The sequence below is a fragment of the Bradyrhizobium sp. IC3123 genome (assembly GCF_020193625.1).
Lineage (GTDB): Bacteria > Pseudomonadota > Alphaproteobacteria > Rhizobiales > Xanthobacteraceae > Bradyrhizobium > Bradyrhizobium yuanmingense.
Genome location: NZ_JADYVF010000011.1, coordinates 57,448 through 112,517, shown reverse-complemented (window position 1 = coordinate 112,517; position 55,070 = coordinate 57,448). Strand labels below are relative to the sequence as shown.

At 64.0% G+C, this 55,070-nt stretch carries 58 protein-coding genes and 1 pseudogene (2 of these 59 only partly in view); 15 read left to right on the top strand and 44 right to left on the bottom strand.

What is annotated here, in order from left to right; all coding sequences use genetic code 11:
- Position 1, top strand: partial view of an arginase family protein gene (locus I6F20_RS28815; protein WP_225129008.1) — a 1-nt sliver only. 578 nt of this gene lie to the left of the window's left edge; a 1-nt sliver of its 579-nt coding sequence is all that appears in the window; its start codon lies beyond the left edge, outside the window; only part of the stop codon is in view: it crosses the left edge, with 1 base visible at position 1.
- A gap of 232 nt (positions 2-233) precedes the next feature.
- Positions 234-404 carry an RNA polymerase sigma factor region1.1 domain-containing protein gene (locus I6F20_RS28810; RefSeq protein WP_036005446.1) on the top strand — a complete coding sequence of 57 codons (171 nt, stop codon included), beginning with the start codon at positions 234-236 and terminating at the stop codon, positions 402-404.
- 31 nt (positions 405-435) lie between these two features.
- Here I6F20_RS28810 and I6F20_RS28805 read toward each other — a convergent pair whose 3' ends face one another.
- From I6F20_RS28805 to styA, 3 genes are all read right to left on the bottom strand, one after another.
- Complete coding sequence (locus I6F20_RS28805; RefSeq protein WP_225128893.1) at positions 436-963, bottom strand: flavin reductase family protein; 528 nt, start codon at positions 961-963, stop codon at positions 436-438.
- Complete coding sequence (locus I6F20_RS28800) at positions 963-1,265, bottom strand: EthD family reductase (RefSeq protein WP_057030019.1); 303 nt, start codon at positions 1,263-1,265, stop codon at positions 963-965. Before I6F20_RS28800 ends, I6F20_RS28805 begins: the two co-directional genes overlap by 1 nt.
- A gap of 69 nt (positions 1,266-1,334) precedes the next feature.
- Positions 1,335-2,585, bottom strand: coding sequence for a styrene monooxygenase subunit StyA (styA, locus tag I6F20_RS28795; RefSeq protein ID WP_225128891.1), 1,251 nt, complete (start codon positions 2,583-2,585; stop codon positions 1,335-1,337).
- Between the two features lie 94 nt (positions 2,586-2,679).
- Here styA and I6F20_RS28790 point away from each other — a divergent pair, with 94 nt between their 5' ends.
- Both I6F20_RS28790 and I6F20_RS28785 read left to right on the top strand, forming a co-directional pair.
- On the top strand, positions 2,680-3,636 hold the full coding sequence (locus tag I6F20_RS28790) for a LysR family transcriptional regulator (protein ID WP_225128889.1): 957 nt from the start codon (positions 2,680-2,682) through the stop codon (positions 3,634-3,636).
- Between the two features lie 210 nt (positions 3,637-3,846).
- Positions 3,847-4,434 (top strand): tetratricopeptide repeat protein, encoded by a 588-nt coding sequence (locus I6F20_RS28785; RefSeq protein ID WP_225128887.1) that lies wholly within the window; start codon positions 3,847-3,849, stop codon positions 4,432-4,434.
- Between the two features lie 408 nt (positions 4,435-4,842).
- Here I6F20_RS28785 and I6F20_RS28780 read toward each other — a convergent pair whose 3' ends face one another.
- Positions 4,843-5,163 (bottom strand): hypothetical protein, encoded by a 321-nt coding sequence (locus I6F20_RS28780; protein WP_225128885.1) that lies wholly within the window; start codon positions 5,161-5,163, stop codon positions 4,843-4,845.
- 552 nt (positions 5,164-5,715) lie between these two features.
- Between I6F20_RS28780 and I6F20_RS28775 the strand changes: the two genes are divergently transcribed.
- Positions 5,716-5,958 (top strand): hypothetical protein, encoded by a 243-nt coding sequence (locus tag I6F20_RS28775; RefSeq protein WP_225128883.1) that lies wholly within the window; start codon positions 5,716-5,718, stop codon positions 5,956-5,958.
- Between the two features lie 303 nt (positions 5,959-6,261).
- Here I6F20_RS28775 and I6F20_RS28770 read toward each other — a convergent pair whose 3' ends face one another.
- The 8 genes from I6F20_RS28770 to I6F20_RS28735 all read right to left on the bottom strand — a co-directional run bounded on the left by I6F20_RS28770 (position 6,262) and on the right by I6F20_RS28735 (position 15,639).
- On the bottom strand, positions 6,262-6,648 hold the full coding sequence (locus tag I6F20_RS28770) for a nuclear transport factor 2 family protein (protein ID WP_225128881.1): 387 nt from the start codon (positions 6,646-6,648) through the stop codon (positions 6,262-6,264).
- A 210-nt stretch (positions 6,649-6,858) separates the two neighbouring features.
- Positions 6,859-8,502, bottom strand: a complete 1,644-nt coding sequence (locus I6F20_RS28765; RefSeq protein WP_225128879.1) for an amidase family protein — start codon at positions 8,500-8,502, stop codon at positions 6,859-6,861.
- Between the two features lie 226 nt (positions 8,503-8,728).
- On the bottom strand, positions 8,729-10,225 hold the full coding sequence (locus I6F20_RS28760; protein ID WP_225128877.1) for an ABC transporter substrate-binding protein: 1,497 nt from the start codon (positions 10,223-10,225) through the stop codon (positions 8,729-8,731).
- A gap of 56 nt (positions 10,226-10,281) precedes the next feature.
- Complete coding sequence (locus tag I6F20_RS28755; protein WP_225128876.1) at positions 10,282-11,286, bottom strand: ABC transporter ATP-binding protein; 1,005 nt, start codon at positions 11,284-11,286, stop codon at positions 10,282-10,284.
- The gene (locus tag I6F20_RS28750; RefSeq protein WP_225128875.1) at positions 11,283-12,296 is read right to left on the bottom strand and encodes an ABC transporter ATP-binding protein; all 1,014 of its coding nucleotides are present in this window, start codon (positions 12,294-12,296) and stop codon (positions 11,283-11,285) included. Before I6F20_RS28750 ends, I6F20_RS28755 begins: the two co-directional genes overlap by 4 nt.
- 2 nt (positions 12,297-12,298) lie before the next feature.
- Complete coding sequence (locus I6F20_RS28745; protein WP_225128874.1) at positions 12,299-13,186, bottom strand: ABC transporter permease; 888 nt, start codon at positions 13,184-13,186, stop codon at positions 12,299-12,301.
- Positions 13,183-14,133, bottom strand: coding sequence for an ABC transporter permease (locus I6F20_RS28740; RefSeq protein ID WP_036005490.1), 951 nt, complete (start codon positions 14,131-14,133; stop codon positions 13,183-13,185). The genes I6F20_RS28745 and I6F20_RS28740 overlap by 4 nt, the downstream gene beginning before the upstream one ends.
- Before the next feature lie 84 nt (positions 14,134-14,217).
- Positions 14,218-15,639, bottom strand: coding sequence for an amidase (locus I6F20_RS28735; protein WP_225128873.1), 1,422 nt, complete (start codon positions 15,637-15,639; stop codon positions 14,218-14,220).
- Between the two features lie 124 nt (positions 15,640-15,763).
- On the opposite strand from I6F20_RS28735, the gene I6F20_RS28730 reads away from it, so the two are divergent.
- Positions 15,764-16,651 (top strand): LysR family transcriptional regulator, encoded by an 888-nt coding sequence (locus I6F20_RS28730; RefSeq protein ID WP_225129007.1) that lies wholly within the window; start codon positions 15,764-15,766, stop codon positions 16,649-16,651.
- 6 nt (positions 16,652-16,657) lie between these two features.
- Here I6F20_RS28730 and I6F20_RS28725 read toward each other — a convergent pair whose 3' ends face one another.
- The 15 genes from I6F20_RS28725 to I6F20_RS28655 all read right to left on the bottom strand — a co-directional run bounded on the left by I6F20_RS28725 (position 16,658) and on the right by I6F20_RS28655 (position 31,688).
- Complete coding sequence (locus I6F20_RS28725; protein ID WP_225128872.1) at positions 16,658-17,593, bottom strand: carbohydrate kinase family protein; 936 nt, start codon at positions 17,591-17,593, stop codon at positions 16,658-16,660.
- 5 nt (positions 17,594-17,598) lie between these two features.
- Positions 17,599-19,245 carry an FGGY-family carbohydrate kinase gene (locus I6F20_RS28720; protein WP_036005499.1) on the bottom strand — a complete coding sequence of 549 codons (1,647 nt, stop codon included), beginning with the start codon at positions 19,243-19,245 and terminating at the stop codon, positions 17,599-17,601.
- A gap of 34 nt (positions 19,246-19,279) precedes the next feature.
- Complete coding sequence (locus I6F20_RS28715; protein ID WP_225128871.1) at positions 19,280-20,053, bottom strand: SDR family NAD(P)-dependent oxidoreductase; 774 nt, start codon at positions 20,051-20,053, stop codon at positions 19,280-19,282.
- A 31-nt stretch (positions 20,054-20,084) separates the two neighbouring features.
- Positions 20,085-21,092 (bottom strand): ABC transporter ATP-binding protein, encoded by a 1,008-nt coding sequence (locus I6F20_RS28710; RefSeq protein ID WP_036005503.1) that lies wholly within the window; start codon positions 21,090-21,092, stop codon positions 20,085-20,087.
- 14 nt (positions 21,093-21,106) lie between these two features.
- Positions 21,107-21,937 carry a carbohydrate ABC transporter permease gene (locus I6F20_RS28705; protein ID WP_036005504.1) on the bottom strand — a complete coding sequence of 277 codons (831 nt, stop codon included), beginning with the start codon at positions 21,935-21,937 and terminating at the stop codon, positions 21,107-21,109.
- Position 21,938: 1 nt separating this feature from the next.
- A complete protein-coding gene (locus I6F20_RS28700) occupies positions 21,939-22,811 on the bottom strand; it encodes a carbohydrate ABC transporter permease (protein ID WP_057030030.1) in 873 nt (290 codons plus the stop codon).
- A gap of 84 nt (positions 22,812-22,895) precedes the next feature.
- Positions 22,896-24,209 (bottom strand): ABC transporter substrate-binding protein, encoded by a 1,314-nt coding sequence (locus I6F20_RS28695; protein ID WP_036023411.1) that lies wholly within the window; start codon positions 24,207-24,209, stop codon positions 22,896-22,898.
- Positions 24,210-24,426: 217 nt separating this feature from the next.
- On the bottom strand, positions 24,427-25,377 hold the full coding sequence (locus I6F20_RS28690; protein WP_225128870.1) for a sugar-binding transcriptional regulator: 951 nt from the start codon (positions 25,375-25,377) through the stop codon (positions 24,427-24,429).
- A 6-nt stretch (positions 25,378-25,383) separates the two neighbouring features.
- Positions 25,384-26,046 carry an HAD family hydrolase gene (locus tag I6F20_RS28685; RefSeq protein WP_036023407.1) on the bottom strand — a complete coding sequence of 221 codons (663 nt, stop codon included), beginning with the start codon at positions 26,044-26,046 and terminating at the stop codon, positions 25,384-25,386.
- Positions 26,047-26,110: 64 nt separating this feature from the next.
- Positions 26,111-28,027 carry a nitric oxide reductase activation protein NorD gene (locus I6F20_RS28680; protein ID WP_225128869.1) on the bottom strand — a complete coding sequence of 639 codons (1,917 nt, stop codon included), beginning with the start codon at positions 28,025-28,027 and terminating at the stop codon, positions 26,111-26,113.
- Positions 28,028-28,037: 10 nt separating this feature from the next.
- Entirely contained in the window at positions 28,038-28,850 is an 813-nt protein-coding gene (locus I6F20_RS28675; protein WP_225128868.1) for a CbbQ/NirQ/NorQ/GpvN family protein, read from the bottom strand.
- 63 nt (positions 28,851-28,913) lie between these two features.
- On the bottom strand, positions 28,914-30,260 hold the full coding sequence (locus I6F20_RS28670; protein ID WP_036023400.1) for a cbb3-type cytochrome c oxidase subunit I: 1,347 nt from the start codon (positions 30,258-30,260) through the stop codon (positions 28,914-28,916).
- Between the two features lie 41 nt (positions 30,261-30,301).
- Positions 30,302-30,754, bottom strand: coding sequence for a c-type cytochrome (locus I6F20_RS28665; protein ID WP_036005521.1), 453 nt, complete (start codon positions 30,752-30,754; stop codon positions 30,302-30,304).
- A 95-nt stretch (positions 30,755-30,849) separates the two neighbouring features.
- On the bottom strand, positions 30,850-31,110 hold the full coding sequence (locus tag I6F20_RS28660; protein WP_109145859.1) for a cytochrome C oxidase subunit IV family protein: 261 nt from the start codon (positions 31,108-31,110) through the stop codon (positions 30,850-30,852).
- A 2-nt stretch (positions 31,111-31,112) separates the two neighbouring features.
- Entirely contained in the window at positions 31,113-31,688 is a 576-nt protein-coding gene (locus I6F20_RS28655) for a cytochrome c oxidase subunit 3 family protein (RefSeq protein WP_036005523.1), read from the bottom strand.
- A 167-nt stretch (positions 31,689-31,855) separates the two neighbouring features.
- Between I6F20_RS28655 and I6F20_RS28650 the strand changes: the two genes are divergently transcribed.
- On the top strand, positions 31,856-31,999 hold the full coding sequence (locus I6F20_RS28650; RefSeq protein ID WP_225128866.1) for a hypothetical protein: 144 nt from the start codon (positions 31,856-31,858) through the stop codon (positions 31,997-31,999).
- A gap of 100 nt (positions 32,000-32,099) precedes the next feature.
- On the opposite strand, the gene mmsB is transcribed toward I6F20_RS28650, so the two are convergent.
- The 14 genes and pseudogenes from mmsB to I6F20_RS28580 form a co-directional block, all read right to left on the bottom strand.
- Positions 32,100-33,290 (bottom strand): multiple monosaccharide ABC transporter permease, encoded by a 1,191-nt coding sequence (gene mmsB / locus I6F20_RS28645; protein ID WP_036005525.1) that lies wholly within the window; start codon positions 33,288-33,290, stop codon positions 32,100-32,102.
- The gene (mmsA, locus tag I6F20_RS28640; protein ID WP_036005527.1) at positions 33,287-34,864 is read right to left on the bottom strand and encodes a multiple monosaccharide ABC transporter ATP-binding protein; all 1,578 of its coding nucleotides are present in this window, start codon (positions 34,862-34,864) and stop codon (positions 33,287-33,289) included. Before mmsA ends, mmsB begins: the two co-directional genes overlap by 4 nt.
- A gap of 245 nt (positions 34,865-35,109) precedes the next feature.
- Entirely contained in the window at positions 35,110-36,180 is a 1,071-nt protein-coding gene (gene chvE, locus I6F20_RS28635; RefSeq protein ID WP_036005529.1) for a multiple monosaccharide ABC transporter substrate-binding protein, read from the bottom strand.
- 71 nt (positions 36,181-36,251) lie between these two features.
- Positions 36,252-37,130 (bottom strand): SMP-30/gluconolactonase/LRE family protein, encoded by an 879-nt coding sequence (locus I6F20_RS28630; RefSeq protein WP_225129005.1) that lies wholly within the window; start codon positions 37,128-37,130, stop codon positions 36,252-36,254.
- Positions 37,130-38,206, bottom strand: coding sequence for an aldose epimerase family protein (locus I6F20_RS28625; protein WP_225128864.1), 1,077 nt, complete (start codon positions 38,204-38,206; stop codon positions 37,130-37,132). Before I6F20_RS28625 ends, I6F20_RS28630 begins: the two co-directional genes overlap by 1 nt.
- A gap of 2 nt (positions 38,207-38,208) precedes the next feature.
- Positions 38,209-39,135, bottom strand: a complete 927-nt coding sequence (locus I6F20_RS28620) for a Gfo/Idh/MocA family protein (RefSeq protein ID WP_225128863.1) — start codon at positions 39,133-39,135, stop codon at positions 38,209-38,211.
- Entirely contained in the window at positions 39,132-39,908 is a 777-nt protein-coding gene (locus I6F20_RS28615) for a FadR/GntR family transcriptional regulator (RefSeq protein WP_225128862.1), read from the bottom strand. Before I6F20_RS28615 ends, I6F20_RS28620 begins: the two co-directional genes overlap by 4 nt.
- Positions 39,905-40,051 (bottom strand): hypothetical protein, encoded by a 147-nt coding sequence (locus tag I6F20_RS28610; RefSeq protein WP_156447263.1) that lies wholly within the window; start codon positions 40,049-40,051, stop codon positions 39,905-39,907. Before I6F20_RS28610 ends, I6F20_RS28615 begins: the two co-directional genes overlap by 4 nt.
- Positions 40,052-40,053: 2 nt before the next feature.
- Positions 40,054-40,158, bottom strand: a pseudogene (locus tag I6F20_RS28605) (sugar ABC transporter substrate-binding protein); the annotation flags it as partial.
- 332 nt (positions 40,159-40,490) lie between these two features.
- On the bottom strand, positions 40,491-41,663 hold the full coding sequence (locus I6F20_RS28600; protein ID WP_225128861.1) for a fumarylacetoacetate hydrolase family protein: 1,173 nt from the start codon (positions 41,661-41,663) through the stop codon (positions 40,491-40,493).
- A 112-nt stretch (positions 41,664-41,775) separates the two neighbouring features.
- Positions 41,776-42,753, bottom strand: a complete 978-nt coding sequence (locus I6F20_RS28595) for a HEAT repeat domain-containing protein (RefSeq protein WP_036005565.1) — start codon at positions 42,751-42,753, stop codon at positions 41,776-41,778.
- 2 nt (positions 42,754-42,755) lie between these two features.
- Entirely contained in the window at positions 42,756-42,989 is a 234-nt protein-coding gene (locus I6F20_RS28590; RefSeq protein WP_007593252.1) for a 4Fe-4S dicluster domain-containing protein, read from the bottom strand.
- A 32-nt stretch (positions 42,990-43,021) separates the two neighbouring features.
- Positions 43,022-44,764 carry a fumarate reductase/succinate dehydrogenase flavoprotein subunit gene (locus tag I6F20_RS28585; RefSeq protein ID WP_225128860.1) on the bottom strand — a complete coding sequence of 581 codons (1,743 nt, stop codon included), beginning with the start codon at positions 44,762-44,764 and terminating at the stop codon, positions 43,022-43,024.
- A 101-nt stretch (positions 44,765-44,865) separates the two neighbouring features.
- Complete coding sequence (locus I6F20_RS28580) at positions 44,866-45,639, bottom strand: ferredoxin--NADP reductase (RefSeq protein ID WP_225128859.1); 774 nt, start codon at positions 45,637-45,639, stop codon at positions 44,866-44,868.
- A gap of 205 nt (positions 45,640-45,844) precedes the next feature.
- Here I6F20_RS28580 and I6F20_RS28575 point away from each other — a divergent pair, with 205 nt between their 5' ends.
- The 5 genes from I6F20_RS28575 to I6F20_RS28555 all read left to right on the top strand — a co-directional run bounded on the left by I6F20_RS28575 (position 45,845) and on the right by I6F20_RS28555 (position 50,396).
- A complete protein-coding gene (locus I6F20_RS28575) occupies positions 45,845-46,141 on the top strand; it encodes a gamma-butyrobetaine hydroxylase-like domain-containing protein (RefSeq protein WP_036005572.1) in 297 nt (98 codons plus the stop codon).
- A 100-nt stretch (positions 46,142-46,241) separates the two neighbouring features.
- Positions 46,242-47,015 (top strand): Crp/Fnr family transcriptional regulator, encoded by a 774-nt coding sequence (locus I6F20_RS28570; protein ID WP_057030048.1) that lies wholly within the window; start codon positions 46,242-46,244, stop codon positions 47,013-47,015.
- 182 nt (positions 47,016-47,197) lie between these two features.
- Positions 47,198-48,619, top strand: coding sequence for an ABC transporter substrate-binding protein (locus I6F20_RS28565; protein ID WP_225128858.1), 1,422 nt, complete (start codon positions 47,198-47,200; stop codon positions 48,617-48,619).
- Entirely contained in the window at positions 48,616-49,527 is a 912-nt protein-coding gene (locus tag I6F20_RS28560) for an ABC transporter permease (protein ID WP_225128857.1), read from the top strand. The genes I6F20_RS28565 and I6F20_RS28560 overlap by 4 nt, the downstream gene beginning before the upstream one ends.
- On the top strand, positions 49,524-50,396 hold the full coding sequence (locus tag I6F20_RS28555) for an ABC transporter ATP-binding protein (RefSeq protein WP_225128856.1): 873 nt from the start codon (positions 49,524-49,526) through the stop codon (positions 50,394-50,396). Before I6F20_RS28560 ends, I6F20_RS28555 begins: the two co-directional genes overlap by 4 nt.
- Positions 50,397-50,533: 137 nt before the next feature.
- Here the strand turns inward: I6F20_RS28555 and I6F20_RS28550 are convergent, their stop codons facing one another.
- The 3 genes from I6F20_RS28550 to ald form a co-directional block, all read right to left on the bottom strand.
- A complete protein-coding gene (locus tag I6F20_RS28550; protein WP_225128855.1) occupies positions 50,534-51,592 on the bottom strand; it encodes a YeiH family protein in 1,059 nt (352 codons plus the stop codon).
- A 111-nt stretch (positions 51,593-51,703) separates the two neighbouring features.
- Complete coding sequence (locus I6F20_RS28545; RefSeq protein ID WP_027546306.1) at positions 51,704-51,922, bottom strand: hypothetical protein; 219 nt, start codon at positions 51,920-51,922, stop codon at positions 51,704-51,706.
- A gap of 268 nt (positions 51,923-52,190) precedes the next feature.
- Complete coding sequence (ald, locus tag I6F20_RS28540) at positions 52,191-53,306, bottom strand: alanine dehydrogenase (RefSeq protein WP_225128852.1); 1,116 nt, start codon at positions 53,304-53,306, stop codon at positions 52,191-52,193.
- Between the two features lie 143 nt (positions 53,307-53,449).
- On the opposite strand from ald, the gene I6F20_RS28535 reads away from it, so the two are divergent.
- The 3 genes from I6F20_RS28535 to I6F20_RS28525 all read left to right on the top strand — a co-directional run.
- Positions 53,450-53,929, top strand: a complete 480-nt coding sequence (locus I6F20_RS28535) for an Lrp/AsnC family transcriptional regulator (protein ID WP_025035213.1) — start codon at positions 53,450-53,452, stop codon at positions 53,927-53,929.
- Positions 53,930-54,069: 140 nt separating this feature from the next.
- Positions 54,070-54,555 (top strand): (2Fe-2S)-binding protein, encoded by a 486-nt coding sequence (locus I6F20_RS28530; RefSeq protein WP_225128850.1) that lies wholly within the window; start codon positions 54,070-54,072, stop codon positions 54,553-54,555.
- Positions 54,552-55,070 carry the 5' portion of an FAD binding domain-containing protein gene (locus I6F20_RS28525; RefSeq protein ID WP_225128849.1) on the top strand. Its footprint extends 498 nt past the window's final position, so the window shows 519 of its 1,017 coding nt (coding positions 1-519); it begins with the start codon at positions 54,552-54,554; the stop codon falls past the right edge of the window. Before I6F20_RS28530 ends, I6F20_RS28525 begins: the two co-directional genes overlap by 4 nt.

Below are 55,070 nucleotides of genomic sequence, written 5' to 3'. Positions count from 1 at the left end.
GCTGCTACCGCATATGAATCGTGGCGGCGACCGGTGCGCACGCCTCGTCCTTCGAGGCGGCGCTAACGCGCCTCCTCAGGATGAGGCTCATCAGCATCAGTGCCCGTTGAAACTGCCGCCACGCATTCGATCCTCATCCTGAGGAGCCCGCCCAAAGCGGGCGTCTCGAAGGATGGCCGCAGCGAAAGCCCTCAAATGCGATAACCCAGTAGGGCGACCGAAAAGGTGAGAACATGCTAGTGCCGGACATCATACGACGAGCCATCGAAATTGGCGAACGGAGCGGCAAGATCACATTCGATCAGTTGAATCAGATTTGTGAAGGCCGTGTACTGAGCCCCGAAGACATCGACCGCATTCTGAGCGCTGTGAGCGAGGCTGGAATTCGGATTGAAGAAGACTGACGCTTTGGCTCCTGGCGCAACAACAGAGGTCTCAAGTCCACCATCCGTCACCGGGATAGGCAACGTTATCCGCGGAAGAGATTTCCATCCCGACGCCCCTTCGAAGACGGCTGGCGTAGAATGCGAGAGGCGTTCCCTCATTGTGCCGGCACCAGCGCACCTCGCCGATGAAGAGCGTGTGGTCGGCGATATCGATCGATTGGACCACCTCGCAGGCGAACTGCGCGATCGCCTGCGGGAGCACGAAAAATCCTTGGCGAGCGACGAGCGGCGGAGCGTCGCGCAACAAGGGCCTTCCGGCAAAGTGCGCGCAGATCGCGGCGTCTTCCGCATGCAGGACATTGACCGAATAGACGCCGGACGTGGCCACAGCCTGCCACGTCCGCCCGTGCATGAGAGAGACAAGCACCGTCGGCGGGTTTGCCGAAACGGTCGTGAAGCTGTTGGCGGTCATGCCGAGCGGCGCGCCATCCTCATCGACGGTCGCGACGACGGTAATGCCCGTCGCGAACCGCGATGCGGCTGCTCGAAAACCGGCCGGTTCGGCATGATGGCCCATTACGCGCCTTCGATCTTGAAATGGCAGAGTGTCGCCCCCTTGGGCGAATAGTTTGGCACGTCGGCTGCGACCTTCCGGCCGATCTCCGAACCGAGCGCCGCGTCCATCGCAGCCGCATCGGAGAAGAATGCCTGGAAGATGCAGAACGGCGCCTCCCCCGGTCCGAGTCGTTGGGGGAAAGCGTAATGATGACGCACCAGACCAGGGAGCGTCGCTGCCAGGGGGGCATGCTTGTCGACGTAGTAGGCCCTGAAGGCCGATGGATCGTCGGGCGTCGGGTAAAGAACGGTCAGGCAATGCATTGGTGTTCCTCTCAGACATGGTTCAGCATCCGCCCAGGAGCGGAACTGAGTCCGTACGGCGGTTCGTCGTCAGGCGGCGATCCTGCCGCTTCTATCGATCCAGGCGTGGATGCGTTTGTCGCTCGCCAGACGATCCCACTGGCGCTCCGGATAATTGAAGTTCTCGGTGAACTCGTCGCAAAGCTCCCGGTCCTGCGACATGGCGAAGATCAGCCGGCCCATGGCTTCCGATGGCGGCTGCAGCATCATGTTGGTCCAGCGGGCAGCGGCAAGCACGCGGTTCTCGCGCGCACGGTCGACGTCCTCGACGAAGCGCGCATCGAATGCCACCGCATCGGCGATCGCCTTGCCGAGCTCGAAGGCCGCATATGAGGCCATGTTGGCGCCCTGGCCCATCAAGGGATCGACGACGGAGTGAACGTCGCCCAAGGCAATGGCGAGCTTGTCGCCGTCGAAAGCTACCCAGGACTGCCGCACCGTCGGCACCACCGCGCCTTGCAGCAGGTCGAGCGGCTGGGCCAGCCCGAAGCGGTGCGTGTCGATCCGGTTGTAGGTGTGCGGATGATGCTTTTCCAGCTTGTCCAGAAGAGTCTGGCGGAATGCTGCCGGGTTGGCGTCATAGCTGAGCGAGACCAGGTCGGCCATGTCGCCGCCGGGAATGTTTTCCATCAACAGCGCCGTTTTCATGCCGCCGAAGCTCAGCGTGGGAATGACGATCATCTCGCCATGGCCGGGCGAGACGGACAGGGTGACGCCGCGCGGATCGTCGCCATCCGGGCTGCCGTGATCAACGCCGTCGTACAGGCCGACGCAAAGCAGGCGCTGCGGCCGAGTGTACGGAGAGAGTTCGGGCCGGTGAGCGAACATGCGCCCGAGGGCGCCTTTGCCGGTGGAGACGACGAGAAGGTCGAAGCGCGAGACCAGCGCGGGGATGTCGTCATCCTGAATGCTGGCATATTCGATCAGGCCGCCACGATCCTCGAAGTCCTTCATCAGTGCCGGCAGGTAGATCCGATAATCCACCGCGCGGCTTGGCCGCTGAAAAGCACCGCGGAACAGGAGCCCGCCGTTCGGGAAATTGAAGTAATGATCGTGGTGGTGATAGACTACTCCGGGATCGTCCCAGTGGTTCACGCCGAGCTCGTTCTCGCGCGCGATGGTGACGCTGTGATGCGCGACGGTGTTCATCAGCCGTGTCGCCGCATATTGCTCCGGCGCGCGATCCGTCAGCACGGTTGCCGTAATCCCCTGCTTCTGCAGGTAGAGCGCCAGATGCAGGCCGCCGATGCCGGCCCCGAGAATGCCGATCGATTTGCTCATTCGCGTTCCTCCCCTGAACGGAGGAAGGCTAGACCGGACCCGCCATGACCGTATATGGAATGGTCAGAATAATATAAATTCCGGCGAGGAATGAATGGACCGGATCGAGGCGCTGCAGACCTTCATCCGGGTGATGGAGGCAGGGAGTTTCACCCAGGCCGCCGACGACCTCGGTTTGGGGCAGCCCGCGATCAGCAAGCGCATCGCGCTGCTGGAAGCCGAGTTTCGCTGCCGGCTATTCGTGCGCACCACGCGCAAGCTGCGGCCGACGCCCGAAGCCGACCGCGTCTTGAAATACGCCAAGGACATCGTCGCGCTGCTCGAGAGCGCCGGCGCGCCGACGCAGAGCCGGGTCGGCACTCCGTCAGGGACGTTGCGGATGACGGTGCCGACGTCGTTCGGCCGCTTCTTCTTCCGTGAGATCTTCGCCGAATATACCCGCCGCTATCCTGATGTCCGGCTGGACGTCAGTTTTACGGAACAGTTCGTCGACCTCATCGAAACCGGGACCGAGCTTGCGATACGGATCGGCAGCCTCAATTCGAGTTCGTTGGTAGCGCGGCGGGTGGGCACCATTAAGCGGTTGCTGGTGGCGTCGCCCGCGCTGCTTGCGCGTCATCAGGTGCCCTCGCTGCCGGATCATCTGCGCCGCATGCCCTGCGTCACCTACTCACGCCTGTCGCAGAAGAATCAATGGACGTTCGAATCCGAAACCGGCCGTTACGTCGTGGACATCGCGCCGGCGATGACCTGCGACGATGCGGACGTGATGACGCTGGCTGCATTGGAGGGGATAGGCGTCGCCGTGCTGCCGAACTGGTGCACCGCCGAGCACATCGCGGCCGGCCGTCTCGTCCATGTGCTGCCCGACTTCGTCGTGCCGCCGCTGCCCATGCACATTGTCTATCCCGACCCGCAATGGATGTCACACCGGGCGCGACTGTTCCGCGATCTGATCATCGAGCGTGCGGACGTCTTTGCGCTCGCTGATCGCTTTCGAAACGCCGATCTCGCCCCTTCGGCAACCACGGAAACTGGCTCGTTCCGTTGAGTGTTCGGCGTCTGGAAAGGGGCCACAAGCAGCAGTCGAGGTACGCACGGCTCCGCCGCCGCTCTGAGAGCCAACATTGATGGCCTCAGCATTGTTCGGCTCAGGGCCAGAAGCGGACAAACGTCGCTTCCAATTGTTAGCCACAGAGTGGTGTTTCCTTAATTTCCTGTGTGACAAAATCCGAGGATCGCAGGGATATTGCTTTGAACGATGCGGCTTTCACTAACGACCCGCGCTGACAATCTCGCTAAGCGTCGTAGCAAGATTCCTGAATGGATCGCTGCTGCATCGTCCGGCGACGTGGACGCTCAGTTGGCCCTCGCGTGGGAGTATGCCCGAGGTGATGCCGTTGCGCCCGATCTCGTGACGGCATGGAACTGGTTTGATCGTGCCGCCTCATCTGGTCAGGAGAACGGCGTCTTACATCGAGCCCGCTTCCTTCAGCTTCGCGGTGTCCCGGAGGGGGTTCGAGAACTTCGCAAGCTCGCTGTCAAAGGTAATTGGAACGCACAGTTTTGGCTCGCGACGCACTATCAGTCCCGAGACGGGCGTTTGAACCAGTTGAGAGCCGCCGTGTGGTACGACCGATCCTACAAAAACGGCTTGCTCGGCGGCAAGCTCGCCAAGCTGGCGCAACTGAGAAGAACCGCGCATCAACCCTACAAGACTGTGTTTGCCGTCAGGCTCCTCATTGAAGCCTTTTCGTTTTTCTTGCAAATTTTTCGTCAAGAGCAGAAGATCGAACTCCACGAGGTGCTTCTGTATCGCTTAAAGAGCAGACCTCGTGAGAGCAGCTAATCGGCGGTTGAAGTCTGCATCGGGTCAAAAGCTTGCGCTAATCGCGAGGTTTCTTGACTATGAAATCAAATGTTGAAGTAGGACCCTGCTGCCTCTTCCAATCCGCAAGCCTCTCCTCTTGCTCGTGCAACTCACGATACAGCTCAGACATCCGGGCAAATATCGACCGGATAGTTTCATCATTCGCGGCCTTCGAAATCTGAGCACATCGCTCGGCCGTGTCGAGATTTTCGCTGATGAACGCTGTCTCTACGCTACCACTAGGCCCTTACCTTGGCCTTCCGGCCAGACGTCTCGGATGCCTCAACGCATGCTTGTACTCGGATCGGGAAATGAACGGCCAAGCATTGTAATCTCCAGCCGCAAGAAAGCCGGAGGCACGATCGTGAGAAATCGGATTGTGCCAACTCACCACATCGGGCGGGCGCGTCGCATCGGGTGGAGGCCGGGCAATGAAATCTTCCGCCAACGGTACTCAAAGTCGCCGTCGAGAAACAATATCCAGCGCAGCACTTCGCGTTTCCAGACCGGATCGAGGCTGTGACGTCCGACCAAGCGATGCTCCTTCATATCGCTGTAGAGGAGCCACGACATGTCTGTAATCGCCCAGATCGCTGGGTCCCCGTCGTTCACCGGCATAGTTCGTTCAAACTGATCGTTGGTAATCGAGTTGGCAATCAGGTGTCTAAGGTTTCGTGAAAGCTGGTCGCGTGCTGCGCGATCTATCATCCTGCTACTCATCCGATCCGGCCGGTGGATCATTCACCCGGCAAACCTTCCGTTGAGTTAGCAGCTTTGCTCGCAGTTTAGAGAAATCTAGCGAGGTCCGCTTCGGGTCAAAAGCCGCCGGTTTGCCCAGCAGTCGGGGCGCTTCCGGTTTACCCCGCTCGGGACAACTCGTCGCTACGCCCTAACGGAAGATGGGCCAACAGCGGAAGTCGCGCTCGTTCGATCAGCTCGTTGCGCAGATAAGTCCTTGGCTCAGACTTCATTTCGGCAGCCCGGGGCAATGTGCCGCACGCCGGTTGATGGAAACGCGGTTCGGGGATGAGAAAAAAGGAGCTTCCGATTTCGGCGCAGCGGAGTTGATACCGCACGGGATCACCACAGTGGTGCCCTGACCTTCCGCCGCCACTGTGGAGCCAAGTCGCTCGGGCGGGGGTCGCATGGTGGTCGGCACGAGACGGAAAGTTCCACTCCGGCGGCCTGCCTGTGACTGCGTCCGTATAGGCAAATCGCGGAGCGACGCTCCGACGTCGGCTTTCGGGGAGCACACGGGTCATGGATGAAATCCTGCGTTGGGTGGCGACAGTCGGCACGATCGGGGCCGGGCTGATCCTAGCTGCGCGGGCGCGGCCACTCGTTACCGGCTGGGCCTTCGTCGTACTGAGCGGTGCATCGGTGATCTGGATCGTCGTCGGCTATCTAACAGCGGAATATGCGCTGATGGTTCAAAACGTGGTGGTGACACTTATCAACGTGTTCGGCGTCTACCGATGGCTGATCTGGAAAGGAAATGTATGAAATCGATCTGCCTGCGCGCTCTGCCGTCCGCGCGCGCACAGGTCAAGCTTAGGCTCGGCGAGCTCTGTCCGGTCTTACGTCACGTCCATTGGGAGATTTGCGGGTTAGCGAACAGGTAAGATCGGCTCCCCTACCCCGGTAAGCCCAGTCCATCGGATATACAAATTGAGAACGGCAGTAAGTCCGATATGGATCATGAGCGCCAATTGTCGGCACGCAGGTTACTTCCGATTTCCCCGATGAGCCGACAACAGAACGCTGCCTGGACCTGCACCTCTGGGCCACATTCGGACATGTGCGTCGTTAGGCTGACGAAGGTCCTTCAATAATCTTCCAATACGAGTCCTTGCGGATCACTTCGTCCGCGCGAAAAGTGTAAAAGTCACATCCTCGGACCTCGATCTTTTTTCCTTCGCCGGTAGTGCCCGTTAGCGTCCATTTTGAAATGCCCGTGTTTGCCATCGTATCCACAAAATGCTCGGCGTCGCCGTAGTGAACATCCGGTAAGCCTTCAAAGCGCGTCGCGAGCCCGTCTCGTACGTTGCGCTTGCCCTCGAAGCGGGAGCCCCACGGCTTGCTTCCCCTCGGCATCTCCAAGACACAATCGTCAGCAAAGAACTCCATGATGGAATCCAAGTCGTGCGCGTTGAACGCTTCACACAGCGCCGTCAATTTCGATCGAATGTCCATCCTTCCCTCCATCGAGTTCCCGGAAGGGATACAATAACACAAGGGCACGCAGGTGAGTTGAAGGGCCGATTAGACGTCCGATCGATGTCGCCTTCGGGTCACAAAGCGCCCTCCGCAGGGCAGGACGGCACGTCCGCCATATCGGTGAGAACAGACAACGGATTTGTCAGCGCATGCCACCGGCACCAACCGGCGCACGCACAGTGCACTCTAAGGCGCCGGCAAGCCGGGCAGCGGCTTGCGCTTGGCGGAGGCCTGCTCATACGCGTAGGCCAGGCGTAGCAGCTTGTGCTCGCTCCAGGCGCGGCCTGCGAAGGTAATGCCGAACGGATAATCGGGCGTGTCCTTGCCGTCGTCTGTGCCCGAAACGAGCCCGCCCGGCACCATGACGCTGGGATAGCCCGCCCTGGCGGCGATTGCGGCGCCGTATGCGCCGGGGAACAGGACGGCGTCGAGCTTGTGTCGGCTCATATAGGCATCCATGCCGCGCGTCTTGGCCGAGAGCAGGTCCATGGCGCGCGCCGATTTGTACTCGCGCTCGCTGAGATCGCCCCTGGTCATCTCCGCGGCGAGAAAGTGGTCCTGGCCGAAACGCAGCGCCCTGCCCGCATTCGCCTCGTTGAAGGCGACGATGTCGGCCATGGTCTTGATGTCCGTATTGGTCGCCCAATCCTTCAGATACAGATTGAGGTCGTGCTTCATTTCGTAGAGGAAGACGACCGGCGGTCGGGTGATCGTGCCTTTGTGGGCGCTCAGCGGATTGCGGTTGAGCACGGCCATGGTCGTGCCCGGCCCGCCGATCCAGCCAAGCGTCGGCATGCTGGCACGCACGATGACGGCTCCGAGATCCTCCAGCACCTGGATCGCCTCAGTCATCAGCTTGGCCGACTTCGGTGGCAGCTTGCCGTAATAGCAGTCGTTCAGTGGGTCGGCATGGTCGCTCGGCACGCCGATGCGCGCCCCCTTCATCGCATCGCGGGTCAGACCGGCGGTGTAATCGGCCGGCCGCCGCTGCTTTTGCGTCGCTGGGTCGAGCGGGTCCTTGGCCGCCAGCACGTTGAGCAGCAGCGCTGCGTCGCGCACGGTCCGCGTCATCGGCCCTGCGGTGTCCTGGCTGTGCGCGATCGGCACGATACCGGCACGACTGATCAGCCCGACGGTCGGCTTCACGGTGACGAGGCCGTTCTGGCTGGCGGGAAACAGTAGCGAGCCCGAAGTCTCCGTGCCGATCGAGGCCGCACACAGACCGGCCGCCACCGCGACCGCCGGGCCCGCGCTTGAGCCCCCCGGGGACACGACGGGGATGCCGTGATCGTCGGCAGGCGCCGGCGCATAGGGGTTCTTGACCTGGCCGCCCAGCGACGAAAAGCCGTGGGACATGTCGATTGCGAGCATGTTGGAAAATTCGGTCAGGTTCGCCTTGCCGAGGATCACCGCGCCGGCCTCGCGCAGCAGCTTGACGAGCGTCGCATCGTCGCGTGCGCGTGCGCCTTCCAGCGCCAGCGAGCCCGCCGTGGTCGGCTGCGCGTCGCCGGTTGCGATGTTGTCCTTCACCAGGATCGGGATGCCGGCCAGCGGCCGCTCGGCCGACGGCTCGGCGCCGTCGAGCCTGCCCGCGATCGCGAGCGCGTCGGGATTGAGCGCGCGGACCGCGTTGAGCTTGGGCCCGTCGCGGTCGTAGGCTTCGATGCGCGCGAGATAGGCTTCGACCAGCGCCGTGGCCGTGACATGCCCACTGGCCAAGGCATGAGTGATATCGCTCATCGGCGCATGATCGAGCTTCAAGGAGATCGGCGCCTCGGCGCTGATGGCCGCCGCGGCAATGCCTGCATCGCGGCGGGATGATTTCTGCACTTCTGCCTCGCCCGACGGCGCATCTCCACCACGAGACGCGAGCATGCCATCATGCCAGTGTTTTGCCCGACGGGTCAACTTCTAGGCGAATCGCGTCGATCGTACAGGCGCGACGTGTAAACCATTGAAACGATTGACCCCCGCTACTGTGCATGGGGTTGTTTTCAGGTTTTTGTTTTGAGTTGTCCTCTCCAATGCGTGGAGAGGACACAGCAACGGACGTCGCCTACTCCCAATACCACGTGGAGAAGTCGTTCTCGTATTGCGGCACGTCCTTCCAGACGCCCTTCAGCTTCTTGGCTGTGATGGTGATGAGCTGCGGCTGGAACAGGTAGGCGGAGACCGCGTCGGTGGCGAGCATGCGCTGGGCGTCGCCGAGCAGCTTGGCGCGGCCGGCTTCGTCCGGCGTCGAGACGATCTGCTTATAGAGCGCGTTGAACTTCTCGTTGTTGTAACCGAGGTAGTAGTCCGGCTCCGTGATCTTGACGAGGTCGAACGGCTCGACATGGCTTACGATGGTGAGATCGAAATTGTGCGGACCATTGCCGGCGAACACCTGCGACAGCCACTGCGCCCATTCGACGTTCTCGATCTTGGCGATGATGCCGACCTTGGCGAGCTGGGCCGCGGCGATCTCGCCGCCCTGCCGCGCATAGGACGGCGGCGGCAGCTTGAGCGACAATTCGAGCGGCGTGGTGACGCCGGCCTCCGCGAGCAGCTTCTTGGCCTTCTCGGGGTCATAGGGGTTGATGCCGGTGGTGTCGACATAGCCGAGCGCGCCCGGCACGTAGAAGCTGCCGATCGGCGTGCCGAAGCCGTCGACGGCGCCGTCGATCATGGCCTTGCGGTCGATCGCGGCAAGGATGGCGCGGCGGACGCGGACGTCGTCCAGCGGCTTCTTGCGGTGGTTGATGGCGACGATGGTCTTGGCCCGGGAGCCGCCGACCAGCACCGTGAAGCGCGGATCCGCCTTGAACTGTGCCAAGGCGCGCGCCGCGGCGACGCGCGGGAATGCATCGACGTCACCCGACAGCAGCGCCGCCACCTGCGCCGCCGGATCCGAGATGAAGCGAATCGTCACCTTGGACAGCTTGATCGCGGAGGCGTTGCGGTAGTCGGCCCATTTGGTCAGCGTGAGCGAAGAGCCCTTAGCCCAGCCGCCAAGCTGGTACGGTCCGGTCCCGACCGGCTGCGTGACATTGGTGCCCGCGCTCTTCGGCTCGACGATCGAGCCGCCCGCCTGCCCGAGCAGGAACGGCAGGTTCGGCTCGGAATATTTCACGGTGATCACGACGGTGTCGGCGTCAGGCGTCTCGACCTTCTCGAAGGCCTGGTACAGGCTCTTGTCCTTGTTGGTGCTGGTCGGCGCCGCGTTGCGCTCGAACGAGAACTTCACCGCAGCGGAATCGAACGCTTCGCCATTGTGGAATTTGACGCCCTTGCGCAGCTTGAACGTATAGGTCTTCAGATCGGGCGAAGCGGTCCAGCTCTCGGCCAGCAGCGGCGAGACCGAGCCGTCCTCGTTGATCTTGGTCAGCGTCTCATAGATGTTGTAGAGCGTGACCTCGGCGATCGCGGCGGCGGCCGCATTGGTCGGGTCGAGCCCCGGCGGCTCCAGCGCCATCGCCATGACGACGCTGTCCTTCTTGCTCTGCGCCAGCACCGGCAAGGGCGCCGCGACGAGCGCAGCGGCAAAGGCGACGATCGATAGTTTCCTGAACATGCGCAAACTCCCCTGCCAATCCTGTTTCCAGCTTAACGCCAATCCTGCCCCGGACACTAACCTTCCATGGCCGCCTGCGGCAACGCCATCACAGCCTCGGCCTTGTGGCAGGCGGCAAGGTGCCCCTCGCCCACCTTGCGTAACGCAGGCGGAACCTCGCGGCAATGCTGGTCGGCAAGCGGGCAGCGCGATGCATAGGGGCATCCGGTCGTCACCGCCGAGTGCGAGGCGATCGCCTGGGCCCCGCGCCGGCGGCGGCCACCCCCGGCGCGAGCCCGCGGCACCGCCTCCAGCAGCGCCCGCGTATAGGGATGGGCGCAGCGCTCGAACAAATCCTCTGGCCGCCCCTGCTCGACGATGCGGCCGAGATACATCACCGCGACCTCGTCGCAGAGATAGTCGACCACGGCGAGGTCATGGCTGATCAGGATGTAGCTCAGGCCGAACTGCTCCTGGAGGTCCTGCATCAGGTTCAGCACCTGGGCCTGCACGGAGACGTCGAGCGCCGAGACCGGCTCGTCGGCAACGATCAGCTTCGGCTGGGTGATCAGCGCACGCGCAATCGCGATGCGCTGGCGCTGGCCGCCGGAGAATTCGTGCGGATATTTTTCCATGTCCGCATCGCGCAAGCCGACCTGGCGCAGCACCGCGGCGACGCGGTCGCGGAACGTGGTGCGGTCGGCACCTTCCAGCACGGTCAGCGGCTCGGCGACGATCCGCGCGATGGTCTGCCGCGGATCGAGCGAGCCGTAGGGATCCTGGAACACCATCTGGAAATCACGCCGGGCGCGGCGCAGCTCGTCGGCCGGCAAGCGGTTGAGATCGCGCCCGAGCAGCGCGACCTGTCCTGCGGTCGGCCGCTCCAGCGCCATCACGACGCGCGCGAAGGTGGACTTGCCGGAGCCGGACTCGCCGACGATGCCGAGGCTCTTGCCGGCTCGGACCTGCACACTGACGCCGTTGAGCGCGCGCACCTGCCCCGGCGGACGGAACAGGCTCTCGCGCGGGAGCGTGTAGCGCTGTTCGAGATCCCTGACGTCGAGAAGCGGCGCGGTGCTCATGCGGTCAGCGCTCCGACGCGTTCGGCCATCGACACGTCCGTTCTTATGCAGCGCGCAAAATGGCCGGGCCCGACGTCCACCATCGGCGGCAGCGCGACGCGGCATTGGTCGATCACCAGCGGGCAGCGATCGGAGAAGGTGCAGCCGGACGGCAGATCGGCGAGCTCCGGCACCGTGCCCGCGATCGTCTTCAGCCGCGTCCCCTTACGCGCGCCGAGCTTGGGCCGGGCACGGAACAGGCCCTGCGTGTAGGGATGGCCCATGCGACGGAACACCTCGTCGGTCGGGCCGCTCTCGACGACGGTGCCGCCATACATCACCATCATGCGCTGGACGTTCTCTGCAATGACGCCGAGATCGTGCGAGATCAGGATCATGGACATGCCGCGCTCCTCGACGAGATCGGCGATGAGGTCGAGGATCTGGCCCTGGATGGTGACGTCGAGCGCGGTGGTCGGCTCGTCCGCGATCAACAGGTCCGGCTCGCACGCGAGCGCCATCGCGATGGTGACGCGCTGGCGCTGGCCGCCGGAGAACTGATGCGGATAGGCATCGACACGACGCGCGGGGTCGGGCAGCCCGACGCGGTCGAGCAAGGCGATTGCTTCCCGACGAGCCTGCGCCGCCGAATAATTCTTGTGACGGCGCAGCGGCTCGGCGACCTGGGTGCCGATCGTGTGCATCGGATTGAGCGCTGTCATCGGCTCCTGGAAGATCATGCTGATGCGGTTGCCGCGCAGGCGGCAATAGTCGGAATCCGCAAGTCCGACGAGTTCGTCGCCGTCCAGCTTGACGCTGCCGGTCACGACGGCACTGTCCGGCAGCAACCCCATCAACGACAACGCCGTGACCGACTTGCCGCAGCCGGACTCGCCGACGAGCCCGAGCGTCTCGCCGCGCGTCAGCGCAAAGCTGACACCGCGCACGGCCTGCGCTGGCCCGCGGCTGGTGTTGAGGCGAACGCCGAGATTGTCGACCACGATTAGCGGCATGTTGGAGCACTCGGCCATCGTCATCGCTCCCGCGCCAGCCGGGGATCGAGCAGGTCGCGCAATCCGTCACCGAGCAGGTTGAGGTCGAGCACCGAGATTGCGATCGCAACGCCCGGATAGACCGCGAGCATCGGCGACTGGAACAGCAACGTCTGCGCATCGTTCAGCATCCGTCCCCAGGACGGCTGCGGCGGCTGCGTGCCGAGGCCGAGATAGGACAGCGCGGCCTCGGCGAGAATGGCGAGCGCGAACTGGATGGTGACCTGCACGATCAGGATCGACAGGATGTTCGGCAGCACATGCTCGATGGTGATGCGGAAGCGCCCCTTGCCTGCCGCCCGTGCCGCCAGCACGAATTCACGCGCCCAGATCGCATTGGCCGAGCCGCGCGTCAGCCGGGTCAAGGTCGGGATCTGGAAGATGCCGATCGCGACGATCGAGGTCACCATGCCTGGCCCCACCACGGCGGCGAGCATGATCGCGGACAGCACGGCCGGAAAGGCGAAGGTGAAATCGGAAAAGCGCATGATGATCTCCTCCGTCCAGCCGCGCCGGGCCGAGGCGATCAGGCCCAGCGTGACGCCGAAGGTGAGGCCAATGCTGACGGCGATGACACCGACCATGATGGTGGATCGGGCGCCCGCAAGCAGCAGCGAGACGATGTCGCGGCCGAAGGAATCGGTGCCGAGCCAATGCGCCGCCGAGGGCGGGCGGAGCTTTGCGGCGATGTCGATTTCGTAAGGCGACCACGGCGTCCATACCAGCGACAACAGTGCCGAAGCCAGCACCAGAAGGCTCAGCGTGCCACCGAGGACGAAGCTGCGGTGGCGCAGCGCGCGGCGCCAGAACGTGCGCGCCGGCAGCGGACGCGTTGCGACGGGCGCGTCGATGGTGATGGGCGCGCTCACAGGTCGTGCACCTTGATGCGGGGATCGATGAAGGCATAGAGCACATCGACCACGAAATTGACGATCACCACCATCGCGGCGAGCAACATCACGCAATTGCGCACCACGATCAGGTCGCGGTTGGCGATCGACTGGAAGATCAGGCGGCCGAGGCCCGGCAGGTAGAACACGTTCTCGATCACGATGGTGCCGGCGAGCAGATTGGCGAATTGCAGGCCCATCACCGTCATCACGGGGATCATGGCATTCCGCAGCACGTGGCTCCACAGCACCTCGCGCTTGCCGAGGCCCTTTGCGCGGGCGGTGCGGACGAAATCCTCGCGCAGCACTTCGAGCACGGCCGAACGCGTGACGCGCGCGAGGATCGCGGCCTGCACCACCGCGAGCGAGATCGCGGGCAACAGCAGCGACCTGATCCCCGGCCAGATGCCGTCCTCCCAGCCGGCAAAGCCACCGGCCGAAAGCCATTGCAGCCGCACCGAGAACAGCAGCACCAGGAGAATCGCGAACCAGAAATTCGGCAGCGCGATGCCCACTTGCGTCAACGACATCACGCCGACATCGCCGAGCTTGTTGTGGTTGGCGGCGGTGTAGATACCGGCCGAGAGCGCCAGCGTCACCGTGATCGTCATGGCCATGATCGCGAGCGGAATGGTCAGCACCAGCCGCTCGGCGATCAGGCTGCCGACCGGGGTGCCGTAGACGTAGGAATTGCCGAGATCGCCGACGAGGAGGCCCTTGATCCACTGCAAATAGCGAACCGCCAGCGGCTGGTCGAGGCCGAGCTTGACGGTGAGCGCGCGCACCGCGTCGGGCGAAGCATCAGCGCCCATCAGCATCTGCGCTGCGTTGCCGGGCAGCGCGTCCAGCACCAGGAAGATGATCAGCGATGCGCCGACCAGCGTCGCCAGCAGAGTCAACAGACGTCGGAGGACAAAGACGCTCATGCGCGCTCGGCTTCAGGGCTCACCCAGGCCACGATCAACATGTCCGGACGCCTTAAGCAAGCTCTTTGCTGCATCTCCATCTCCTCAAGACGGCCAGCGGGACAGAAGGTCGCTTGACGCCTCGAACAGAGCGCTCACGCGCAGCAATTCCGCGTCGGCCCGGAAACGGCCGACCAGTTGGAGCCCGATCGGCAGCCCGTCGCGGGCAAAGCCCGAGGGAAGGCTGATCGCGGGGTGACCGGTCATGTTGAACGGCATTGTCCAGGGGAACCAATGCGGCCGGACGCTGTCGTAATGCCTGCCGTCGATCTCGATATTGCCGAACAGGTCCTGCTTGATCGGCAGCGCGGTGCGCGTCAGCGTCGGCATCGCCAGCAGGTGACCGCGCGCAAGCAGCGGTTGCACGCGGCGGAACAACGCGGTGCGCGCGAACATCGCCTCCTGATAGTCGATGCCGCTGACTTCGCTGGCGAGCGCGAGCTGCTTGAGGAAGGCCTCGCTCAGTTCGTCCCGATGCTCGGCCGCAAGCTTGGCAAAGCGCGTGCGCCAGACGGTGTGGTTGATGGCGCGCCAGATCGGCTCGATGTCGAACCCCTCACCGGAGAATTCCTCGAGCTCGGCCCCTAACCCGGCCAGCCGGTCGAGGCTCACCTTGAAATTGGCGGCGACTTCGGCCGATACCGGACGGCCCGGCGGCGTCAGGCAGTACAGGATCCTCAGCCCGCGCAAATCACCATGCGGGGCGGCGGTGCCGATGAAGTCGGGCACGGGCACGCCGATCGACCAGGGATCGATAGGATCTTCGCCCGCCATCGCCTGCATCATCAGCGCAGTATCGGCGACGGTCCGGGTGGTCGGCGTGACATAGGTCTGGTTGCCGAACACGTCGAGCGCCTGGCTGTGCGGGATCACGCCGTTGCTCTGCTTCAGGCCCACCACGCCGTTGCAGGCGGCCGGAATTCGTGTCGAGCCGCCGCCGTCGGTCGCAATAGCGAGCGGCGCGATGCCGCTCGCCACAGCGACCGCCGCGCCGCCGCTGGAGCCGCCGGAGGAACGGCAGGCGTCCCACGCATTGCGGGTCCGACCGAACAAAGGTGAATCGGTGAGGCACTTGCTGCCGAACTCCGGCGTCGTGGTCTTGCCGATCAGGATCGCGCCTTCGCTGCGCAACCGCGCGACGGCGACGGCATCCTCGGCCGGCACATTATCCTTGTAGGGAACGGCGCCGAAGGTGGTCTTGACCCCCTTGGTATTGACGATGTCCTTGACGGTTACGGGGATGCCGTGCAGCAGGCCGAGCGGTTCGCCCGCCATCACCTTGCGCTCGGCTTCGCGCGCCGCTGCGATCGCCTCGTCGCCGCACAACGTGACGAAACAGTTCAATTCGGGCTGGAGGGCCTCGGCGCGGGCAAGCACAGCGCGGGTGAGCTCGACTGGCGAAATCCGCTTTGCCGCGACGAGACCGCGCAGCTCGGTCGCGGACAACAGACAGGGATCGCCGTTCATCCTCACATCACGCTCCGAAGCGGGCCGCCATTGGCCCGAAGACATTGACAGCGAGAATGACAGTTTTGTTAACTCGCCGTCCAATACGATTTTTATCGCCAACCCATACGCTCTCGGTATGCCAATGGATCTTCGCCGGCTCCGCTATTTTGTCGCCGTTGCCGAGGCGCGCAGCATCGGCAAGGCGGCCGAGCAGCTCCGGATGGCGCAGCCGCCCCTCTCGGTCCAGATCCGCAAGCTCGAGGCCGAGATCGGCGCGCCGCTGTTCCGCCGCGGCACCCGTGGCATGGATCTGACCGAGGCCGGCCAGGCATTGCTGGCGCGCGCCAGCGAAGCGCTGGCGTTGGCAGCCGACGGCGCCGAAGCCGCACGCGCGGTTGCTTCGGGACGGCGCGGCCGGCTGTCAGTCGGTTACATGTTCGTGCTGGCGAATGCGAAGTTGCCGCGACTCATCCCCGAACTGCGCCGCGCAGTTCCCGGCGTCGACCTCAGCTTCGTTGAGCTGAGCGCCTCGACGCGCGAGGCCCGCGTGCTCGACCGCAGCGTCACAGTCGCGCTGTGTATGCCCGCAATCAATCATCCCGAGATACAGGTGGCAAAGATCGGTGCACAGCCTTTCATGCTGGCCATGCCGATCCGCTCGCCACTCGCCCGCTTGAGCTCGGTGCCGATGGCCCGGCTGCAGGGCCGCCCGCTGATCGCACTCCCGCATCCGGACCATGGGCCCGCCTCCTCCGCGGTCGTCCCTTTATTGCGTCGGCACCAGGTGGTGATGCCGATCGCCAGCCGGGTGGAGACGGTGCATTCGGCGATGAGCCTGGTCCTGGCCGGCGAAGGTCTCGCCATCCTGCCGGCCTGCGCACAGCTCGGCGCGCCACGCGGAGTCGTGTTCAGACCCCTGCGTGACGTCACTGACTCCCTCGACATCGCAGTCTGTTGGCGGCGGGACTCCCACAGTCCGTTGATCGGAACCTTCCTCAAATGTGCCGAGAAGGCCGTCGCGCGGATGTGACGTGGGCTACCAGTCCCAATTGATCTCGTGGCTCCAAGGCGGATCGGCGCCCGGACGGGTGCAGGTCAGGCCGGCACAATTGGCGGCGAAGGAAAGCGCACGGCGGAGCTCGTCCGCGCCGATGTCCTGCAATCTCGGCCGGGCGATGCGATCCTGCTTGTAAAGTGCCAACAGCAGCGCCGCCTGAAAGCTGTCGCCGGCGCCAATAGTGTCCGCCACCTCGACCTTCGGTGCTTGCACTTCGATCTGCCCTGCTTGCGCATGCCAGGCTATGGCACCGTTATTGCCGCGGGTGATGACGACGAGGCTCGTCCCCTGCCCCAGCAATGTGCTCGCGCGCTGCTGATACGGCTCCTCGCCGAAGAGATAGGCGAAATCGACGTCCGACATCTTGATGAGATCGGCACTCCTCGAGAACTCGACCATGCGGGCGAGATAGGTTGGCTTGTCCTTGACGAGGTTCGATCGGCAATTCGGATCGAAGGAGATCGTGGACGACGCCCGCGCGTCTGCGATCAGCGCCTTGGTCTCGGCCGCACCCTGGTCGTTGACCAGCGTGGTCGAGCCGACATGGACGGCCTCGACAGTATCGAACGGAATGGACCCATGCCGGTAAGTCCAGTTCCGCGTCGCGGTCTCGGCATCGTAGAAGGCGTAGTGCGACTCGCCCTCGACAATGCGGACAAAGGCGAGCGTGGTCTGGTGGTCGCTGCGGGTGGCGAGATCGAGTGCAACCTTCGATGCGGAGGCATGATCGGCGATCATGCGCCCGAACAGGTCGGTCGAGATGCCGCCGACGAAACCAGTCGGCGCGCCCAGCCGCGCCATGCCGATCGCGACGTTGAGGCAGGAGCCGCCGACCGCGGGCATCACCGCTTCGCGCCCTTCGACGTTTCGCGTCGGCACGAAATCGATCAGCGCGTCGCCGCAGGCAATCAGCATGTCCTTCAACCTCTCGCGACGCTGCGCATCGCGGCACGGCTGCCGCGATCGAGCTCGCGCAGCAGCTTGTAGACCTCGCGCTTGCGGGCGTGAAACGCGGCCATATCAGGCGCGGTCGGCTCGCTCTTGCGCCCCAGCGCCGACATCTTGGCCATGGTCTCACCGATCGAGGCATAGGCGCCACCGGCGACCGCCCCTAACATCGCGGCGCCCAGCAGCACCGGCTCCTTCGTCTGCGGCAACGCGACCGTGAGACCGGTGGTATCCGCCATGATCTGCCGCACCAAAGGACTGCGGCTGGCACCGCCACCCATGATCATGATGCTGGAGCGGACCCCATGCGCGGCAAAAGCCTCGATGACCTCCGCAAGCCCGTAGGCAAGACCGCAGAGGCCGGCGACGAACAGCCGTTCCATCGCGGCGATGTCGGTGTCGAGATCAAGGCCCGCGATCACCGCGCGCGTGTCGGGATCGGCATAGGGTGAGCGGTTGCCAATGAATTCCGGCAGCACGTGGACGTCGCGCGCCAGCAGCGCGGCGCGGCTGGCACCGCCGGCGCGCGCGATGATGCGGCGCTCGAGGAAATCGATGAGATCGAGGCCTTCGCTGCGTGCCGCCGCGCTCGCCTCGCCATGGCCGGGATGCGACTTGAGGAGATGATCGATCGCAGCGCCCGCGGCGGACTGCCCGCCTTCATTGAGCCAGAACTCCGGCACCATGCCGGAATAATAGGGACCCCACACGCCCGGCACGAAGCACGGCTCCTTCGTCGTCGCCATGATGCAGGCCGACGTTCCCATGATGTAGGCGAGACGATCGCCGACATCGCTCGGGCCGCCTGCCCCGTCACGGCCGCCGATCGCACCGATGCCGCCGGCATGGGCGTCGATCAGGGAGGCGCCGACCGGGGTGCCGGGAGGAAGGCCGAGCTCGACTGCTGCTGCCGGCGTGAGCCCGACGCCGAGGCGCGTACCGGGCGCAACGATTTCGGTGCCGATGCGCGCGTATTTTTCGGCGACGAAGTCGGACAGGCCGATGCGCTTGAAGAACGGCGCGCTCCAGCCGCCGCCGTCATGGGCGAGATAGTTCCACTTGCAGGTGACGGTGCAGGTCGAGCGCTGCAGCGCGCCGGTCGCCCGCCAGGTCAGATAATCGGCCAGGTCGAAGAAGTGACCGGCGGCATCGAAACTCGCGCGCAGATGCCGCTTCAGCCAGAGCAGCTTCGGCATCTCCATCTCCGGCGAGATCGAGCCGCCGACATAACGCAGCACGGCATCCTCGGTCTCGTTGATCAGCCGCGCTTCGGCCGTGGCGCGATGGTCCATCCAGACGATGACGTTGCGTTGCGCCTCGCCGGAGGTGCTGACGGTGAGCGGCTCGCCTTGCGGATCGAGCACCACGAGGGAACAGGTGGCGTCGAAACCGATGCCGCCGATGCTGCCCGGCGCAATCGCTGCTTCCGCCATCGCCGCGCGCACCGATTTGGCGCAGGCCTGCCAGATGTCCTCCGACGACTGCTCGACGATGTCGCCGGCCTCGTGCCAGATCCTGATCGGATGCCGGGCCGTCGCGAGCAGCGTGCCGGCCTCGTCAAACACCCCTGCCCGCGTGCTCGTGGTCCCCACGTCGACGCCGATATACGCTCGCGGCATGGTCTCTCCCGGTCCGTCCGTTTTGACGGTGAGCCTACCAGCAAGTGTAGCCGCCATCCACCAGCACGATGCTGCCAGTCATCAGGCTCGCGGCCTCGGACGAGAGGAACAGCACGACGGAGGCGATCTCCTCGACCTGCCCCATGCGCGCCATCGGAGTTCCCCCGATCCAGGCGTCATACATTTTCGGATTGCTCTTCACGAAGGCGTTGAGCGGCGTCTCGATATAGGTCGGCGCCACCGCGTTGACGCGGATGCCGCGCGCGCCCCATTCGGCGGCCAGCGACTTGGTCAGATGGTGCACGGCGGCCTTGGAGGCGTTGTAGAAGCACTGCTCCTGCGGCTTGTTGACGATGAAGCCGCTCATCGAGCCGACATTGACGATGGCGCCGCTTCCAGCCTTCAACATGTGCTTGCCGAACTCGCGGCAGCACCAGAAGGTGCCGTTGAGATTGACGTCGATGACGTTGAGCCAGTGCTCGTCGGTAACGGTCTCGGCCGGCGTCTCGCTCCGCGCGATGCCGGCATTGTTGACGAGGATGTCGACCTTGCCATGGCGGGCGACGAGATCATTTGCCACCTCCGCCACGCGTGTGGTGTTGGTGACGTCCATGATTGCGGTCTCGATGTCGTAGCCCTTCGCCCTCAGGCTGGCTTTGGCGCCGTCGGCGACCTTGCCTTCGCGGTCGCCGATGATGACCTTCGCGCCGGCCTCGGCCAGCGCCTCCGCGCAGGCGAGGCCGATGCCCTGGCCGCCGCCGGTGATGAACGCGGTCTTGCCGCTCAGCCTGAATTTTTCCAGATACATGGTCGTCTTTCCGTCTTCTTGCCGTTTCTTGTCAGCCCCGAAGAGCGTTGCCGCTCTCGTCGAAGCGGTGAATGCGCGCAGGGTCGGGCATCAGCGATACTCGGTCGCCGGCATGCAGGCTCAATTCGCCGATGTAGCGCGCCGTCAGCATGCCGAGCGCACCGGCGTCGACGTAGAGGAAGGTGTCACTGCCGAGATGCTCGGCCACCGCAATAGTGCCCTGCCAGCCGCCACCGCCGTCGCGCTCGATCTTCAGATGCTCCGGCCGGACGCCGATCGTCGCTGCCCCCTTCTGCAAAGCGGGCTCGCCGGTGACGAAATTCATCTTGGGCGAGCCGATGAAGCCGGCGACGAAGAGATTGGCGGGTCGCTCGTAAAGCTCCAGCGGCGAGCCATATTGCTCGATCTTGCCGCCGTTGAGCACGACGATCTTGTCGGCCATGGTCATGGCCTCGACCTGGTCGTGGGTGACGTAGATCGCGGTGGTGCCGAGCTGCTTCTGAAGTCGCGTCACCTCGATGCGCATCTGCACGCGCAGCGCGGCGTCGAGGTTGGAGAGCGGCTCGTCGAACAGGAATGCCTTGGGCTCGCGGACGATGGCGCGGCCGATCGCGACGCGCTGGCGCTGGCCGCCGGAGAGCTCGCGCGGCTTGCGGTCGAGGTAGGGCGTGAGATTCAGCGTCGCGGCGGCCGCCTCGACCTTGCGGTTGATCTCGTCCTTCGGCAAGCCCGCCATCTTGAGGCCGAAGCCGATATTGCCGCGCACGCTCATATGCGGATAGAGCGCGTAGGACTGGAACACCATCGACAGCCCGCGCTTGGCGGGCGGCGTATCGACGACGTTCTTGCCGTCGATCAGGATCTTGCCGCCGCTGACGTCCTCGAGCCCCGCGATCAGCCGCAGCAGCGTGGTCTTGCCGCAGCCGGAGGGACCGACGAACACCACGAAGGAGCCATCGGCGATCTCGAGGTCGGCGCCCTTGATGATGTGCACGGGGCCGAAGGATTTCTGCACGCCCTGAAGTGTGATCTGACCCATGATCCGGCAGCCCCCTATTTCACCGCGCCAAAGGTGAGCCCGCGCACGAGCTGCTTCTGGCTGAACCAACCCAGGACGAGAATGGGCGCGATCGCCAGCGTGGACGCCGCCGACAGTTTTGCCCAGAACAGCCCTTCGGGGCTCGAATAGGAGGCGATGAACGTGGTGAGCGGCGCAGCGCTCGAGGTGGACAGGTTCAGCGTCCAGAACGCCTCGTTCCAGGCCAGGATCAGATTGAGCAGCAGCGTGGACGCCAGTCCCGGGATCGCCATCGGCGTCAGCACATACACGAGCTCGCGGCCGATCGTGGCGCCGTCCATGCGCGCGGCCTCTAAGATGTCGCGTGGGATCTCCTTGAAATATGTGAAGAGCATCCAGATGACGATCGGCAGATTCCCGAGGCAGAGGATGAAGACGAGGCCGATGCGGGAATCGAGCAGCCCGAGGCTCTTGTAGATCAGGTAGATCGGCACCAACACGCCGACCGGCGGCATCATCTTGGTCGAGAGCATCCAGAGCAGGATGTCCTTGGTGCGCTTGGTTGGCGAGAACGCCATCGACCAGGCCGCCGGAATGGCGATCAGCAGCGCAATGAGCGTCGAGCCGCCGGCGATGATGATCGAGTTCATCGCGTGGTGCAGATAATCGCTGCGTTCCTGCACGGTCGCGTAGTTTTCGGTGGTCCAGTGGAAGAACAGGAAGGATGGCGGGATCGCGAAGGCCTCGAGCTCGGTCTTGAAGCTCGCCAGCCCCATCCACAGGATCGGAAAGAAGATCAGGAAGCCGAACAGCCAGGCCGCCGCCGTCGATATCATCACCCGCCGCGTCGTCGCCATCCGTGCCATGTCAGGCCTCCAGGTTGCGGCCGACGATGCGGACCAAGAAGAAGGCGACGATGTTGGCGATGACCACCGCGACGAGCCCGCCCGCCGAGGCGCTGCCGACGTCGAACTGGATCAGCGCCTGCGAATAGATCAGGAAGGCGATGTTGGTGGTTTGCAGGCCCGGCCCGCCGCCGGTGGTGACGAAGATCTCGGCGAACACCGTAAGCAGGAAGATGGTCTCGATCAGGATCACCACCGTGATGGGACGCGCGAGGTGCGGCAGCGTGATGTAGATGAAGGTCGAAACGGCGCTGGCGCCGTCCATCTCGGCGGCTTCCTTCTGCTCTTCGTCGAGCGATTGCAGCGCGGTGAGCAGGATCAGGGTCGCGAACGGCAGCCATTGCCAGGTCACGATCAAAATCACCGCAAACAGCGGCACGTCGTTGAACCAATCGATCGGCGTCAGGCCGAACAGCGAGGCGAGCCAGGCGAACAATCCCGACACCGGATGCATCAACAGGTTCTTCCAGACCAGCGCGCTCACCGTCGGCATCACGAAGAACGGGGCGATCACCATCAACCGCACGATATTGCGGCCGATCACGGGTTGGTCCATCAGCAGCGCCAGGGGAATGCCGAGCAGGATGGTCAGCGCCAGCACCGAGCCGACCAGCACCAGCGTGTTCTGAAGCGAGGCGAGGAAGGCAGGATCGGTGAGGAAGTAGCGGAAGTTTTCAAGGCCGACGAACGATTCCGAGCCGGGATCGAGCAGGCTGTAATGCAGCGTCGAGAAGTAGATCGTCAGCGCCAGCGGGACGATCATCCAGATGAACAGCAGTCCGACGGCCGGGGTCAGGAGCGACCGCGCAAGAAGCTGCGTCTGCCGGGTTGCCATTCTTGGCGCTCCGCTCGGAGGAAGAAGGGCGGCCATCCAGCAAGGATGGATGGCCGCAAGTTTGAGCTCAGGGAGAGCCCGGGTTCACTTGATGTAGCCGGCGCGCTTCATCTCGCGCTCGGTAGCGGACTGCGCAGCCGTGAGCGCCGCATCGACCGTCATCGATCCCGCAAGCGCCGCCGAGAACTGCTGGCCCACCTGCGTGCCGATGCCCTGGAATTCAGGGATGGCGGCGTATTGCACGCCGACGTAGGGAACGGGCTTCACCGTCGGCTTGTTGGGATCGGCGGCGTCGATCGAGGCCAGCGTCAGTTTCGCAAACGGCGCGACCTTCAGGTACTCATCGTTCTGGTAGAGCGAGGTACGCGTGCCCGGCGGCACGTTGGCCCAGCCCTCCTTCGAGGCCACCAGCTTGGTGTAGTCCTTGCTGGTGGCCCAGGCGATGAACTTCTCGGCGGCTTCCGTCTTCTTGGAGCCGGCAGGGATTGCGAGATTCCAGGCCCACAGCCAGTTGGCGTTCTTGCCGAGCCCGGTGTTGGGCGCGAGCGCGAAGCCGACCTTGTCGGCGACCTTAGACTCCTTAGGGTTGGTGACGAAGGACGCCGCGACCGTGGCGTCGATCCACATCGCGCATTTGCCGGCGTTGAACAGCGCCAGATTCTCGTTGAAGCCGTTGGAGCTGGCGCCGGGAGGCCCGGCTTCCTTCATCAGGTTGACGTAGGTCGTGAGTGTCGTCTTCCATTCCGGCGTGTTGAACTGCGGCTGCCACTTTTCGTCGAACCAGCGCGCGCCATAGGAATTGGCCATCGCCGAGAGGAACGCCATGTTCTCGCCCCAGCCTGCCTTGCCGCGCAGGCAGATGCCGTAGGTGCCGGCGCTCTTGTCGGTGAGCTTCTTGGCCGCGTCGATCACGAAATCCCAGCTCGGCTTTTCCGGCATTTTCAGGCCGGCCTTCTCGAACAGATCGGTGCGGTACATCACCATCGAGCTCTCGCCGTAGAACGGGGCGGCGTAGAGCTTGCCGTCGGCGGAGACCGCGTCCTTGATCTTGGGCAGGAGGTCGGCGACGTCGTAATCGGCGCCGAGGTTGGCGAGCGGTACCAGCCAGCCCTTCTTGGCCCAGATCGGCACCTCGTACGTGCCGATGGTGAGGACATCGAACTGGCCACCCTTGGTGGCGATATCGGTGGTGACGCGCTGGCGCAGCACGTTCTCCTCCAGCGTCACCCATTTCACGGTGATGTCAGGGTTCTTCTTGGTGAACTCACCCGTCAGCCCCTGCATGCGGATCATGTCGCCATTGTTGACGGTGGCGATCGTCAGGGTCGTTTCGGCCGTCGCCGGGACGGCCAGCAGCAGGCAAGACGCGCCGCAGACGGCGCCCAGGACATGTTTCACGGTGACCTCCCCTCAATTCGCGTTTTGGGCATATGCCCACGCGTTGGGCGTATGTTCAGCGCAAGGGCGGCACGTTGTCAAGCAGGCGCGTGGGCATTCCAGCAACTTGTGAGTGCTGCGGTGCGGGAAGGATGGGGAGGTTTTGCTTCACCCACGGCTGCCGTCCTCCGCGAACGCGAAGCATCCAGTGTGGTAGGCACGCGAAAGCGTGAGCGCTTTACCGCTCCAGAATCGCTCTTGCCGTCGCCTCGTCCGTGATCAATCCGTTGATCAGCCTGCCGCTCAGCGCGGCTGCAATCGCCGCCACCTTGGCTGCGCCCACCGCCGCACCGATGGTCGTGGTCTTCGCCGGCACTTCCGGCGGAATGCTGGTGAGGCGCTTGTTGGTGCCGGCCTTGAGCAGGCGGCCCTTGGCGTCATAGGCCCAGCCGGTGATCTCGCCGATGGCGCCCAGCCGCATCATCTCGAACAATTCGTCGCGGGTGACGAAGCCGTCGACGTGCACCTGCGCCTTCTGATCCATCTGGCCAATGCCGACGAGGCGCAAGTCAGCCCTTGCCGCGACCGCCTTCACCTTCGCGATCGGCTCGATGCGCACCATCCTGTTGCGCTCGTCCTCCGACGACATCAGGAACGGCAGCGGCATCGGATAGTGCCGCGCGCCGGTGCGGTCGGCGAGCCGGCCGACGGTGTCGTAGAAGCTCGCCGAGCCGTCGGCGGAGATGTTGCCGACCAGCGAGACGATCTGGTGATTGGGCCGCTCGATCGGCGTGACGCGCTCGACGGCGGCACGCACCGCCCGGCCCGTGCCGAGCGCGACGATCACGGGCGTCTCCGAACGCAGCGTGGAATCGAGCAAATTGGCGCAGCGCTCGGCGATTCCAGCCACCGCCTGCGGCGCGGCCGGATCGGCCGGCACCACCTCGCAATGAACGAGGTCGAACCGTTGCTTCAAGCGCGCCGCCAGCTCCATGCAGGCTGCGATGGGGTGCTCGAGCCGGAAGGTGATGAGCCGCTCGGCGAGGCACAACGAGACCAGCCGCTGCGCCGAAGCCCGCGACACCTGAAGCATCTTTGCGATCTCGTCCTGTGTGTGACCGGCAATGAAATAGAGCCAGCCGGCGCGCGCGGCGTCGTCGAGTCTCGACTTGTCGTTCTCGGCGGCCATGCGCGCTCACACCTCCCAGAGATCGCTCATATGTGTAAAGACCCGATCGGCCCCGGCGGCCGATAATATAGCCCGGCCATCGCGGCTGCGATAATGGCCGCCGCCGACAAATCCCCAGACGGTCATGCCGGCCGCCTTACCCGCCTGCACGCCGCTGACGCTATCCTCGATCACCAGCGTGCGCGATGGCGGCGTGCGCATGCTCTCGGCCGCATGAAGAAAGAGATCAGGCGCCGGCTTGCCGTGCCTGACCATCTGCGCGGTGTAGATCCGATCGCCGAAATATGCCCGAAGACTGGTGACGTCGAGCGAGAGCGAGACGCGGTCGAGATCGCTCGACGAGGCCACGCAGAACGGCACGGTCAGTCCGGAGATCGCCGCCTCCACCCCGGGAATCGGCGCGAGCGAGGCGGCAAAATTCTCCAGCACACGCGACTTCAGTCGGGGCGGGAAGGCGTCCGTCAGCGAGTGCCCGAGATCGCGATAATGCTGCTCGACGGCCTTGGTGCTGCGTCCGAGAAACAGCTCGAGCGCCTGCTCCTCGCTGAGCACGAGACCGAATTCCGCCAGGACCTCGGACAGGCAGCGGCAGCTCAAGAGCTCGCTGTCGACGAGCACGCCGTCGCAGTCGAAGATGATCAGATCGGGATTTGGCCGGCTCTGGTCCATCCGGACATTCGATCATATACCCAAGCCGTGAGCAATAGCCCAACGTCGAGTTGCATGAACCGCCTCAGTGGGCCACCTGCCGGTAGATCGCCGGCAGTGCCGCGGGCAATCGTTTGATGTTGCCGACGATCGCATAGCCGCTGCGCCCGAACAGGGCCGGAAAATAGGATTGCGCCCCCGCGTCGATCGTTACGCCGAACACCGTGATCCCGAGCCGGCGCGCTTCCTGCACGGACTTTCTGGTGTCTTCGACCGCAAAGCGCCCTTCATAGTGGTCGACGTCGTTCGGTTTGCCGTCGGTGAGGACGAGCAGCAGCTTCTTGCGCTGCGGCTGGCGTGCAAGCTCGGCGGCGGCATGCCGTACCGCCGCACCGATCCGCGTGTAATAGCCGGGCTTGAGCGCGCCAATGCAGCGCTCGACCACGTCACTCATCGGCTCGCCGAACGCCTTAACCGTCTCGAGCCGCACCCAGGAGCGCCGGCGCGAGGTGAAGGTCAGGATGTTGTGGTGATCGCCGCAGGCGGATAGGCCGTGGGCAAGCACGAGCAGCGCCTCCTTCTCGACGTCGAGCACGCGGTAGCCATTGGCCCAGGCGTCCGTGGAGAGCGAGACGTCGACCAGCAGCGTGACAGCGAGATCGTGACCTTGCGGGCGCATCGCCAAATGGACGCGATCAAGACCGCTGCTGCTGCCGGCGCGGAGATCGCACCGCGCACGCACCAGCGCATCTAGATCCAGATCATGCCCGTCGGCCTGGGCACGCATCAACTCATGGCGCGGCCGCAGGACCTCGAAGCGGCGGCGCACCTGGCGGATGTGCCGGCGCATGGTCTCGTCGGGCGTCCAGCTTTCCCCATTCTCGGGGGCGGCAGATGCCAGTACGCGGCAATGAGCCGGCAGATAGGAGCCGCTGCGATAATCCCATTCCGGATAGGTCAGGTCCGCAGTCAAGCGCGAGGCATCGAGGGCCTCCGGCGGGAGGTCGAGATCAAACTTGAACCGGCCCGCCGGCTTGCCGCTGCGGCGGCTGAGCGTTATCTCCTCGAGATCGTCCGCCGCCTTCTGCGCATCCTCCTCCTCACTGTCATCGGTGGGGCGGTCGACATTGACCATCTCGGCCATCGCGAGAATTTTCTCGAAGCGGTTGAGTACGAAGGGATCGCGGCGATTGGCGCCGTCCTCGCGCTCGCGCACGGCAAAGTGCTTGCGATTGTCCTCGCTCGCGGCCTCCGCACCATCGGCGCATTCATCCACGCCCGCATGCGCAGGCGACAGCTCGCGGGTCCAGCAATCGCCCCACAGCGGGCACGGAAGCATCGAGCGATAGCCAGGCGACGCCTTGACCGGCAGCGGCTCCGTTCCCATCATCGCCGGCCACAGCTTGCCCACGGGAGCCTTTCCGGTTCCAAGTAGCGCCAGCACGATCTGCTCGACCTCCTGCTCGATGCGCGGCAAGGGGCGACGCGGCCTGGCTTCGGCAGTTGCTGCGGCGAGTTGCGCATAGTCGTCGACGAGGCCGGGAAATTGCGTGAGCACGAAGACCGCCGTCTCGCTGGCCCGGCGCAACACCAGAAGATCCCGCCGCAGCGGATCGGATTCGGTGATGGTTTCGATCGGCGCGGCTGCGAACCATGCCGCGAGCCAGCGATAGAGCGCTGCATTCAGCGCGTTGTCGGGAAAGATCGCGATGCTTTCAGGAAGGAAGATGGAGGTGGCATCGCGGCCCGGCTGCTCCAGGCGCTCGTCACCGAGACCGATGCGTTGCCGCCAGCCGAGCCGATGCCCGGACTTGCGCGCGCCGGCACCGGCGATCTGCACACCCGCCTCACCGCCCAGCGCGCGGAACATCACCGCGAGCCTGTTTCTCATTTCCGCAAGCGAGACCGCATGCTCGGCATGAACCGGATAGCTGGCGGTGCCACCGACCATGCGGTGCCAGGCGCGGCCGACGGTCTCTTCCAGTTCGAGGAAATCGAGCATCGGAGCCGCCTCAGCCGATCACGGCACGCGCGACGTCCAGCAGCCCCGCCTTGACATCGGCATCGTCGGTCAGCGGCTCGATCATGCCAGCGAGCACGGCATCGGCCGTCGGCATGCCGGCCGCAATCAGGGTCGCGCAATAGACGACGAGCCGGGTCGAGACACCCTCCTCCAGGTCGTGGCCCTTCAGCGCGCGCAGCCGGCCAGCCAGCCCGACCAGCGGCCGCACGCGCTCCGGCGATAGTCCGCTCTCGGCGGCGACCACCGCAATCTCCTGCTCCTGCGGCAGGAAGCCGAACTCGATCGCGACAAAGCGCTGCCGCGTCGACGGCTTGAGCGCCTTGAGCAGCGTCTGATAGCCTGGATTGTAGGAGACGACGAGCATGAAGCTGTTCGGCGCGGCAAGCTGCTCGCCGGTACGCTCCAGAGGCAGGATGCGGCGATCGTCGGTCAGGGGATGCAGCACCACCGTTACGTCCTTGCGCGCCTCCACGACCTCGTCGAGATAGCAGATGCCGCCCTCGCGCACCGCCCGCGTCAACGGGCCGTCGCTCCACACGGTATCGCCGCCCCTGAGCAGATAGCGGCCGGTGAGATCGGCCGCGGTGAGATCGTCGTGGCAGGCGACGGTGTGCAGCGGCAATCCCAGCCGCGCCGCCATATGCGTGACGAAGCGCGTCTTGCCGCAGCCGGTCGGCCCCTTCAGCAGCACCGGCAGCTGATTGCGCCAAGCGTGCTCGAACAGCGCGCATTCGTTGCCACTGGCAATATAGGCGGGCGGCTGAGGTTCGGGCTTCGCCACGGCGAGAAGTGCTGCATTCATGGTCTTTCTCCGGAATTCACATAGTGACGGCGGCCGCAGCGAGCCACGGCCGCCTTTGCGCGCTCACTCGGCCGGCTGCAACGCGCCGGGGATGACCGGCTGACGGGCGCGACCGGGCACAAGCACGGCCCACACGAACATCAGCGCGGAGATCGCGACGAACACGCCGGACCCCAGCCGGACCCAGTAAAACATCGCGAGCTGGTCCTGCACGTCCATGTAGCCCTGGCCGAGCACGCGCTGGAGATGGACCTGGACCACGCCGGCGAAGGTCAGCGCGAAGGTCATCACCATCATGGCGGTGCACATGATCCAGAAGCTCGCCATGGAGAGCCATTGATTGTAGGGCGCACGCCCTCTGATCTGTGGGATTGCATAGGCCATCACGGACAGGTTCAGCATCACATAGGCGCCGAAGAAGGCGAGATGGCCGTGCGCGGCGGTAACCTGGGTGCCGTGGGTGTAGTAGTTGACCGAGGACAGGGTGTGCAGGAAACCCCAGACACCGGCGCCGAGGAACGCCATGACCGAGCAGCCGACCGACCACAACAATGCAGCGCGGTTCGGGTGCTTGCGGCCGGCCTTCCAGGTCATCTGCACCGTGAAGATCACCATGGTGAAGAACGGCGCGACCTCGAGCGTGGAGAACAGCGAGCCGATCCACTGCCAGTAACCGGGCGCGCCGATCCAGTAGAAATGATGGCCGGTGCCGAGGATGCCGGAGAACAGCGCCAGCCCGATGATGACGTAGAGCCACTTCTCGACCACTTCGCGGTCGATGCCGTTGAGCTTGATCATGAGATAAGCGAGCACGGAGGCCATGATCAGCTCCCAGACGCCCTCGACCCAGAGATGAACAACATACCACCAGTACATCTTATCGACCGCGAGATTTACCGGGTTGTAAAAGGCGAACAGGAAGAAGATCGCAACGCCCCACAGCCCGAATAGCAGGATGTTGGTGATCGTGGTCTTACGGCCCTTCAGCGCCGTCATGGTGACGTTGAACAGGAACATCAGGCAGACGACGACGATGCCGACCTTGATGATGAAGGGCTGTTCGAGGAATTCGCGGCCCTCGTGGTATTGGAAGAGATAACCGACCACAGCCACACCCGCAGCACCGAAAAACATCCAGAACTGGATCTTGGCCAGAAGCGGGCTGTAGAGCTCTGTCTCGGTTTCCTCGGGCAGCAGGAAGTAGGTCGCGCCCATGAAGCCGATCAACGACCACACGATCAGCGCGTTGGTGTGGATCATCCTGACGACGTTGAACGGCAGCAGGGTCGACAGCGTGTTGGGCAGGACGTAGATCGTTCCAGCGACGAGGCCGAATAGGACCTGCGCCACGAACAGGGTCAGCGCGCCGTAGAAATACAGCATCGCGACTTTCTGGGTCTGATATTTCATCTCAGGCTCTCTGTCTTGAGGGATTTCAGGAAGCGATGCGCTCAGCCCGCCTTGTTCGGCGGCCACTCTTGGCGCTTGATCTTGCTGGTCCATTGCAGGAAGTCGGCGAGATCATCGAGCTCCTGGTCGGTGAGGTTGAATTGAGGCATCTGCCGGCGGCCCGGTGCGCCCGAAGGCTGCGACTGCATCCAGGCCTTCAATGTCTCGCGCGCGGCGGCCGGATCCTCGTTGCCACCCCAGCGATCCCAGACATTGCCGACTTCAGGCGCAAAGTAGGCGCCCTCGCCCAGCAGGGTATGACAGTTGATGCAAGAATTCTTCTCCCAGACGTGCTTGCCGCGGGCAACCGAAGACGTCAGCGTGGCTGCGTCGGTCGATGTCGTGGCCATGTAGTAATGGCTGTGCGCCGTTAGCCCTATGAAGATGGCGAAGAAAAAGGCCGAGCCGCCGTAGAAGACGTTTCGAGCGGCCGACTTGGTCAGGCGTTCAGCCATTGCCAATCCTTTCCGGTTGATTCCTGCGAAATTGCGATGGTGTGATTTATTGCCGCTTTGCCCGGCCCGTTCTTTGTCAGGGCGCAATGAGCGCGTCAGATCAGGGCGACGAGCGCCGAGGCGAGCCAGGCAAGCAGCAGCACGATGAGGATCCAGCTCGCGACGAGACCGCGCCAGAGTGCGGGGACGGCGCGAAGATCCATGAAGTCGAGCGCGATGCGATGCCCCTTGAGCGCGGCGAAGGCAAGCAGCAGAGCGTTGCCGAGCAGCGCCCGTGGTATTAGCGGCGGCAGCAGGACGGTCGCAAGCGCAAGGCCGATCAAGGCGATCCAGGTGACGTCGACACGATCTGGCATCGTCATTTCACCAGATACAGGATCGGGAACATCACGATCCAGACCAGATCGACCATGTGCCAGAAGGCCGTTCCCGTCTCGACGCCTGATATCCCGGCACGGCGGCAGACCACGGCGAGAATGATGATGCCGAGGCCAACGTGCAGGAGATGAAAGCCGGTCAGCAGGAAGTAGAGCGTGAAGAAGGGATTGGTCTCAAGCCCGACCCCGCGCCCGGTTTCTTCGGCGTACTCTGCGAGCTTGATCGCGATGAAAAGGCAGCCGAGCGCCATGGCGCCGAGAAGCCAGTATCGTGTCGTTGCCCGTTGTCCATTCCGCACGGCCTTGGTCGCCCGGGCCGCCGCCCAGCCGCTGGTCACCAGCACGACGGTGTTGAGGCCGGCGAGATGCGAATCGAGCGTGGCCTGCCCGGCCGCGAACACCGCGGGGTGAATCGCGCGGGCGACAGAGAAGGCGCCGAGGAGCAGGCCGAAGGCGACGAGTTCGCTGAAGATCAGCACCCAGATCATGGGATCGCCGGGGAGATCCTGCAGGATTCCCCAGCCTGTTTCCTGCTGTTCGCACTCGGCCGTCGACATCGTCTTTCCGGATCAGGACACCGGTCAGACTTAGCTCGGCCACCAGGTTCCGAATTTGTTGCCGGACAAACTGGAGGACTGCAGGGCTCCTGTTTGCGCCGACACAACGTTCAGCCAGCCGTTTCGCGGTACGAACCGGCTCAGAGCTTCACGGAGCGCCGGACGAGATGACCGCAACACCCATCATCATTGCCTTCGCCATCGCGCTCAGGCGCATGGGCGTGCTGTCGACGGTGGGAACCGTATCGGCGGTGGGGCTCTCGATCGGGATCGCGACCGTGCTGTTCACGACGCAATCACCGCTGCCGTAGTGCTTAGGACCGCAGCCCGGATGCAGCGCAGCGCAATCCGGGAAATCTCACCAAGCGCAGAGACCCGGATTACGCTGCGCCGCATCCGGGCTACGAAGCGCTACCGCCGCTGATTGTACACGTCGATGCACACCGCGCCCAGCAGCACCAGGCCCTTGATGACCTGCTGATAGTCGATGCCGATGCCGAGGATGGACATGCCGTTGTTCATCACGCCCATGATCATGGCGCCCACCACGGCACCGCCGACCCGCCCGACACCGCCATAGGCCGAGGCGCCGCCGATGAAACAGGCGGCGATGACGTCGAGCTCGAAGCCGAGGCCGGCCTTCGGGGTCGCCGTGTTGAGCCGCGCGGCGAAGACGAGGCCGGCGAGCGCGGCGAGCACGCCCATGTTGACGAAGGTGAGGAAGGTCAGCCGCTCGGTCTTGATGCCAGACAGGCTCGCCGCCTTGGCGTTGCCGCCGACGGCGTAGATCTGTCGGCCGATCACGGTGCGGCGGGTGACGAAGCCGTAGAGCGCGATCAGCGCAGTCATGATCACCAGCACGTTGGGCAGGCCGCGATGCGAGGCGATCAGATAGGTGAAATAGAGCACGGCGCAGGCGAGCAAGATGCTCTTGCCGAGGAAGAACGCATAGGGTTCGACCTCGATGCCGTGCGACTGCTCGCGCGACCTTCCCTTGGCGCTGGCATAGACGAGCCCGAGCGCGAGAACGGCGCCGATCAGCATCGAGGTCGGATGCAGCGTGCCGGCCTCCGGCAGCAGTTCCGGAATGAAACCCGAGGACAGCTTCTGGAAGGTCGCCGGGAACGGCCCGAGCGACTGGCCCTGCAACACCGCGAGCGCCAGGCCCTTGAACACCAGCATGCCCGCCAACGTCACGATGAAGGAGGGGATCTTGAAATAGGCCACCCAATAGCCCTGCGCCGCACCGATCGCGCCACCGAGCGCGAGGCAAGCGATGAAGGCGAGCGTATAATCGACCTTGTAGGTCACCATCAGCAAGGCCGCCACGGCGCCGATGAAGCCCGCGACCGAGCCGACCGAAAGGTCGATATGGCCGGTGACGATGACCAGCAGCATGCCCAGCGCCATGATGACGATGTAGCTGTTCTGCAGCACCAGGTTGGTGAGGTTGAGCGGCTGCAGCAGCGTGCCACCGGTCACGACCTGGAAGAACAGCATGATTGCAACCAGCGACATCAACATGCCGTAATTGCGCAAATTGTTCTTGATGAAGCTGCCGTGCCGGCGCTCCTCGGGCAGCGAAACCGTCTTGTCGGTCATAGCTGCGATCCTCCCATCTCCGCGGCAGCGGGCGCGGCGTTCCCAATGCTTCGTTCGTTGCGCATGATGGCGCGCATGATCTTTTCCTGTGTCGCCTCTGAGCCCTTGAACTCGCCGACGAAGGCGCCGTCGTTCATGACGCAGATGCGGTCGCAGATGCCGAGCAGCTCGGGCATCTCCGAGGAGATCACCACGACGCCGCGGCCGGCTTCCGCAAGCTCGTTGATGATACAGTAAATCTCATATTTGGCACCGACGTCGATACCCCTGGTCGGCTCGTCCAGGATCAGGACCTTCGGGTCGGTCATCAGCCATTTCGACAGCACGACCTTTTGCTGGTTGCCGCCGGAGAGCTGGCCGGTCTCCTGGTAGACGTCGGAGCAGCGGATGCGCATGCGGTTGCGGTAGTCGCTGGCGACCTTGAGCTCGGCGATGTCGTCGATCACCCTGCCAGGTGCGACCTGGTCGAGGCTCGCCAGCGTAATGTTCTTGCGGACGTCGTCGGCGAGGATCAGGCCGAGTTGCTTGCGGTCCTCGGTGACGTAGGCAAGGCCGGCGTCGATCGCGGCGGCGACGCTCGGCAGCGCGATCTCACGGGCTTCGAGCCGGATAGTGCCGCTGATATTGGTGCCCCAGGAGCGGCCGAACAGGCTCATGGCGAACTCGGTGCGCCCTGCCCCCATAAGCCCGGCAATGCCCACGACCTCGCCGCGCTTGACACCGAAACTGACGTTCTTGATCACCTGCCGCTCGGGATGGATGGGGTGATAGACCGACCAGTTCTCGACGTCGAGCACGGGCTCGCCGATCTTCACGTTGCGCTCCGGGAAGCGGTGCGCCATGTCGCGGTTGACCATGCTGCGGATGATGCGATCTTCCTGGATCTGCTCGGCGTGGCAGTCGATGCTGTCCACCGTGCGGCCGTCGCGCAGCACGGTGATGTGGTCGGCGACCTTGGCAACCTCGTTCAGCTTGTGCGAGATCAGGATCGAGCCGATGCCCTGCTCGCGGAACGTCATCAGCCGTTCGAGCAGCGCGGCGCTGTCGGCCTCGTTGAGACTCGCGGTCGGCTCGTCCAGGATCAGCATCCGCACCCGCTTGGACAGCGCCTTCGCGATCTCGACCAGCTGCTGCTTGCCGACGCCGAGATCGGTGATCAGCGTATCCGGCGATTCCTTCAGGCCGACCTGCGCCAGCAGCTCGCGCGTGCGCCGGTAGACCTCGTCGCGGTCGATCACCCCCAACTTCGACGGCGGATGCGACAGGAAGATGTTCTCCGCAATCGACATCAGCGGGATCAGCGCCAGCTCCTGATGGATGATGATGATGCCCAGCGCCTCGGAATCATTGATGTCGCGGAAGCGGCGCTCCTCGCCCTCGAAGACGATGGTGCCCTCGTAGCTGCCGTGCGGATAGACCCCGCTCAGCACCTTCATCAGCGTCGACTTGCCGGCGCCGTTCTCGCCGACGAGCGCATGGATCTGCCCGGCGCGAACCGAGAAGTTGACGTCGCGCAATGCCTGCACGCCGGCAAAGCTCTTGCTGACGTTGCGCATCTCCAGCATGGCGGTCATGGCTTTGGTGTCCCTTGCGTTACTTCGTCTCTCCCCGCGTGCGGGGAGAGGTTGACTGATATCGCTGCATCCACATCGTCATTGCGAGCGCAGCGAAGCAATCCAGACAATTTCCGCCGTGGCAGACTGGATTGCTTCGCTGCGCTCGCAATGACGGAGTGCATACCAACCACTGCCCGTATGGAAAGAGGCCCCTCACCCTAACCCTCTCCCCGCAAGCGGGGAGAGGGGAAAAAGAGAGAGTCTTACTGGAACTGCGACTTCTTATAGTAGCCGCTGTCGACCAGGGTCTTCTCCCAATTGTCCTTGTAGACCACAACCGGCTTCAGCAGATAGGACGGCACGGTCTTGACACCGTTCTCGTAGGTCTTGGTGTCGTTGACGGTGACCTGCTTGCCGGCGAGCGCGGCGTCGACCATGTCAGCGGTCACCTTGGCGAGGTCGCGGGTGTCCTTGAAGATGGTCGAGTACTGGTCGCCGCGCAGCATGGCCTTGATCGAGGGCACTTCGGCATCCTGGCCCGAGATGATGGGCATCGGCTGGCCGGCACTCCCGTAGCCGACGCCCTTCAGCGAGGAGATGATGCCGATCGAGAGGCCGTCATAGGGCGACAGCACGGCGTTGACCTTCTTGTTGCCGTAGTAGGCGCTGAGCAGGTTGTCCATGCGGGCCTGCGCAGTGGCGCCGTCCCAGCGCAGGGTCGCGACCTTATCCATGCCCATCTGGCCGGACACGACGACGAGCTTGCCGCTGTCGATATACGGCTTCAGCACGCTCATGGCGCCGTTGTAGAAGAAGTAGGCATTGTTGTCGTCGGGCGAGCCGCCGAACAGCTCGATGTTGAAGGGGCCCTTGCCGTCCTTCAGGCCGAGACCTTGCACGATCGACTCCGCCTGGAGCACGCCGACCTGGAAGTTGTCGAAGGTCGCGTAATAGTCGACGTTCGGCGTGCCGCGGATCAGGCGGTCATAGGCGATCACGGTGATGCCTTTTGCTTTCGCCTGCTTGAGCACGTCGGACAAGGTGGTACCGTCGATCGCGGCGATCACCAGCGCCTTGGCGCCCTTGGTCACCATGTTCTCGACCTGGGAGAGCTGGTTCGGGATGTCGTCCTCGGCATATTGCAGGTCGGTGTTGTAGCCGCGCTCCTTCAGCACCTTGACCATGTTGTTGCCGTCGTCGATCCAGCGCGCCGAGGACTTCGTCGGCATGGCGATGCCGACCGTCGCCTTCTGGGCGAAGGCAGCGACGCCTGTGGCCATCGTGGCGGCACTGGCCAACGCCAGCGCGAGAAATGTTGTCTTCAGTTTCAGCATGTTTCACTCCCTTTGGGTGTCAGACTTTCTTCGTGGTGTCGAGAACGACGGTCGTGTACGGCTTGGGCCTCCTATGCGAGCTTGACGTCGGGTTCCGCGCGTCCGCGCGCGGTTGCTTCGAGCAGAAAGGTGCAGCCGGCTTGCGGATCGGCAGCGCGTGCCGCCGTGTCCATATCCTGCCAGGCCGACGTGACGAGCAGGCGCGACAGGTCGGGGCCGACGAAGGCGGGGCAGCTCGCCTGCTTCGCCGGCACGCTAAGCGAACGCAGGCGCTCGCCTTGCGGCGAGTAGACGTCGATCCGGCTCGCGCCCCAGCACGCATTCCAGATCTGCCCGTCGGCGTCGCATACCGAACCGTCGAGACCGCCGATGCCGCTGTGGCGCAACAGCACCTCCGGCTCGCCGCGCGGCAGGCCGGTCGCGGGGTTGAGCGGCACGGCATAGAGCACCGCACGCGGCGTGTCGGTGAAGTAGCCGGTGGCGCCGTCGGGCGAGAAGCAGATCGAATTGGGAATGCTGATGCCGGGAAACAGCGTCGAGATCTTGCCGCGATGAAGCGCGTAGATCGCGCCCGCCTTCGGCTCGGCTTTCTTGCCCATAGTGCCGATCCAGAACGTACCCGATTGATGCACGCGGCAATCGTTTGAGCGCGTCATCGGATTGTCCGCTTCGAGCGGACAGAACAGCGTCATCGAACCATCAGCGAGCTTGCGAATGTAGAGGCCATCTTCGGCGACGATCAGCTGCCGCTCGGCGTCGATACGCCCCAGCGCGCTCGCCATCCGCCCGAGCGCGTGGCTGCGGACAGTGCCGGTGCCGAGTTGCGCCTCGAACAGCTTGCCTTCGCGAATGTCGAACCACCAGGCCGTGTCGGTGGTCACGTCATAGGTCGGACCTTCGCCGAGATGGCAAGGATGATCCGAGAGGACAGTCGTTGGCACCTGCTCCATCATGGCGACCTCACTGAAAAGCGATAGACCGTGTGATGGCGATAGACCCCTCCGGGATAGAGGCGCGGGCTCGGGAAATCCGGCCGGTTCGGCGCGTCGGGCCAGATGTGCGGCTCCAGGCACATGGCGTCCGATTGCCGGATCAGCTTGCCGCCCTTGCCGGACATCGTACCGTCGAGATAATTGCCCGAATAGACCTGAAGTCCGGGCTGATCGGTGAGCAGCTCCATGATGCGCCCGGAGCGCGGCGCCTCCAGCCGCGCCGCGAGCGCAAGCTTGCCGTCGCGCCCGAGACAATAGGTGTGGTCGTAGCCCCTGCCGTTTTGCAATTGCGGGTCGCCTTCGCGGATGCGCTCGCCCACCGGCCACGGTTTGCGGAAATCGAACGGCGTGCCGGCCACGCTGCGCGGCGACTCCGGCAGCGGAATGGCGGTGGCATCTATGGCGAGGAATTGCTCGGCGGCGACCATCAGGCGGTGGTCGAGAATGGACGTCTCTGACGTCGCACCCTCGAGATTGAAGAAGCTGTGGTTGGTCAAATTGACGACGGTCGGCCGGTCGGTCCGCGCTTCCATCAGCAGCGACAGCTCGGTCGGCCCGGTGATGCGATAGGTCACGCGAACGTCGAGCCTACCGGGATAACTCTCCTCCCCGTGCGGGCTGACATAGGTGAGCGTCACCGCGGGCTCGGCGCCTCCGTCGATCTCCGCGATCTCCCAGAGCTTGCGATCAAAACCCTCGAGCCCGCCGTGCAACGCATTCGGACCGTTGTTGACCGCTAGCTGCACCGTCTCGCCTTGAAGCGAAAACTGTCCCTTGGCGATGCGGTTGGCATAGCGGCCGACGGTGGCGCCCAGAAACTTCCGTTCGGCGAGATAGCCGGCGAAGGCATCATGGCCAAGCACGACGTCGTCATATCCGCCGTTGGCATCCGGCGCGATCAACGCCTGCAGCACCGCGCCGTAGCTGATGATGCGCGCCTCGAAGCCGCCCTCCCCGCGCAGCACGACGCGCTCGACCTCGCGGCCGTCGGGCAGCGTCCCGAACACGTCTCTTGTGATTGTTGATGCGGCCATGCTCAATCCACAAACGGTTCGACGATCGTGCGCTTGCCGAGCAGGAAGGCGTCGGCGACGAGACGGAGCGGCGTCAGATCGACGTCACTTGCGCCGGTTGCTGCGAGCGCGACGAAGCGTCGGTAGAGCCCGCGATATTCCTCATCGGGCCCTTCGACAAGCACCTTGCCGTCGACGGCCATGCGCGCGCCACCGCTGGACAGCGTCAGCCGGCCCTGATCGGTTTCGACGAGGATATCCCAGCTCTGCGGCCCGGTCTGGCGGAAGTCGAACTCGGCGGTCACGGGCAGGCCGCTGATATCCGTCAGGTTCACGTTCGCCGCGATCGGCGCCTGGCAATTGGCTGGAAAGGCCAGCTCGGCCGCGGTGACGAACACGGGCTTCGGCAGAATCCTGGTCAGGATCGACAGCGCATTGATGCCCGGATCGAACACGCCGAGGCCGCCGGGCTCCCAGATCCAGCCCTGCCCGGGATGCCAGACACGCACGTCTTCCTTCCAGCTGATGTGAACGGATTTGATGTGCCGATCAGTGAGCCATTGCCGGGCCGGCTCCACCGCCGGCGCATAACGCGAATGCCAGGTCGCAAACAATGTCCGCTTCGCACCCGCCGCCATCGCGATCAACGGATCAAGCTCGGCAACGCCGGTGCCCGGCGGCTTCTCCAGCATGACGTGCTTGCCGGCGGCGAGCGCCGCCGCGGCCTGGGCCCGTCGCACCTGCGGCGGCGTGCAGAGCGAGACCGCGTCGATCGGCGGCCCCTTCTGAAGCAATTCCTCGATGGTCGTAAAATGCGGCACCCCCTGCAGCGAGGCGTTGCGGCTCGCCACGGCGGCAAGCGTTGCGCCCGGTGTGGCGGCGATCGCCGCCACATGCTGGTCCCGCGCGATCTTGCCGAAGCCGACGATGGCGATGCGAAGGTCTGTCACGCTTGTTCTCCAGTGTCGGCCGACGGTGGCGGCTCGGCCGGGGCGGTCTCGATCGCCGTACTGTCATGGCGGCGCATGCTGTTGTGAATGACATAGACCATGGCCTCGGATGCGGCATGGGCATCGCCCGCGACGATGGCATCGACGATCTTCTGATGCCAGAGCAGCACGGTATCGCGATCCTCCGGCTCGACCGGAGCGCTGAGCAGGAAAGAGGCGCGCAGCGCTGCTTCAATGACATGCCCAATCGAGCGCATGAACAGATTGCCCGAGGCACGCGCCACGGCAACATGAAGCGCGAGATCTGCATCTGCAAATCCGACCGAGTCGGACGCTTCATGCCGCATCCGATCCATGCTGCGGCGCAGCTCGCTGATGTCTTGCTCGGATCGCTGTGTTGCCGCCAGCATCGCCGCGCGCGGCTCCACGGCGAGACGGATCTCGGCGAGGTCGTCAAGGAAGCGCTTGTCGATGCCGGCATCGAGGTGCCAGGCCAGCACGTCTGCGTCGAACATGTTCCAGGCACCTCGCTCGCGCACGACGGTGCCGACCCGCGCCTTGGTGGTGAGCAGGCCCTTGGCGACCAGCGTCTTGACGCTCTCGCGCAGCACCGGCCGCGACACGCCGAACATTGCGATCATCTCGGCATCCCCCGGCAGGCGCGTGCCTTCCGCATAGCGGCCGGCGATGATGTCGACGCCGATCGAACGCGCCACCTCCGCATGGTTGGAATGGGCCCGCCGCGTCGGGATGACGACGATCCGCGAGGTCATGACGCCGCTCCCGCATGCTTCGCCGCCGGCCGGCGCGCAAGCGCGACCAGCCCCTGCAGCAGGACAATGAAGGCGAATAGAAGCACGCCCGAGGTGCGGGGGATCAGCAAGAGCTTTGGCGCGGTGCAGGAGGTCGACTTCATGCTGAGACGGACGTTTCGGCCGCGCGCCAGCCGGATTCCGATCCAATCTGCGAGAAGCCGATCGTGAGCTGGGCGCTGGCCGGCGTCGCGAGCAACAAGGCGGCCATGGCGCTGGCCGCACAGAGAGCTTTAGGGGGCATCAGGCGCGTCTCCCAAGATGTTTTATCCGGGGGCGCCGATTGGTAGCATGGCACCCACAGGCCGGCCTTCGCACCAGCGGCGGGCACTATTTCACGGAAGTTGAGTTCCGACTAGTCATATTATTTGACTATTTGGAGCAAAGCAGGCGAGGTGGGGCGAGCTGAGTTATGACACGTTCAGCGCGATTTTGCTCCCTTCATGCAACGGAGGGATGAAAAAATTAGGCGGCGCGATGGAGCCTCAGCTGTCAGCGGGGCGAAGGTGCGCCCCCGCTTGCGGGAGGCGGAGGGCAGCAGCGCTAGATCAGCTTCCGCTGCGCCAGGTTCTTCATTAGTGCGCCGATGCCGAACGTCCAGGGCTCGCACTCGTCGCTGGTGCGCATGCGGTTGACGAGCTTGCCGAGCTGAGGCGCTGCGATAGTGACAATGTCGTCGCGCTTGTGGGTGAATCCCTGCCCCGGCGCATCGCGATCCTTCACGGGTGCGAACATGGTGCCGAGGAACAGCACGAAGCCGTCAGGATATTGATGCACCTTGCCGATGGTCTGCGCGACGAGATCGGTCGGATCGCGGCTGATCTTGCTGATCGAGGAATGGCCGTCGAGAACGAAGCCGTCCGTCCCCATGACGTTCAGGCTGATGTCCAGCCTGCGCGCGTCGTCGAGCGTGAAGGTGTCGTCGAACAGGCGCAGCAGCGGACCAATCGAACAGGACGCGTTGTTGTCCTTGGCCTTCGACAACAGCAGCGCCGAGCGGCCCTCGAAGTCGCGCAGGTTCACGTCGTTGCCAAGCGCGCCCCCGACGATCTTGCTGCGGCTCGACACGAACAGCACGAGCTCGGGCTCGGGATTGTTCCAGGTCGATTTCGGATGCAGGCCGGCATCCATGCCGGTGCCGACCGACGACAAGGTGGGCGCCTTGGTGAAAACCTCGGCATCCGGACCGATGCCGACCTCAAGATATTGGCTCCAGGCATTCTGATCGATCAGCACTTGCTTCAGGTGCATCGCCTGATCCGAGCCCGGCTTGAGCTTTGACAGATCGTCGCCGATCAGGCGCGTCACTTCTTTCCGGATCGCTTCGGCCGAGGCCGGATTGCCCTTGGCGCGCTCTTCGATAACGCGTTCCAGCATCGAGATCGCGAACGTGACGCCGGCGGCCTTCAGCGTCTGGAGATCGACGGGCGCGAGCAGCCAGGGCTTTTGGGGATCGCGCCCGTCCGGCGGGGTGTTGGCGACGATCGCCTCGAGATCACCGATGCGCTCGCCCTTGGTGGCGGCAAGCGCCTTGGCGGGATCGTCCGTCTCGCAGAGCGCGCTGATGGTCGGAAAATTTGCTGTGACGTCATACACGCCGTCACCGCGCACGGCGACGATGGCCGGACCGTTGACCTGCGGCAGCCAGACGCGGCCGACCAGCGTTCCCTTCGTGCCGTCCTCGGGGAGAAGGTCCTTTACAGTCAATGTCGTCATGGCCGCGTCCTCGCTGTTCTAAGGAATGGCCGCATTCGCAGCGGCCGTTCCCGTTAGCGAAGACCAATAAACGTCTGGCGCTGGAAGTCCAGAGCGGCGACGCGCCGTGCAATTATGCCCCTGCCCGCGCCTTTCGCGCTGCAATCTGGTGCAGTGCCCAGCGCGCATTCTTGCGGACATCAGGATCAGGATCGTCGGCGATCACGGCCAGGAATGCCTCGCCGTCAGGGTGGCCGATCTCACCTAGCGCGGCGGCGGCCTCTTTGCGCAAATTCGCCTGGTCGTGATTGACGCAATTGCCGATCGGCCGCACCGCGCGTTCGATCTTCATCTTGCCAAGGCTGCGGATCGCCTTCAGCCGCACCTGCCAGAACTCATCCGCGAGGCAAGCGACGAGCTGATCAGCCGCGATTGCACCATTCACGTTGAGGCCCAGCGTCTCCGCGGCCATCTCGCGAACCATCCAGTCGGCGTCCTTCAGCGCGCGGGTGATGGTCTCCGCCGCCGGCTTCATCTGCGAAAAGGCCAATGCGCTCACGGCGGCGCGGCGCACATGGGCATCGGGATCGTTGATCAGCGCGGTTAGCGCCGGAATGGATTCTTCCAGCTTGAGAAAGCCGATCACGCCGATCGCCTGCACACGGACGGCGGCGTCAGGGTCCTGGAGCGCTTCCAGCGCGGGCTTGAGTGTATCCCTGCGGCGCAGTTCCTTCAGCGCGCGCAGAGCGCCCATGCGGACGAAAGCGTGGGTATGCCTGACCAGCGGCAGGATCGCGTCGGCGCAGGCGGGATCCTTGAATTCAGCCATGCTGTCGGCCGCAGCCGCCGCGACGATCCTCTCGGGATCGACGAGCAGCTTCACCAGCGCGCTTGCTGCCTCCGGTCCGTCGAACTCGCCGAGCGCCATCGCGACCTGCTGGCGCACACCGGCATCGGGATCGGTGACCATTTTGGCAAGATGTGCGACCGCGGCGGGATCGCCGGAATGACCGAGTGCAATGATGGCGACGCGGCGTTCGGCGGGATCGGCCGCCTGCAGCCGCTCGTCGGCGTCCTCGAGATCGTCATAGGATTCGAACGGGCTCGACATGATCACCTCAACAGATAGGGAATGTTGACGGTGACGGCGCCGGTCGGACAATCCGCTTCGCAGGGCATGCAATACCAGCACTCGTCATAGGCCATGTAGGCCTTGTTGGTCATGTCGCTGATGCGCAGCACGTCGAGCGGGCAGACATCGACGCACACCGTGCAGCCCTTGTCCGCGATGCATTTGGCGTCGTCGACCACCACCGGAACCGATGTCTGATAGGACGCGAGAGGCATGTGATGTCTCCTGTTGGCTATGTTCTGGTGGATCAGGCTGAGGCGCGAATGCGCTGCTTGTCGTAGAGGTCCTTCTCGTCGTCCGCGATCGGCACGACATAGGGCTCGACTGCGCGCTTCTCGCTGGTCATCCTGCCGTCCTGCTTGGACAGCAGCGTGTGGCAGAACCAGTTCTCGTTGTCCTTCTCCGGGAAATCCGTCCGCCAGTGATAGAGACCCCAGCGGCTCTCTTCGCGGTAGAGCGAGGCGTGTGCGGCCATATCGGCACAGTCCATGATCGACTGCACTTCGAGCGCGCGCAGCAATTCGTGCGCGTTGCGCGCGATCATGCGCTCCTGCATATCCTCACGCGCTTCGGCGAGCCGCCGCATGCCGAGCTCATATTTGCGCGTGACCTTCGGCGGCTGGAGATAGTCGTTGACCAGACGGCGGGTCTTGTACTCGATCTGGTTCGGCGGAATGCCGTCCTCGCGCTTGGTCGGCGCCATCACGCGCTCGCGTTCCATGGCGACGTCGGCCGCGTCGAATTCCGCGAAATCATGGTTGTCGGCGAACTCCATCGCGTCGATGCCTGCGACCGAGCCGTTGGTGAAGGCGCCGAGCATGTAATTGTGCGGGACGCTCGCCATGTCGCCGGCGGCGTAGAGGCCGGGTACGGTGGTGCGGGCATTGTCGTCGACGAACACGCCTGACGCGCTGTGGCCGGAGCAGAAGCCGATCTCGGAGATATGCATCTCGATGGACTCACTGCGGTAGTCGACCCCGCGCCCCTGCTGGAACAGGCCGCGCGTCGGACGCTCGACCTTGTGCAGCGTGGATTCGATCTCGGAAATGGTGTCGGGGTGGAGATGCTTGAGCTGGAGGAACACCGGACCCTTGCCGGAGAGGAGCTCGTTGTAGAACTCCAGCATCATCTGGCCGGACCAGTAGTCGCATTCGATGAAGCGCGAGCCTTCGTTGTTTGCCGTATATGCGCCGAACGGGCCGGCGACATAGGCGCAGGCCGGGCCGTTATAGTCCTTGATCAGCGGGTTGATCTGGAAGCATTCGAGGTTCGCGAGCGCTGCGCCGGCGTGATAGGCCATGGCGTAGCCGTCGCCGGAATTGGCGGCGTTCTCGTAGGTGCCGAACATGTAGCCGGACGTCGGCAGACCGAGGCGACCGGCGGCGCCCATGCAGAGGATCACGGCCTTGGCCTTGATCACCAGCATCTCGGCGGTACGCGTATTGACGCTGATGGCGCCGGCAATGCGGCCGTCGCCCGATTTGACCAGGCGCGTCGCCATGTAGCGGTTGGAAATGAGGATGCGGGCGCGGCGGAGCTGGCGATACAGCGCCTTCTTCACGGTCTCGCCGTTCGGCATTGGCAGCACATAGGTGCCGATGTGATGCACCTTCTTGACGGCGTAGTCGCCGTTCTCGTTCTTCAGGAAGCGAATGCCGAAGCTGTCCAGTTCCTCGATGATCTTGTAGCAGTTCTGGGCGTATTTGTAGACCGCCTTCTGGTCGACGATGCCGTCATTGGCGATGGTGATTTCCTTGGTGTACTGCTCGGGCGTCGCGTAACCGGGGATGACGGCGTTGTTGAGCCCATCCATACCCATCGAGATCGCGCCGGAGCGCTTGACGTTCGCCTTCTCGAGCAGGACGACATTGGCCTTCGGGTTCTTCAGCTTCGCCTTCAGTGCCGCCATCGGGCCGGCTGTGCCGCCGCCGATCACCAGCACATCGCAGGAAACTTCCGAAAGTCCGTCGACGATCTGATCTAGTGCCATCGCTTGCTCCTGGTTCGCCGATCCCGGCGCCTTTGCGTCAGATTTGTTCAGGGGGCGTCGCCGCGATAGCAATTAGTTGTCGCTGGGACGCGATTTGTAGCTCAGCGCTCGACGAAGGCTTTTTCGATGACGAAATGGCCGGGCTGGCTATGGTTGCCCTCGACGAAGCCGCGCGCCGCGAACATCGCGTGGAGTTCCTCGAGCATCGCCGGGCTGCCGCACAGCATGATGCGGTCCGTTTCGATGTCGAGGCTCGCTTGTCCGATATCCTCGAAGAGCTGATTCGAGACGATCAGGTCGGTGATGCGACCGCGATTCCGGAACGGCTCGCGGGTGACGGTCGGGTAGTAGACGAGCTTGTCGCCGATCAATGGGCCGAAGAATTCGTGATTGCGCAGGCCCTCGACGAGGTGCTCGCCATAGGCGAGTTCCGAGACCTGGCGGCAGCCATGGGCCAGCACGATGGTCTCGTAATTCTCATAGACGTCGGGGTCCTTGATCAGGCTGGCGAAGGGCGCCAGGCCGGTGCCGGTCGAGAGCAGCAGCAGGCGTTTTCCCGGAATGAGGTTGCCGGTAATCAGCGTGCCCGTCGCCTTGCGCCCGACCAGGATGATGTCACCTTCCCTGATCTTCTGAAGGCGCGAGGTCAGCGGGCCGTCCTGCACCTTGATCGAGAAGAATTCGAGCGCCTCCTCGTGATTGGCGCTGGCCATGCTGTAGGCCCGCATCAACGGCTTGCCCTCGACCTCCAGACCAATCATTGCGAACTGGCCGTTCTGGAAGCGGAAGCCGGGATCGCGCGTCGCGGTGAAGCTGAACAGGGACTCGGTCCAGTGCCTGACCGACAGAACCGTTTCCTTCTGAAATGCACTCATCGTCTCTCCTTGGTCATCGATGACGCGCAAGGTTTCGGAGAGAGGAGAGTCCGGCAATTCGGAAGTGAAGTTCCCGGTCGATTAGTTTCACATTTCGCGTGGGTTGCTCGAAGAGCAGGCTCGCGATCCCACCCGCACCGGCAATTAGTTGCTATTCGTGCGTTCCCGCCTCGACGTAGAACGAAGTCAGAGGTTCGTCATGACAATGACATTGGTGGCACCGACCGTGGCCGACTACGAAGCCAGCGCCGATCTCGCTTCGCTCCTGGTCCGCACCGCGCAGGACGACGCGCTCAGCGTTTCTGCCGAAACACTCCGCCTCTCCTGCAAATGCGCCCATTGCACCCGCGCCCGCTTCGACGGCCGCTTCCCCAAAGCGTTTCCGGGGATTGCGATTACCGACATCGGCGATCTCGGCTATGGGCTGAACATTTCGTTTTCGGATGGGCACAACCGGGGGATTTATCCGAAGCCGTATCTGCTGAACTTGGCGGGGCGGTGACCCGGTATTCGGTGTCATTTCCCCGCGCGAGGCGTCTGCCCCCATCTGGCACGGACATTGCTCCTCTTTAGAACGATTTGAAACGTTCGGGAGGCAGGCGATGTTGCAGGCGGCGAATGCGGTTCGCGGGGCTGTTCCCCCAGCAGTCAGGCCTGCCAGCAGTTCCTCGCTGCTGCTCACCGAGAACCAGCAATGGATCGGCGGTCCACCCCCGTTGATGGACAAGCTCTCACCGCGCGAGCGGGAGTTGGTGCTGAAGCAGGGCCGCCGCAAGGTGCTCAATCGCGGCCAAACGCTGTTCAGCCAGGGCGGCAAGCATGACGGCATCTGGCTGATCGAGAGCGGCCGCATCCGTGTCTTCTACACCTCGCCACTCGGACGCGAGATCACGCTGGCCTATTGGCATGTTGGCAATTTCGTCGGCGGTCCCGAAGTGTTCGAAGGCACCGTGCATCAATGGTCCGGCGTTGCCTCCAGTAATTGCAGCGTCGTGCACCTGCCCGGAAAGGAACTGCGGTCCCTTGCCGCAGAGATCCCGAACCTCGCGATTGGCCTGATCGAAGGCCTGACGTTCAAAGGCAAATGCTATTCGGCGCTGGCCCAGATGCTTGGGACGCGCTCGATCACGCAGCGTCTCGCCCATCTCTTGCTGCATCTCGTCGAGCTTTACGGCGTCGCGGATGCCGACGGCACCGTGATCGCTGCGGCCTTCACCCACGCCGACATCGCCCACATGGTCGGCGCCACCAGACAATGGGTCACGATCAGCCTGAAGCGGATGCAGGAGAAAGGAATCGTGCTGACCAAACGGTCGCAGATCGTGGTCTGCCGGACCGACATTCTGGAGGAGATGCGCGGCCAGGCGGCGGATTGAAGGGGGCCCGCGACCATGGCCGGTGCACAGGCAAGCGGCTTTATAGTGCAGGACTGCCCAAGGAGTATGCAATCAGCTTTTCCCGGCAACTAATCGACTGCGGCGGCCACTCCGGATTTGCCCTGCCTGCGCCCTCCCCCAATCATGGCACCCACAGCACATCCAACCGAATGAGGATGAGAATGGCCCGCCATCTTCCCACGCTCTCGATCGCGATGTCGGTGACGTCGCTGGCGCTGCTCGTCGCGCAGCCGGCTTCTGCGGAAACCGTCAAGCTCGGCATCGGAACGCAGGATACCACGACCAACACGGTCACCGCAGGCGTCGTCATCCGCCAATTGCAACTGCTTGAGAAGTACCTGCCGAAGGACGGCAAATACGCCAACATGAAGTTCGAGCTCGAATGGCAGAACTTCACCTCCGGTCCGCCCGTCACCAACGCGATGATGGCGAACAAGCTGCAGATCGGGATGATGGGCGACTATCCGCTCATCGTGAACGGATTCACCTTCGAGAGCAATCCGGAGAGCAAGAGCCGCCTCGTCGGCATCGCCGCCTACAGCCTGTCCGGCTCGGGCAACGGCCTCGTCGTCCACAAGGACTCACCCTATTACGACCTCGCCGATCTCAAGGGTAAGCTCGTCAGCGTGCCTTTCGGCTCCGCCGCGCACGGCATGGTGCTGAAAGCGATGCAGGATCGCGGCTATGCGTCCGATTTCTTCCAGCTCGTCAGCCAGAGCCCGGAGGTCGGCTCGACCAATCTGCAGGAGAAGAAGATCGACGGGCACGCCGATTTCGTCCCCTTCGCCGAGCTGTTGCCGTTCCGCGGCTTCGCGCGGAAGATCTTCGACGGCGTCGAAACGAACTTGCCGACCTTCCACGGCATCGTGGTTCGCACCGACTTCGCCGAAAAATATCCCGAGGTCGTCGTCGCCTATTTCAAGGCGCTAATCGCCGCCAATCAGTGGCTGCGCGCGGATCCCAAGCTGGCCGCCGAGAAGATCCAGGAATGGACCGGCATCAACAAGGAGGTCGTCTACATCTTCTTAGGGCCCAGCGGCAATATGACGACCGATCCCACGATCAAGCCGGCGCTGATCGATGCGGCCACGACCGACGTCAAGGTGCTGCAGAATCTCGGCCGCATGAAGGAGTTCGATCCGAAGAAATGGGTCGACGACAAATACATCCGCAAGGCCTATGCCGAAATGAAGCTCGACTACGACGCCCAGCTCGCGAGCACCAACAACTATGAGATCTCGGGCGAGGACAGCTTCTGCAAGAAGCCCATCACCGATCCGCGCAAGGCGGGCGAGGTTTGGGTCGACGGTGCCGGCATCATGCCCTTCTCGTCCGCCAGCTGCACGCTTGGCGCCTATGCCGACTACAAGGCCAAGGGCAAGAAGATCAACGTCGCCTACGTCTTCGACACCACGCGCGGCATCAAGCTGTTCGCCGATCAGGCCTTCTTCGCGGTCGGCAATGGCGAGGTCGCCCCGTTCCTGCTGAAGAAGGACGCCGAAGCCTATGCCGCCAAGATCAGCGGCAAGGTGCTCGGCTTCGATGATGCGATGAAGGCCGCTGTCGGCGGAGGCAAGACGTGAGCAGCCCCGCCCTCGTCAGACAGCCTGAGGACAGCATGCCGGCAACAGCACTTGCAGCGGCGGGCCCCTCGCTCGCCGCCATCACCCCGCCCACGACGCCGCCTTCCTTCGGCACACTCGCCTTGCGCTGGTACCGGCTCAATCGGGCGGGTCTGCGGGCGACCGCGATCGGCATCGTCTCGCTGCTCGCGTTCCTGCTGGTCTGGCATCTGCTCACGACCTATCGGGTCGTGTTCTTCGTGCGCTTCACCAACGTGCCCTCGCCGCTCGCGGTCTATGACAGCTTCATCAAGGCGATTCACGATCCTAAATTCCTGATGCACATCCTGCTCAGTTGCCGGCGCATCTTCATCGGATTCTCGCTCGCGGCGATCGTCGGCGTGCCGCTCGGCCTGATCATGGGGCGCTTCAAGCTGGTGCATGAGGTGATCTTCCCGGTCGCCGAAGTGCTGCGGCCGATCCCGGCAATCGCCTGGGTGCCGATGGCGATCATGCTGTGGCCGACCAACGAGCAGAGCATCGTCTACATCACCTTCCTCGGTTCGTTCTTCCCGATTCTCGTCAACACCCTGCACGGCATGTCGCTGGTCGACCCCGTGCTGGTACGCGCCGCACAATGTCTCGGCGCGCGCGAACGCTCGATCTTTCGGGAGGTCTATTTCCCAGCCTCGCTGCCGCACATCTTCACCGGCCTCACCGTCGGCATGGGCGTCGCCTGGGTCTCGCTGATCGCCGCAGAGATGATCTCGGGCCAATACGGCATCGGTTACTTCACCTGGGAAGCTTATTCGCTGGTCCAATATGCCGACATCGCGCTCGGCATGATCGCAATCGGGGTGCTCGGCCTCGGGTCGAGCCTGCTGATCAGGGGCGCGGGGCAATTGGTGATGCCGTGGAGATCGACATGAGCGAGCTGCTAGCGAACAGCCCAAAAGGCCACATCGAAGTCAAGAACTTCTCCCTCGCCTACGAGACCATCGAGGGCGCGGTGCAGGCTGTCACCGACACGCAGATCCATGTGCGGCCCGGCGAGTTCGTGTCGATCGTCGGCCCGTCCGGCTGCGGAAAGTCGACGCTGCTCAATGCGGTCGCAGGCTTCCTCAAGCCGACGACCGGTGTAGTTACCGTCGACGGCGAGCGGGTAAACGGTCCGAGCGCCGAACGCGGCATGGTGTTTCAGCAATATTCTCTTTTTCCGTGGAAAACCGTGCGCGAGAACGTCGAGTTCGGCCTGAAGATGCGCGGCATGCCGCGCTCGCAGCGCGAACGCGCCGCGCGCACGCTGTTGGGGCTTGCGGGACTCGAAGCGTTCGAAAAGCATTATCCGGAAAAGCTCTCCGGCGGCATGAAGCAGCGCGTCGGCATCGTCCGCGCGCTCGCGACGGGACCGAAAGTGCTGTTGCTGGACGAGCCCTTCGGCGCGCTCGACGCGCAGACGCGCGTCATCATGCAGCAGATCCTCACCAATATGTGGCAGCGGCTGAAGATCTCGGTGCTGTTTGTCACCCACGACATTGACGAAGCCATCTTCCTGTCCGACCGCGTCTATTGCATGACCGCGCGGCCGGGCTCGATCAAGGCGGAGATCCCGATCCCGCTGGAGCGGCCGCGGCAGCAATCGATGATGATGTCGTCGGAATTCTTGGCGCTCCGCCGCGGGCTGATGTCGCTGATCCGCGAAGAGAGCCTGAAGGCGATGGGCGGAGAGATCACCGACTTGGGCATGCAGGGGCTGAACGTCGAGCTGCACGGCCACTCGCTCGCGGACGTGATTTGAATTAGCCCCTCCTCGCTGCGATGACCCTCTTGTAGGGTGGGCAAAGCGGAGCGTGCCCACCACCTGTCGCAAAACGAGAGAGCTCGTGGGCACGGCGCTTACGCACCTTTGCCCACCCTACGGCAGCTTTGCCCTGATCACTTGAACCAGTGCACCAGCGCGATGCTGATCCCCAGCAGCAGGATCAGCGACAGCGTCACGGCGGCTGTCACCCGGCCGCCGACATTGGCGAGCACGCGCACGTCGACGCCGAGGCCGAGGGCGGCCATCGAGACCACCGTGAGAAAGCCCGTGATCGTCGTCACGGGGCCAACCACTGTCACCGGCACGATCTCCAGCGAGCGCAGGGTCGCAAGCGCAAGGAAGCCGAGGATGAACCAGGGGACCAGGCGGAAGAAGCCGACGCTGGTCTTCCTGGCATCGCCCTGCCAGCGCGAGGCGACCAGCGACAGGCCGACGACGACCGGGCCGAGCATCAGGACACGCATCAGCTTCACCAGCGTGCCGATCTGGGTTGAGACGAGACCTGCCGGCACCGTCGCGGCGAGCACCTGCGGCACTGCGTAAACGGTGAGCCCGGCGAGAATGCCGTACTGCGTTGCGGACAATTGCAGCAGCGGGATCAGCAGCGGCAGGCCCAGCACCATCATCACGCCAAGGATCGCCGTAAAGGAGATCGAGGATGCAATCTCGTCGTTGCTGGCGCCGATGATGGGCGCCACTGCGGCGATGGCGGAATTGCCGCAGATCGAGTTGCCGCAGGCGATCAGGATCGACAGCCGCGTCGACAGGCCGAGTAGCCGGCTGAGGCCGAAGGAGACGCAGAGCGCGACCACGACGACCGCGGCGATGGAGGCGAGCAGCGCAATGCCGGAAGCCGCGATCGCGGCAAAGCTGATGGAGGCCCCGAGCAGCATCACCGCGACTTCCAGCAGTTGCTTGGCGCTGAAGGCGATGCCGGCCTGCCACCGCCGGGCCGGCTTCCAGAAGCTGCGCACCGCCATGCCGAGCAGGATCGCCATGACCAGCGCCTCGACATAGGGGTGCTCGAACATGCCCAGTTCGGCCCGCTCGAGCAGGGCCGACACACCGGCCACGAGAACGCAGAGGAGGATGCCCGGAATCAGCGCCGCAATACGGCCCGCGGCGGTGACCGGCTTGGAATCGGCCGGGCTGGATGCTTGATTCTGCGACACAAATCTCTCCCGAAGGAGAAAGATTTATACGCACCACGACCCGATTGGGAAATATGTTTTCGACATATCAGGGCCGAGAGAAGTTCTGTCCTCGGACCGGAATAAACGGCCTCAGAAGATCAGGTTCTTGGCCAGCGAGGCGACGCGGCTGAAACCGTCATAGATGCCGGGCTCGAAGAAGGCTGCACGGGCCAGCACGATGCCCGCGACCAGCGACCAGAACAGGGTGGTGCCGGCCCGCAGCAGGAGCTTCGAGGCGCGCGACTTCGGCTGTGTGTCCGTTGCGGACACCAGTTGCTCGCCGAAGGGCTCAAATCCAGTGCGTTCCATGGCTGCCGATCCACCAATTTCTGGCGGAAATGTCGTCGTTTCGGCTGCAAACAGCAATGGAAGCGATTGGCGTTTTTGCGCTCGGAAGGGGAAACTCCTTCCTCCTGACAGGACCGCGGCAATAGTTTTCTTCTTTCCGCCTATTTGGACACCGCCGCTCCGGTCACAACGCCTTCACCGCGTCGGGATTCCCCGAGGGCTCGGGAGCACGGCGGCAGCGCCATCTTCCAGTCGGTTGATGGCGCCGCACCGACGATGGCCCATCTCGCTACGCCGCCAGTCCGCTCTCTACTGGCGCAAACTCCAGCCCCAGACTCTCCGCCACCGCCTTGTTCGTCACCCGGCCGCGATGCACGTTGAGCCCGTTGCGCAGATGCGGATTCTCCAAGATGGCCGCAAATCCCTTGTTGGCGAGCATCAGGCCGAACGGCAGCGTGGCGTTGTTCAGGGCTTGGCTCGAGGTCACCGGCACGGCCCCCGGCATGTTGGCGACGCAATAGTGAACGACGCCGTCGACCTCGTAGGTCGGCTCCGCGTGCGTGGTCGGGTGCGAGGTCTCAAAGCAACCGCCCTGGTCGATCGCGACGTCGACCAGCACGGCTCCCGGCCGCATCGATTTCAGCATCGCACGGGTGACGAGCTTCGGCGCGCTGGCGCCGGGCACCAGCACTGCACCGATCACGACGTCGGCGGCGAACACCTCGTCCTCGACCGCCTCGATGGTGGAGAAACGGGTGCGTACGCGTCCAACAAACAGATCGTCTAGTTCGCGCAGGCGCGGGATCGAGCGGTCGATCACGGTGGCTTCGGCACCTAAGCCGGCGGCCATGCGTGCCGCCTGCGTTCCGACCACGCCGCCGCCGAGCACGACGACGCGTGCCGGCTGCACGCCGGGCACGCCGCCGAGCAGCAGGCCGCGGCCGCCGCTGGAACGCTTGAGCGCGGCGCCGGCGGCCTCGATGGCGAGGCGGCCGGCGACTTCGCTCATCGGGGCGAGCAGCGGGAGGTGACCGCTCGCGTCCGTGACGGTTTCATAGGCGATTGCGGTGCAGCCGGAAGCAAGCAGGCCCTTGGCCTGGTCGGGATCCGGCGCAAGATGAAGGTAAGTAAAAAGGATCTGGCCTTCGCGAAGCTGAGCCCATTCGCTCTTCTGCGGCTCCTTCACCTTCACGATCATGTCGGACTTTGCAAAGATCTCGCGAGCGGTCTCGGCAATGGACGCCCCTGCCCGCCGGTACACCTCGTCGGACGCACCAATGCCGCTGCCGGCGCCGCTCTCGACCGTCACCTGGTGCCCGGCGGCAACGTATTCGCGGACCGCACCTGGGGTGAGCCCGACCCGATATTCCTGCACCTTGATCTCCTTCGGGACTCCGACGCGCATCTTGATCTCCCTCGCCAATGCTTTGATTCCATTGTTGATCGTAGCGAGAGGGTCGGTTTGGTTTCGTGCAAATATCCGCTACCTTGGCAGCGCCCGCGCCGGTTTCCGGCGCGAAATGGTCCTTTGACGCTGGAAACGAAACCTTGGCCCTCGACCGGAAAGATCTCGCCATCCTCGCGGAACTCACGACCAATGCGCGAGCCAGCCACACCGAGCTTGCCAACAAGATCGGCTTGTCGAGCACGGCGCTGGCGCGGCGGCAGAAGGCGCTGGAGGATGACGGCTACATCCAGGCCTACCAGGCCGCGCTCGACCTGGCCCAGTTCGGCCTCACCACCACGGTGCTGGTCCGCATCGCGCTGGAGAGCCAGAGCGACGAGGCACTGAAGGCGTTCGAGGCAGAGGTGACGAAATGCCCCTCTGTCGTGCGCTGCTTCCTGATGTCGGGGACGGACGACTACATCCTGATCGTGCTCGCCCGCGACATCCAGGATTTCGAGCGCATCCATCGCACCGAGCTGTCCCGCCTGCCCCGCGTCGCGCGGGTGCAATCGAGCTTCGCGCTGCGCGAGATCGTCAACCGCGCGGTGCCGACCGTGGTGTTCGGCGAGACGAAGCGCTGATCTCGTAAATCCAATCGGGAGAACCGATTGGGAACCAAGCAACTCGTCATCCGTTGGGCGCTATCGGCCAGCGGCGGCAACGCAGTCTCGCGTCATTTGCACAATTTGCCCGGCTCGGCCTTTCCGCAGGGAAATACACCATGGCCGACCTTACGATCCCCGAACGCATTCCGATCAACCTCGTCGTCAATGGCGAAAGCCGCGCGCTCGAGGTCATGCCATGGACCACGCTTCTGGATGCGCTACGTGACCGTCTGCAACTGACCGGCACCAAAAAAGGCTGCGATCACGGCCAATGCGGTGCCTGTACCGTGCTGATCGACGGAAGACGGGTCAATTCCTGCCTGACCCTGGCCGTCATGAAGGATGGCGCCGAGATCACGACCATCGAAGGCTTGGCCAGGGACGGCGCGCTGCATCCTCTGCAACAGGCCTTCATCGACCACGATGCCTTTCAGTGCGGTTATTGCACGCCGGGGCAGATTTGCTCTGCCGCGGGCCTGTTGGCCGAAGGCCGTGCGCGCGATGCGGATGAGATCCGGGAGCTGATGAGCGGAAACCTCTGTCGCTGCGGTGCCTACCTCAACATCGTGGCTGCGATCGAGCAGGCAATGAGCCGGTCATGAACAACTTCCAATATTCCCGCGCAACCGATGTTGCCGACGCCATCCGCCTGCTCGCCGCCGATCCCGGTGCGAAGTTGATCGCCGGCGGCACCAACCTGATCGATCTGATGAAGGAGAACGTCGAACGGCCCTCCCGGCTGATCGACATCTCCCGCCTGCCGCTCCGCGACGTCGAGGAGACGGCGGACGGCGGTCTGCGCATCGGCGCCTTGGTGCCGAATTCGGACCTCGCCTACCACCCGTTGATCGAGCAGCGCTATCCCCTCCTTGCCAGCGCCATCCTGGCCGGCGCCTCCGCGCAACTGCGCAACATGGCCTCGGTCGGCGGCAATCTGATGCAACGTACGCGCTGCCCCTACTTCTATGACACCACGACACCCTGCAACAAGCGAAGCCCCGGCACGGGCTGCTCGGCCCTCGATGGCCTCAACCGCAACCATGCCATCCTCGGCACCAGCAACTCCTGCATCGCGACCAATCCATCCGACATGAGCGTGGCGCTGGCCGCGCTCGGC

Excerpts from the sequence above, each read along its gene's own strand:
- I6F20_RS28590 (WP_007593252.1), bottom strand. The coding sequence starts at position 42,989 with ATGCCTCTCGCGTCCTATCAGACATCGGTTCCGGTGGTGGTCGACGAC.
- I6F20_RS28555 (WP_225128856.1), top strand. The coding sequence starts at position 49,524 with ATGAGCGAGCTGCTAGCGAACAGCCCAAAAGGCCACATCGAAGTCAAG.
- I6F20_RS28680 (WP_225128869.1), bottom strand. The coding sequence starts at position 28,027 with ATGCTCGATTTCCTCGAACTGGAAGAGACCGTCGGCCGCGCCTGGCAC.
- styA (WP_225128891.1), bottom strand. The coding sequence starts at position 2,585 with ATGAGCAAATCGATCGGCATTCTCGGGGCCGGCATCGGCGGCCTGCAT.
- I6F20_RS28660 (WP_109145859.1), bottom strand. The coding sequence starts at position 31,110 with ATGCCAGATCGTGTCGACGTCACCTGGATCGCCTTGATCGGCCTTGCG.
- I6F20_RS28705 (WP_036005504.1), bottom strand. The coding sequence starts at position 21,937 with ATGGCACGGATGGCGACGACGCGGCGGGTGATGATATCGACGGCGGCG.
- I6F20_RS28595 (WP_036005565.1), bottom strand. The coding sequence starts at position 42,753 with ATGTCGAGCCCGTTCGAATCCTATGACGATCTCGAGGACGCCGACGAG.
- I6F20_RS28725 (WP_225128872.1), bottom strand. The coding sequence starts at position 17,593 with ATGCTGATTGCCTGCGGCGACGCGCTGATCGATTTCGTGCCGACGCGA.
- I6F20_RS28760 (WP_225128877.1), bottom strand. The coding sequence starts at position 10,225 with ATGTTCAGGAAACTATCGATCGTCGCCTTTGCCGCTGCGCTCGTCGCG.
- I6F20_RS28585 (WP_225128860.1), bottom strand. The coding sequence starts at position 44,764 with ATGGCACTAGATCAGATCGTCGACGGACTTTCGGAAGTTTCCTGCGAT.
- I6F20_RS28665 (WP_036005521.1), bottom strand. The coding sequence starts at position 30,754 with ATGGCTGAACGCCTGACCAAGTCGGCCGCTCGAAACGTCTTCTACGGC.
- I6F20_RS28575 (WP_036005572.1), top strand. The coding sequence starts at position 45,845 with ATGACATTGGTGGCACCGACCGTGGCCGACTACGAAGCCAGCGCCGAT.
- I6F20_RS28610 (WP_156447263.1), bottom strand. The coding sequence starts at position 40,051 with ATGAAGTCGACCTCCTGCACCGCGCCAAAGCTCTTGCTGATCCCCCGC.
- I6F20_RS28740 (WP_036005490.1), bottom strand. The coding sequence starts at position 14,133 with ATGAGCGTCTTTGTCCTCCGACGTCTGTTGACTCTGCTGGCGACGCTG.
- I6F20_RS28650 (WP_225128866.1), top strand. The coding sequence starts at position 31,856 with ATGACCGCAACACCCATCATCATTGCCTTCGCCATCGCGCTCAGGCGC.
- I6F20_RS28570 (WP_057030048.1), top strand. The coding sequence starts at position 46,242 with ATGTTGCAGGCGGCGAATGCGGTTCGCGGGGCTGTTCCCCCAGCAGTC.
- I6F20_RS28625 (WP_225128864.1), bottom strand. The coding sequence starts at position 38,206 with ATGGCCGCATCAACAATCACAAGAGACGTGTTCGGGACGCTGCCCGAC.
- I6F20_RS28700 (WP_057030030.1), bottom strand. The coding sequence starts at position 22,811 with ATGGCAACCCGGCAGACGCAGCTTCTTGCGCGGTCGCTCCTGACCCCG.
- mmsA (WP_036005527.1), bottom strand. The coding sequence starts at position 34,864 with ATGACCGCCATGCTGGAGATGCGCAACGTCAGCAAGAGCTTTGCCGGC.
- I6F20_RS28770 (WP_225128881.1), bottom strand. The coding sequence starts at position 6,648 with ATGGACATTCGATCGAAATTGACGGCGCTGTGTGAAGCGTTCAACGCG.
- ald (WP_225128852.1), bottom strand. The coding sequence starts at position 53,306 with ATGCGCGTCGGAGTCCCGAAGGAGATCAAGGTGCAGGAATATCGGGTC.
- chvE (WP_036005529.1), bottom strand. The coding sequence starts at position 36,180 with ATGCTGAAACTGAAGACAACATTTCTCGCGCTGGCGTTGGCCAGTGCC.
- I6F20_RS28710 (WP_036005503.1), bottom strand. The coding sequence starts at position 21,092 with ATGGGTCAGATCACACTTCAGGGCGTGCAGAAATCCTTCGGCCCCGTG.
- mmsB (WP_036005525.1), bottom strand. The coding sequence starts at position 33,290 with ATGACCGACAAGACGGTTTCGCTGCCCGAGGAGCGCCGGCACGGCAGC.
- I6F20_RS28805 (WP_225128893.1), bottom strand. The coding sequence starts at position 963 with ATGGGCCATCATGCCGAACCGGCCGGTTTTCGAGCAGCCGCATCGCGG.
- I6F20_RS28545 (WP_027546306.1), bottom strand. The coding sequence starts at position 51,922 with ATGGAACGCACTGGATTTGAGCCCTTCGGCGAGCAACTGGTGTCCGCA.
- I6F20_RS28685 (WP_036023407.1), bottom strand. The coding sequence starts at position 26,046 with ATGGACCAGAGCCGGCCAAATCCCGATCTGATCATCTTCGACTGCGAC.
- I6F20_RS28735 (WP_225128873.1), bottom strand. The coding sequence starts at position 15,639 with ATGAACGGCGATCCCTGTCTGTTGTCCGCGACCGAGCTGCGCGGTCTC.
- I6F20_RS28580 (WP_225128859.1), bottom strand. The coding sequence starts at position 45,639 with ATGAGTGCATTTCAGAAGGAAACGGTTCTGTCGGTCAGGCACTGGACC.
- I6F20_RS28615 (WP_225128862.1), bottom strand. The coding sequence starts at position 39,908 with ATGACCTCGCGGATCGTCGTCATCCCGACGCGGCGGGCCCATTCCAAC.
- I6F20_RS28780 (WP_225128885.1), bottom strand. The coding sequence starts at position 5,163 with ATGATAGATCGCGCAGCACGCGACCAGCTTTCACGAAACCTTAGACAC.
- I6F20_RS28565 (WP_225128858.1), top strand. The coding sequence starts at position 47,198 with ATGGCCCGCCATCTTCCCACGCTCTCGATCGCGATGTCGGTGACGTCG.
- I6F20_RS28690 (WP_225128870.1), bottom strand. The coding sequence starts at position 25,377 with ATGGCCGCCGAGAACGACAAGTCGAGACTCGACGACGCCGCGCGCGCC.
- I6F20_RS28755 (WP_225128876.1), bottom strand. The coding sequence starts at position 11,286 with ATGAGCACCGCGCCGCTTCTCGACGTCAGGGATCTCGAACAGCGCTAC.
- I6F20_RS28775 (WP_225128883.1), top strand. The coding sequence starts at position 5,716 with ATGGATGAAATCCTGCGTTGGGTGGCGACAGTCGGCACGATCGGGGCC.
- I6F20_RS28715 (WP_225128871.1), bottom strand. The coding sequence starts at position 20,053 with ATGTATCTGGAAAAATTCAGGCTGAGCGGCAAGACCGCGTTCATCACC.
- I6F20_RS28810 (WP_036005446.1), top strand. The coding sequence starts at position 234 with ATGCTAGTGCCGGACATCATACGACGAGCCATCGAAATTGGCGAACGG.
- I6F20_RS28530 (WP_225128850.1), top strand. The coding sequence starts at position 54,070 with ATGGCCGACCTTACGATCCCCGAACGCATTCCGATCAACCTCGTCGTC.
- I6F20_RS28720 (WP_036005499.1), bottom strand. The coding sequence starts at position 19,245 with ATGCCGCGAGCGTATATCGGCGTCGACGTGGGGACCACGAGCACGCGG.
- I6F20_RS28785 (WP_225128887.1), top strand. The coding sequence starts at position 3,847 with ATGCGGCTTTCACTAACGACCCGCGCTGACAATCTCGCTAAGCGTCGT.
- I6F20_RS28790 (WP_225128889.1), top strand. The coding sequence starts at position 2,680 with ATGGACCGGATCGAGGCGCTGCAGACCTTCATCCGGGTGATGGAGGCA.
- I6F20_RS28670 (WP_036023400.1), bottom strand. The coding sequence starts at position 30,260 with ATGAAATATCAGACCCAGAAAGTCGCGATGCTGTATTTCTACGGCGCG.
- I6F20_RS28675 (WP_225128868.1), bottom strand. The coding sequence starts at position 28,850 with ATGAATGCAGCACTTCTCGCCGTGGCGAAGCCCGAACCTCAGCCGCCC.
- I6F20_RS28730 (WP_225129007.1), top strand. The coding sequence starts at position 15,764 with ATGGATCTTCGCCGGCTCCGCTATTTTGTCGCCGTTGCCGAGGCGCGC.
- I6F20_RS28655 (WP_036005523.1), bottom strand. The coding sequence starts at position 31,688 with ATGTCGACGGCCGAGTGCGAACAGCAGGAAACAGGCTGGGGAATCCTG.
- I6F20_RS28600 (WP_225128861.1), bottom strand. The coding sequence starts at position 41,663 with ATGACGACATTGACTGTAAAGGACCTTCTCCCCGAGGACGGCACGAAG.
- I6F20_RS28800 (WP_057030019.1), bottom strand. The coding sequence starts at position 1,265 with ATGCATTGCCTGACCGTTCTTTACCCGACGCCCGACGATCCATCGGCC.
- I6F20_RS28630 (WP_225129005.1), bottom strand. The coding sequence starts at position 37,130 with ATGGAGCAGGTGCCAACGACTGTCCTCTCGGATCATCCTTGCCATCTC.
- I6F20_RS28750 (WP_225128875.1), bottom strand. The coding sequence starts at position 12,296 with ATGGCCGAGTGCTCCAACATGCCGCTAATCGTGGTCGACAATCTCGGC.